The organism is Nocardiopsis sp. NPDC055879, assembly GCF_053615935.1.
On sequence record NZ_JBSHCT010000034.1, the window covers coordinates 1 to 49,397 of the forward strand.

Genomic DNA, 49,397 nt, shown 5'->3' on the forward strand with positions numbered 1-49,397 from the left:
GCACCCCTCACCGCCGAAGAGGAACGGGCCTGGCGACAACAAGGCGAGCGGTTCAAGCGCGAATGGGGCTTAACCGAACCCGGCAGCGGTTAGAGTCCCGCCCCCGGCGAGGGCGCGAGCCCGCCCCCTCCACCACAGCCGGCAGGCGGCCCAGGCCGGACACTGCTCGTCGCCGAAGCGTTCGGGGGCGCGACCCACAGGTGTCGATAAACCGACTGACTTACTCAGTCCCCAGACTGAGGTTGCTCCTGGAGAAGGACGTGAAGCTCGTCCACGGTCAGCCAAGGTCTGGATACGTGGATCATGCGGTGGCAGTTGGCGCACAACAGCGCGAGGTCCTCAAGACGGGTCTCGCTCTCCCCGATGTGGTGCAGGGGGACGATGTGATGCACCTCGATGTAGTTGTCACCGCGGGGCCCATAAGTGCTGGCGAAGTCGAAACTGCACGCTTCACAGGCGATGGGAGAGCCTTGAGCCAGGGTCTTTTTGATCTTCTGAGTCCGCAGCTTGCGGTTGCGCTCACGGTCGTAGTGCTTGCGGATGAGTAGGCGGCCTTCGGGTGCGCTGATGTCCTGCTCCACCTCTTCTTCCACAGGTGGGAGGTCGATCAGCTCTCCGGAACGCACACCCTGACGGATGCTCTCGGCCGCTGCACGCATGCGGTCCGGTTCTGCGAGAAAGGCTTCGAGCACCTTGCGGTCGAGCGCGCTGCCGTTGGTCTTCTTCGTGACTCGGTTCGGATGCCAGTTGAGGATGTTGTCGGTCTTGAGCCGGATGCTGTTCGGTGACCGGAATCCTGCCGGACGTCTCTCCACTGGGTGAAGCGGGAGGAGTTGAAGAAGCTCGGATAGCGCGATCACCTCTGGTCGAGTGGTGTCCAAGGTCTTCCAGTGATGCTCCACCAGGAGGTCGCACGCCAAGACCAACTCGTCCCAGAGCCAGGGAAGCTGTGGGAACGATCGGACCTCGAACCCCAGGCTCTCCAACTTCCTCGCGACAGTGGCCGCACCACCGGAGAACTCTGACGGGAGCAGAGGCCTGCCCTGCACGTGTTTGTGTGCGACACCGCAGATGGCCTTGGAGTCGTACCTCCTACCTTCGTACACCAGGAAGTAGGAGCGGGATCCTTCAAACCCATAAGTGCGGAGGAACAGCTCACCACCAAGCTCGTCATACTCCCGAATCGCTTCCAGAACCGCGTCCCGTGTGACATCTGTCAGACCCATGGCGCCAGCCTAGATACCGACCATTACGGGCAGATCGGTGGCTAACGGTCTCTAGATCTGGCTGCGGGGTGGAGGGGGACTAGAGATACCGAGGCCCTTTCGGACAGAGCACTCGGGGTTCGAACCCACGAAGCCCGTTGCTTCGGAGAAACCTAATGACCTGTCGATAAAGCGACGAATAGCTTTGTGACCTGCGCTGACGTTCCGGAGGCCTCCCAGTGCTTCCAGCCCCTTCTCAAAGTCCTGCGCGGTGAAGCCGGGATGCTTCGGGTGTCCCGGCTGAGTAGGGAATACCAGCCTTCCAGGAGACAGCAACCACGGTTCCAGCCACGCGCGGTCCTGACTCAGTTGGCCGGTCCCCCGCACGTCCGGTGCCGGGCCAGGTTCCGTGATGACGAGTGGTTACGGATCAGGGGTTTCATCTGACAAGGCAGCAGCTTGATGTCGTCGGTGATCAACCCACTCATGCACGTAGGCACTCGCGAACGCCACCAAAGCGATCAGAGAACAGATCAAAGCTGCCCGGATACTGCTTGTCCGCAACGAATCTTCAGCCCAGAGCAACATGTTCGTCGTCAGCGCGACGGTAGCGACAGCAAAGAGCAGAGGCCATGGCCGGGGGACGCCGACTGCGCATGTATCGGTCTCTCTCCTCGGTCACCGGCAGAGGTGGCGCTGACACCGACTTCTGCCGGTAAGTGCACCTGGACCGAATGACTCGCGCAACACCTCGCGCGGAAAATCGGCGAGGCTCGGCAGAAGGTGCTCGCCGCCTGACCTCGGGAACGACGAAGGCCGATGCGCCGGTCCATGTGCGATGGACCTGGCTCACCGGCCTTCTCTGCTTCCTCGCAGGCCTCTGGCCTGTGGGACTCTGCGGAGGGTGTGGGATTTGAACCCACGAAGCCCCGTCAAGGACTTGGTGCTTTTCAAGAGCACTGCACTCGGCCGCTATGCGAACCCTCCATGGGAGAGCCTCGGCTCTCTCCGCCAGACATGGTAGCTCACAGTGGAGACCACAGCGCAGGGGTGTCGGACAGGGTTACTCAGGAGTAACCTACCTGCCATGGAGAAAATGGACGCCGGTACGGCGGAGTTCGTGAAGTCCGGGTTCCTCGCGGCCGTGCCCTTCGCGCGGCACCTCGGGATCGGCTTCGTCGAGGTGGAGCACGGCCGCGTGGTCATGCGCCTGCCCGAGAACGCGAACCACCACAACCACATCGGTGGACCCCACACGGGAGCCATGTTCACCCTGGCCGAGTCCGCGTCCGGCGCCATCATCATCGGTGACTTCGGGGACCAACTGAACCGCGCGGTGCCCTTCCCCAGTCGGGTCGAGGTCGACTTCCTCCAGATCGCCCTGGGCGACGTCATCGCGGAGGCCACACTCACTCATCCGCGCGAGCAGGTCGTGGCCGAACTGGACGCCGGTAAGCGCCCCGAGTTCCCCATCGAGGTGGAGTTGCGCACCGAGGACGGCACCGTCACCGGCAGGATGGCCGTCACCTGGACGCTCAAGCCCAACAGGGGCTGACCTCCGCCGGCCCGGCCGGGGCCTTCCTCGCCTCCTCTAGGGGTCTGCCGATTGTCGGTACCGCTGGGTACGTTGACCTGGAAAGAGAACCTGGCTGAAAGAGGAGGCCGTGCGGTGAGACTACGAGTGGATCGCGACGCGTTCGCGGAGGCGGTCTCCTGGACCGCGCGGGCGCTGCCCACCAGGCCGGCGGTACCGGTCCTCGCCGGGATGCGCATGGAGGTCTCCGAGGAGGGCACCACCCTTCACCTCTCCGGGTTCGACTACGAGGTATCGACCAGGGCATCGGTGGAGGTCCTGTTGGAGGAACCCGGAGCGGTATTGGTACCGGGGCGTCTGCTGGCCGAGATCGTCAACAACCTGCCGTCCGGTTCCGTGCACATCGACACCGACGGCCCCAAGGTCAACGTGCGCGCAGGCGCCGCCCGCTTCACCCTCATCACCATGCCTCTGGAGGACTACCCCGGCTTGCCCGGTATGCCGGGCAAGATCGGCTCGGTACCGGCCGACGCCTTCACCGCCGCGGTGCGTCAGGTGACCCCGGCGGCCAGCAAGGACGACACCCTGCCGATGCTGACCGGCGCCTATCTGGACTTCGCGGGCGACTCGCTGAAGATCGTGGCCACGGACCGCTACCGGATCGCGGTCCGCGAACTGTGGTGGCAGCCGGAGGACCCCGGTGTGGACGTGTCCGCCCTGGTCCCCGCCCGCACCCTCGCCAACACCGTGCGCGGTCTGATCGGCCACTCCAACGTGGACGTCGCCCTGTCCACGACCACCGTGGCGGAGGGCGTCAACCTGTCACCGGGCGAGGGCATGATCGGCTTCGCCAACGGCGAGCGACACACCACCACCCGGCTGATCGACAGCGACTTCGTCAAGTACGCGTCCTGGTTCCCCACCGACTTCTCCGGGCGGGCCGAGGTCGCCGTGGCGCCGCTGCTGGAAGCGATCAAGAGGGTCGCTTTGGTGGCAGACCGAAACACGCCTCTGCGGTTGGCATTCACGGAGGGTGAGGTCGTCCTGGAAGCCGGTTCGGGTGAGGACGCCCAAGCGGTGGAGGCCATCCAGGTGGGGTACGAGGGCGATCCCCTGAAGGTGGCGTTCAAGCCCGACTACCTGGTCGACGGGCTCTCCGGGGTGGGCACCACCACCGCCTACCTCAACTTCACCGAGCCGACGAAACCCGCGGTGTTCACCGATGTCCCGGCGAAGGAGGGCGAGGAGCCCTCGTTCCACTACTTGGTTCAGCCATTGCGTAGTACTTGACCAGCGGATTCCCTGTTCTTGGGGAAACTGTCCACAGGGCCGTCCGCAAGTTATCCACAGGCTGTCTCCCCAGCCTGTGGATAACCCGGGGTGATCGGTCGCGCAGAAGGGTCGAAGAGCCCTTTGAAACGGCCTGTTCTCCGCTGTGACAAGGGAAAACGGCGTTCCTGTGGAAACTGTGCACAACCTGTGGACAACTCCGCGTGAGTGGCTATTCGCCCTCGGCCAGAGTGGACGTTCCGCCACTGGTCACCGGGGTGTCCAAGCCCAGCTCCGCCTGGCGTCCACGGCGGTATCCGGCCCGGTATCCGGCGGCGCTGTGGGTGCGCTCGGGACGATGTTTGCGCAACTGTGGGAACTGCTTTTGGAACTCTTCGTTCACCCGATGCACATCTTCGCGTAGGACCAGTGCCGCCCCGCGGATGGAACCACTTTCGTCACCGTCGGTAACGCCGTCGGAGTCGGTTTCGGACGCGGCCATTCTCTGCAATCGGGCGCGGAACTCCCGAATGCGTTCGGCCACCGCCTGCCCGTAGGCACGGACGAAGGAACGGTAGTAGCGCTTACGCTCCGTCTCCAAAGCCGACCGTGTGTAGTTGCGCAGTTCACGAATGTCGGTGATGTGCGACGAACTCATGAACCGGGCGGAGGCCTCCATCTGCATGGAGATCGAAGGCAACAACATCCGCAGCGCGTCCAACGCGCTGGCCGTACCCACCAGGATGATGACGCGTTCGGTGGTCTCCGAGTTGTTCCCCCGGACCGCGGACTGGCACCCATAGGCGGCGGCGATGTCGGCGAGAGCGCGCACCCGGGACTTGCCGTGACCACCCGCTCCGGAAACGGTGTAGTCCATGCGGCTGATCGCGTCCGGTTCCTCGCCCCGCTCGGCGCGGGCCTCGGCCTCGGCGATCGCGTGGCGGGTCATCAGCTCGGCGGCCTTGGCGGTGAACGCCTGGCTCTCGGCATCGGTGACCGCGGGGTCCTCCGCCATGCGAAGGAGCCCGCGGACCCGCTCGACCATCTTCTGACGGGCAGCTTCAGTCATCGGCGCCGGTTGTCTCCCCTAGGTGAGTGTCTTGTTCCGCCCCGGGCGGAAACAACGAGCCTAAGCCCTCTTGTTCCCCGCCACCGTCAGGGTGGCCTGGAAGACCGCTCACACACCTGCCCGAATCGTGCCCGTCCCGTGCGGGGTGGCCGAGGTGATCGACCACCCGTCGGAGACCGCTCAGTTCTTGTTGCCCGCGACCGCGGCGACGACGCCGATGATCAGCCAGAGGACCAGGCCCACGCCCAGACCGGCGAAGAGACCGCCGAACAGTCCGGTGAAGATGGCGAAGCTGCCGATGACGGACCCGATGTAGCTGATGATGGCGGTGGCGCCACCGGCGAACACGGCCGGCGCGGCCGCGTAGCGGAAGGGGTAGTTGGCGGCCCAACGGCGACCCCGACGGTCGCTCTTCTTGCTCATCACACCGCCGATTCCGCCGATCAGCGCGAAGAAGAAGATGCCGGTCGTGACCGCACCGGGGATCCCGGCCAGGCCGAAGTTCATCAGGAAGGAGAGGGCGCCGGCCACGGAGCCGCCCACGACCGAAGCCCCCCACGGCCAGATCATCGTCGCCGAGGCGACGGGAGTGAATGCGTTACCGCGCTCCAGCGTCATGTTCACAGCTCCAGTCGAGTTCGCGTGGCCTCCGCGCGTCGCGGGACCCTCCACTACCAGGATGGTGGGGCGGGGCGTCCCACGCATCAGGGCTCGTCCCTGACTTACCCCGGAGGCGGGGCCCCGGCACCTGGCGCGCCGGGAAAAGACGGCTCGAAGCCCCCGAAGCGGTGCACGGGGCGCCTCTCCTCGGGAAACGATCAAACGTCCACGGAAGTGCCCGAAGCGCCCGGGTTTCGCGGATGATCGTCGTAGGTGCCCTCCATACCGGCCCGCAGACGCGGCCAGGCCGTGCGGAACGCCGGAAGCAGGGGGAGCGACTCCGTGGAGGTCACCGGAACCCACCGGATCTCCTCGCTCTCCGAATTACCGGGTCGGAACGGGGCCAGGGCGGGAATCCGCAGCAGGAAGGTGTCGTAGCGCCACACCGACAGATCGTGTTCGTGCCGGCCCAACACCGTGTAGTCGGCGAGATCACCCGCGACCTCCTCACGGAACTCGCGTACGGCCGCCTCCAGCGGTGTCTCGTCCCGATTGCGCGCCCCTCCCGGGATGCCCCAGGTTCCCCCCATGTGGGTCCACCCCGCACGGTGCTGGAGCAGCACGTGGCCGGAACCGGCCGCGTCGGTGGCGTACAACAACAACCCGGCGGCGCCGTACAGCCCCCACCTTCGGGAGCCGTCGGGCAATTCCACCCAGCCGTTTCCGTCGCCCTCCTGCATCAGGCCCTCCGATCAGCCCGGTCTCCTCCGATGCGTGGATGACCCATCGCACCCTGTGGACAACGGGAGTCCGCGTCGGCGAATCCCGCTAACCTCTTGAACCTATGGCCCTCTCGACGTCTTCCGCAGCCCTCCTGCCGGTTTACGCTCTTGACCTGGTGCGCCGCCACTGGGCTCCCCTGCTGTGCGTCTACACCGGCGGGATGCTGCTGCACACCCTGCTCATGCGCGGATTGGTGGGTCTCACCGACGTGAACCCCACCCTCTCCCTCGCCGGCCTCGGGCTCACCCTGCTGGTCACCCTGGTGACCTTCGTGGTGATGTTCCAGCTCCTACGCCCGGGGCTCCCCCTGGTGGACCGGGAACTCCACTCCGAGGTCGTCCGGCGGGGGAAACGCACCGGTTTCGCCGAACGAGAACGTCGGGTCGTGGACGGGGTCGCCCTCGCGATCATGCCGTTCCTGGTCTTCTACGGGGCCTGGGGGTTGATCAAGGAGGAGTACGACACCTACAGCATCGGCCTGCTCAACACCGGCGGCATCGAGGCCTTCGCGACCCCGACCGAACTCGGCTGGTTCGGCCTGCCCTTGGCGGTGGCGGTCGTGGCCTGGCTGCTGCGGCGCGTGTGCGGACACTTCTACGAGTCGGGGCGCAACCCGGTCCTGGGCGTCCTCACGGCGCTGTTCGAGGGCGTTTGGATGTTCCTGGCCCTGTTCTCCGTCGGGGTCTTCATCGGCTTCTCCCATGAGTGGGTCGGTAACCGTGCCGCCTGGGTCGGGGTGGAGACCACGCTGAAGGGCGCCATCGACGGTTTCGGGATCAAGCTGAACGTGCCCGAACTCTCCGCCGGGATCGTCGCGGCGATCACCGCCGTGTGGACCTCGGTCAAGGAGGGCTTCCTCGGCCCCATACTGTGGCTGACCATCACCGCGGTGGTCTACCGGGCCCAGATCGGCGACCACGACTCCCTCTTCGAGGAGCGTCGCGGCGGTGGCCGGGTCGGAGCGGCCGTCAACCTCGCCGCGAGGCTGGGCAAGGTGTTCGGACGGCAGGCGGACTCGGACTTCCGGGACAAGTTCACGCCCTTGCTCAACGCCGGGCGATTCGTGCTCGGCGCGGGTCCGGTGTTCTACCTGACCTTCTGCCTGTACTTCGTCTTCCTGGACATGGTGTTCAGCCAACTGAACCGGGGACTCTTCGTCCTGCTCGGCCCGGGTGAGTTCCAGGGTGAGCTCTGGCCATGGTTGCGGCCCATCGACTTCACCGTGGACGCCCTGCACATGCTGTTCCGTCTGTGCCTGCTGGCCGCCGCCTTCGAGATCGCGTTGCGCAAGGCGGAGGAGAACAGTGTGGGCCGGCACCTGTGGCACACGGCCCGACACGCGTCCTAGGAAGCCCCCTCGCAGGTCGGGGTCACTCCAGGGGGTCGGCCTCGAAGAGCAGGGCCTCGGGCTTGGAACGGTCGAGGTCGCCCGTGGTCGTCACGGTGACCTCGTACCTGAGTTCCTCGGCCACGTCCTGGGGCACCAGGAAGGACAGCACCAACGTCTGCTCCTTGCCCGCCGGGATCGGAGCCGCGTCGGCGTCGGAGCAGCCGCCCATGGTCACGCCCTGGTCCTCGGAGAGGTCGCGCATGCCGTACTCCGTGGTGGGTTCCCAGGTACGTCCGTCCTCGTCCATGGCGCGGAAGCGGCAGTAGGCGTTCAGCAGCTCGCCCGCGTCATCGTCCTCGGGGGTGACCTTGAAGCCGACGTCGACCAGTTCCACGCCTTCCGGAGGTGGGGTCTGCCCCTCCACGTAACCGACGAGGTAACCGAGGACCTCCCACTCGCTGCCGGCCATGGTGGCGGTCGAATCCTCGACGACCCGCGGTTCGGGGCGGACGAGACCGCTCTCGCTCACCTCCCTGGCCTCCGTCAGATACGACCACCCGACCATGATCGGGAACAGTACGACCAAGGCGGCCACGTAGGGCAGGTGCAGGCGCTTCCACAGGGGGAGGGCGCGGCGTGGCCGACCGGAGCCGGGTGAGGGACGGGCGTGGCGTGCCGAGCGAGAGCCCGGGGCGGGTCGGGGTGAACGTGGGTCCCGCGCCTCCGGGTTCCACGGGTGGTTCTGGGGAGGCTGTCCCCAGTACGGTCCGGGACGTGCGGGAGGGACCTGGGCGCCGGTGGCCGGCCCACCCTGCCCGGGGTGCCCGCCAAGGCCTGGAGGCATCGGTGGGGGAGGACCCATGGGCGGCCATCCGGACGGCCGTCCCCCCGGCGGAGGCGGGCCCTGAGGCGGCCCCTGGGGTGGCCATGGGCGCCCCCCGGGTCCACCCGGGCCGTACGAGGGGTTCGGGCGCCCATACGGGGGCTGAGAGCCCGGCAGAGGACCTTGCCCGTGGGGATCATTCGGGTGCATCGATGTCCTCCCCGGCCTGGATCTGAGGCGGAAGCAGTTCCGCGGGTTCGTCGGAGGGCGATGTGTCCGTCAGCTCCAGGTCCACCGCGGCCTGGGCGCCGAGGCGACCTTCGAACCCGGGGGCGTTCGTGACGACCAGGGAGGGCTCGTCGATCTCCTTCTCGGGCACCTCGAACACGAACGCGCCGTACAGGGGCAGACCGGGCGACAGGGTGGCGCGGTCCATCGCGTCGGGGAACCAGCTCGGTTCGAAATAGGTGGTGCCGTCCTTCATCCGCAGCTCGGCGGGGAAACCGACCATCGTGGTGTGCTCGGCGGTCATGCGGGCCCAGACCAGCACCCAGACGCCGTTGGCCTCGACCGGCTCCGTGCTCTCGCCGAAGGCGTCGGTGGCGCTCAGGGACGTGCTCAGGTCGACCCGGTCGATCTCCAGGGTGAAGTCGTCGGTGACGACGGGCTCCCGGGCGGACCCGGACGTACCGATGGGTTCGACCATCTTGTCCTTGGCCACCACGAAGTGCTGGCAGAGGGTGATTCCGGCGGCCAAGAGCACGCAGACGACGACGGTGAGGGGTCGGTTCATGTTCGTTCAGCCCCCGTCCAGGGGGAGCGAGACCGCGCCCACCACGTCTTTGGTTCCGACCCACAGGGTCCCCGTGCCACCGGTGGTCTGGAGCTCCTCGATCTCGTGCAGCGCCAAACCCAGGCTCTCCACGTCGTCGACGTCGAAGTTCCGGGGGACCTCCCAGGACAGAATGGCCGACTCTTCCACCGAGTGCGGTTGCAGGTGAGACACGTAACCCGTCGGCTGACGCTCGTAGTTGATCTCCGGCCCCTTCACGGTCTGCCCGCCGGGTTCGGCGTGCACCACCAGGCTGCCGCCGACGTTGCCCATCGGGACGGGGCGCTCGGAGCCGCGCAGCTCGATGTCGGCCCTGACCTGAAGGTAGGTACCGAGGTCGTCGGAGTGGATCCGCGCCTCGTGTGGGGTCACGACGATGAGGTCGTTCTTCAACTCGGTGCCCGGCTCGGCCGGGTCGGCCAGCGGGTCGTGGGTGTCGAGCCCACCGAACGCGGCCACACCGAGGAGACCGACCGCGCAGGCCGCGCCGGCCAGGGAGAACAGGGCGAACTTCGCGAAGGGGTTCGCGGGTAGGGGAGAGCGCCGCGGTTCCTCCGCGGCGCCGAGATGGTGCACCACGAGGCGCAAGTCTAGAGGTAATGGGTCGTGGGCACCTCAAAACGTCCGGAACCGGTCGAACAAGGTCGCGAATTCTCGCAGGTCCTGGCGGTTTTCGGTGTCGTTCGAGGGTGCGGGTCCGGTCGTGCGGTTCGGGGATCGCGTGGGCCGAGAAACGGGACCGGTTATTGAGGGCGAACCTATAATTACCGGGAGTGAATAAATAACTACGCATGGTGCGGATTCGGGTTGGGGGTTGAACCCGTTAATGCCAGATGTCAACAATGGGTGTCCGCGGAACGACCTTGGGTTTTTCTTTCCGAGCTGAAAGCGGTTTGTAAGCGTCTCGGAAGAGGATCTCCCTAGTGTGAAGCTCGATCGGCGAGACCGGCGCCCGCGAGAGGACGGCTCGTGGGAGACACGCCGGCCCGGCGACGAATCGGACACGAGCCATCCGTGGTGAGCCCCCAGGCGGAGGGCGCCACGGATGGCGTTTCCGCCGGAGGGCGGTGAGTCCCATGATGCTTCGAAGACGGCGTAGGGCCACATTGCGGCTCTACACGAGTGCGGTGAGAAGAGGAGTTCGAGTGCCGAAGATGCTGACGGTGGACGAGCAGTTCGAGGCGATCGTGGCGGGTGCGACCCCCGAGGCCAAGATGCGTCCCATGGAGGAGCCCACCCCGAAGGAGGCGGCTCCCAAGGAAGCAGAAGAGGAGAAGGAGGAGAAGGAGGACAAGTAGTCCTTCCCTCCGGGGGCCGTCCGTTCCGAGTACCGACTGGAGGGGGGTACTCGGAGCGAACGGGCTCCCCGAATTCCTATTCCACGAGTGGCGGCTTGCTAGGGTTGCTGCTTGTGGATTTCGGCGTGCTTGGCCCCATTGCCGCGTGGTCGGACGGAAGATCCCTTCCGGTAGGTGGACCACGGCAACGTTGTGTCCTGGGCGTACTCCTGGTATACGCCGGTCGAGAGGTCACTTTCGACCAATTGATCAGCTTTCTGTGGAACGACGACCCACCTCGCACCGCGCGTTCGGTGATCCAGGTACAGGTCTCTCACCTGCGCCGTTCCTTTCCCGGGCTGATCAAAACCACCTCCGGCGGCTACCTGGCCGACATCGACCCGGACCGTGTCGACCTGCACAGGTTCCGGCGGCTTCGGGAGTCGGCGGAGGGCGTCGCCTCCCCGGAGACCATGACGCGGCTGTCCAAGGCCCTCGAATCCTGGCGTGGGGTCCCCTTCTCGGGGGTCGGGTCGGAACACCTCCTCTACTCGGTCGTGTCCCCGATGCTCGAAGAGCGCTGGGCGGCCGTGGCCGAGTGGGCCGACTGCGCGCTTGAACTGGGTCGGGCGAAGGAGGTGGTCGCCTACCTGACCCCCATCGCCCGGCAGGAGGAACTGCGGGAACGGATCCACCACCTCCTCATCACCGCCCTTTGGCGGAGTGGTGAACGGGCCGCCGCGTTGTCCGCATACGAGGCGATCCGTTCCCGGCTCGCGGAGGAGCTGGGGGTCGATCCGGACCCCGAACTGATGGCCCTGCACACGCAGATCCTGCGTGCGGACAGCGTTGAGAAGACACCGGCGAAGGGGTCCGGTTCGCTGGTGCTGAGCAGGGAGGACGGCTTCGTCGTCCGTAACGACCTGCCGCGGGACATCCCCGACTTCGCCGGTCGGGAGAGCTCCCTCACCCAGATCCTGGACCTGGCAGCTCACGACGAGAAGCGGGCCAAGATCTGTGTCATCACCGGGACCGGTGGTGTCGGCAAGACCACCGTGGCGGTTCGGGCGGGCCATGAACTGGCCGAGGAGTACACGGACGGTCAGCTGTTCATCGACCTCTACGGCTACACCCTGGACAAGGAGCCCCTGGACTCCCACACCGCCCTGGGAGCCTTGCTGCGCGCGGTGGGGGTGGACCCGGACGAGGTACCCGAGTCCCTGGACGAGCGTTCCGCGCTGTGGCGGGCCACCCTCATGGGGCGCCGGGTCCTGACGGTTCTCGACAACGCCGTCACCTACTCCCAGGTCGCCCCACTCCTGGCCGCGTCCCCCGGATCACTGACCCTGGTCACCTCGCGCAACGACCTGTCGGGTCTCAGCGGAGCCCGCTACATCTCCCTGAACGTCCTGGAGAAGAAGTCCTCCCTGGAGCTCTTCGCCCGTGTGCTGGGCGAGGACAAGGTCGCCCAGGAACCCGAACAGGCCCAAGAGGTCGCCCGGCTGTGCGGAGGTCTACCGCTGGCCCTGAGGGTGGTGGCCGGACGGATGATGAGCCGACCCCGGTGGACCTTCGCGCACGTGGTGCGGCGCCTGAGCGAGCAGAACCGCCAGTTCCGGGAACTCCAGGTGGACGGGCAGAGCGTCGAGTCGGCCATCGACCTCTCCTACCGCAGTCTCAACCCGGAACTGCACCGGGCCTTCCTCCTGCTCAGCGCCGCCTTCGGCCGCAACATCGACCTTCACGGGGCCGCCACCATCCTCGCCCTCTCACCGGTGGAGACCGACGAGGTGCTTCAGGACCTGGTGAGTGTCTGCCTGCTGGACGAACCTCACGCCGACGTCTATCGGTTCCACGACCTGATCCACGTCTTCGCCTCGCAGAGAGGGAGGACGGATCTCGGGGTCATGGAGTTCGAACGCGCCCGACAGGCCCACGCCGACTACTTCACCGCGACCACCGACCGGGCGGCGGAACTTCTCGGCGGGCCACGCCACAGCGGTGAGAACCCCGTCAAGCCGTCTCGGTACAGCCCGGAACTGAACGACCGGGCCGAGGCCGAGGAATGGTTCGAACTCCACCAGGACCACATCGCGGAGGTCGTCGAGTACTTCGCCGCGCAGGAACGCGCGGAGGACGCTTGGCGACTCGCCGATTCGACCTGGAAGTTCTACACGATACGTGGCAGGTCCGGGATGATCCTGTCCCTCCACGAACGGGTCCTCGCCGCCAACTACGGAAGCGGACACGAACGTGGACGCGCGGTCACCCTGATCGGGATGGGCATCGCCTACTACATCGCGGGTTCCTTCGATCGCTCCCTGGAGATGTTGACCGAGGCCAAGGACATCCTGGAAGTGGTCCAGGACGAGTGGGGCATGGTCCGGGCGCTCTCCAACCTCGCCATGGTCTACGAACGAGTGGGAAGGTTCCGGGACTCGGCCGAGGCGATCCAGGGGGTGTTGGCTCACGCGACGGCCACCGAGGATCCAAGGGTCGAATCCCTGCAGCGGGGGAACCTCGCGGTCCTGCGCCAAACCCTGGGCGAGTACGAGGAGGCGTTGCGTTGTGCCGAACGGGCGCTCAAGACCCCCATGGGTGACTCCGACGAGGAGGGCCGGGCCTACGTGAAGCGGGTCATGGGCGAGGCGTGTGTGGGACTCGAACAGTACGACCGCGCGTTCGCGGACCTGGAGGAGGCGCTGGAGCTGTCCACACGGCTTCAGCTGGTCGGGAACCTGATCTTCGTGCACAACTCGTTCGGAGTCGCGCACCGTGCCGTGGGAAAATTCGAATCGGCCGTCGCCGCCCATGTGAAGGCACTCGAACTGGCGGAGGAAAGCGGCGACCGTAGTGGCGACGCGGAGATCCTCACCGATTACGGGACGACCCTCAGCGTGACCGGCCGTTTCGACGAGGCCGCGGAGGTCTTGGAGAAGGCCCTCGCCACCGCCGTCGAGCGGGACGAGCGCTACATCGCCGCTCGGGCCTCGCTCGCTCTGGGCCGGATCCCCGAACCACTGGTGTCTCCGGACCGGGCCAGGGAACTGCTCACCGACGCCCTGGGGACCTTCGAGGAACTCGACCTGCCCGAGGCGGCGCAGGCGCGCGAAGCGCTCCGAGAACTGGGCGGTTAGACGAGTCGGCGGCCGTTCCGCCTCCGCTTCGTTCCCTTGACCCCTTTTGTCCCCGGGGCCTTCCAACCCCCATGACGGCGCATCGACCGCAGGTACAGCTTCGATGGCAGGGTCCGCACCGGGCGCGGGATCCTCGGGTACACCGTCCTGGTCACCCGGATCAACCGGTCGTACCGGCGCTGCCTCGCGGCCGACCACGGAATACCGAAGTCCCGACGTAGCCCCTCCGGCAGCAGCCCACCGGTGAGGAACCGTTGGGCGGAGGTGAGCGGCCACAGCAACCGGTTTCGTGGCCGGAAGACCCCGTTGGCCAACTCGCGGGCGACCGGGCCTACGTCGAGGTCCGCGAGGCTCCGCTCCCAGTACGCTTCGAACTCCTCCGGGGTCGAGGGCCACGCCTCCTCCGGCAGGCCCAGCGCGGTGGCGTACACCGCGGCCTCCCGTAGGAACGCCTCCCGCTCGCCCGGCGCGAACTCGCCGATGACGAGCTCGTGCAGCCGTTCCCCCGATCGGTAGAGGGTCGCGCCGACCCACAACAGCAGGTCGGGATCGAGCGCGTCGTAGCCGGGGCCGCGCACCTTGCGGTGCATGGCCCGCACGATCGCCTGGACCCGTGCGCGCTCCTCGTCCGTCCCGAGCGCCGTTCCGTACAGGTAGAACAGGGTGCCGCGCAGACGGTCGAGTGGACGGGACGTGAAGTCGCTGTGGTCGGACACGCCCTGGGCGACGGACGGGTGGGCGATCTGGAGCAGGATCGCGTAGCCGGCCCCGGCCAGGAGCCCGGACTCGGCCTGGACCCGGCGCAGCATCGATTGGTCGGACGATCGGTCCATGTCTGGATGGTAGGTCAAGACCCGGATCGACGGGCGAGGACGCGCGCGTTCCGATGAGCCCCGGAGTCGACGATTCCGAAGCGCGTCGTGACGGGGGTAAGGGAACTGTTACCTGAAGGTGAGGTCCAGCGGAAATCCCGCATGGCCCGACCCTTGCTCGGCCCTTCCTCGCGCCAGACCGGCATCGAATCTGGAAGGTATCTTTCCAGTTCCGGCGTTCGTGTCGTCCGGAACCCACCAGTACCAGCGGTCGGAACTCGTTCACCCACCCCGCGCCCGTCACGCGGATTCGGAGCCGCCTGGGGCCAACAGGGGTCTTGACGGGCCGTGACGCTCTCTTTACCGTCTTCGACAACCGGGTGGAGGACTTTCCCGACCACCACGGGGCCGTTCTCGGCCGAGCCCGGAACCCACGGACTAACCGGCCGTGGGACCTCCGCCCGATCCCCTGGACCGGTGCCGGTCCGGGTCATCCCGCTACGACCCTCCGGGGTCGTGACCCCCAGGAAGGGCACGATTCATGACCGTGCGCAGCAAGATCCGATCGACCGCCGCCGTCGCCGCCGGAACCGCCCTGGTCTTCGGCCTCATGCCCGCGGGCACCGCCAGCGCCCACGGCTACATCTCCAACCCGCCCAGCCGGCAGGCCCAGTGCAACGCCGGGGTCGTCGAGTGCGGTCCCATCCAGTGGGAGCCGCAGAGCGTCGAGGGCCCCAAGGGCCTGATGGACTGTGCCGGAGGCAACGAGATCTACTCCGAGCTCCGCGACGACAACTATGGCTGGGACGTCACCCCCGTCGGCACCACCGCCACCTTCGACTGGATCATCACGGCCAACCACTCCACCGCCACGTGGGAGTACTTCATCGACGGCGAGCTGATCGCGAGCTTCGACGACGGTGGCGCCCAGCCGCCGGACTACTTCTCCCACGACGTCGACCTGTCCGGGTACAGCGGTGAGCAGACCGTCCTGGCCCGCTGGAACGTCGCCGACACCTCCAACGCGTTCTACAACTGCATCGACGTCAACGTCGGCGCTCTGTAACCTCCCGGACCCGTATCCGCCCCGCATACCCGGGGCGAGGAATCCCGGAAACGACGAAGGCCGGTCCCGTAGGACCGGCCTTCGTGCTCGTCGGGGTGGCGGGATTTGAACCCACGACCTCTTCGTCCCGAACGAAGCGCGCTGCCAAGCTGCGCTACACCCCGAAGCAACATCCCCAAGTCTAGCGGATTCGGGGAGTGCTCGCGACGCGGTTCACGCCACACTGTCCCGGTGCGGGTCAGGCCCCCGGGACCAGGTCCAGCAGGGACGCCTCGGGGCGGCAGCAGAACCGCACCGGAGCGTACGGGGAAGTGCCCATACCACCGGAGACGTGCAGCCACGCCTTCCCGTACTCGTTCAGCCCCCAGGCCCGCTTGCGGTCGATCCCGCAGTTGGTCACCAGGGTCCCGTAGAACGGCAGGCACAACTGGCCGCCGTGGGTGTGCCCGGCCAGCAGGAGCTGGTACCCGTCGGCCTCGAACCGGTCCAGGTTGGCGGGTTCGGGCGAGTGCAGCACCCCCAGACGCAGGTCGGCGCTCGGGTCGGCCCGGCCGGCGATGGCGTCGTACCGGTCCAGCTTGATGTGCGAGTCGTGTACGCCGCCCAGGGCCACGTCCAGCTCACCGACCTTCAACGAACCCTTGTGGTTGTTCAGGTCCAGCCAACCCGACGCCGACATCGAGGCGCCGAGCTCACGCCAGGGCAGGTCCGGCACTCGACGCTTTCTGTAGTCGTTCTTGCTGGTCCGCCACAGGTACCGCGCCGGGTTCTTCAGCTGTGGCGAGAACAGGTCGTTCGACCCGTACACGAACGCGCCGGGGCGGTCCAGGAGCGGCCCGAGCGCGTCGATGAACGGCCCGACGGCCTCCGGGTGCGCCAGGGAGTCGCCCGTGTTGATCACCAGGTCCGGCTCGTACCGTTCGAGCCCGCGGATCCAGTCGATCAGCATCTTCCGTCCGGGCGTCAGGTGCGCGTCGGACAGGTGCAGGATCCGCATCCGGGGGCTGCCGGCCGGCAACAGGGGAAGTTCGTACCTGCGCAGCCGGAACCAGTTGCGTTCGATGACCGAGGCGTACCCCAGTCCAGCCACACCGACCGCGCCCGTGATCGCGGCCGTACGCCCGATCCCGCGCAGAATTCGTCTACCGTCCACGCTCATCCGGCCCTCCTCTTTCGTTGATCGATCGTCTCAGATCCGGAACCGTCCCGTGCGCAAAGCGTTGGTCCGCGTGGGAGTCACGGCAATAGGATCAGGTCATGTCCGAACTCAAAGATCGCCTCAGGTCCGACCTCACCGCCTCGATGAAGGCGCGTGAGAAGGTGCGCACCGCGACCCTTCGCATGGTGCTAGCCGCCATCGCCACCGAGGAGGCGGCAGGTTCCACCCAACGTTCCCTGAGCGACGACGAGGTCACCAAGCTCCTGGTCCGCGAGGCCAAGAAGCGCCGCGAGGCCGCCGAGGCCTTCGACAAGGGCGGCCGCGTCGACGACGCCGCCAACGAGCGCGCCGAGAGCGAGATCCTTTCGGACTACCTGCCCAAGCCTCTCACCGACGAGGAGCTCTCCCAGCTGGTCGCCGCTGCGATCGCCGAGACCGGAGCCTCCGGGATGCAGGAGATGGGCAAGGTCATGAAGGTGGTCAACCCGCAGGTCGCGGGCCGTGCGGACGGAGCCCGCGTGGCCGCGGAGGTCAAGAGCCGGCTGGCCTGACCAACGGGTTCGAAGAACGAAAGGGGGTGGGGTGATCAGATCACCCCACCCCCTTTTCCCGTGTGTTCGGACCCGGGTCAGTCCTGTTCGCTCCGGCCGTTGTTCACCGGGCCGGCCGGTAGGACCGGGTGCCAGTCGGTGTCCCCGGAAGGACCTCCGGCGCTCTCCCGGCCGGTGCCGTCACTGAGGAAGACGTTGACCGTGGCCCCCTCCGGCAGGCGGCTGCCGGGGTCCGGGTTCACCGCGGCCACCGAACCCTCCGACTCGGAGGAACGCAGCACGGTCCCCGACACGTTCACGGAGTAGCCGGCCTCCTCCAGCGCGGACACCGCCGCGGACTCCGGCATGCCGACCACGTCGGGCACGCCGCCGTCGTCGCTGGCCGGACTGGCCTCTTCGTCGGCGTCATCGTCATCGTCGTTGGACGAACGCGGCTCGGAGGTGGAGCCGAATCGGCCGGGCGCCGACGCCAGCTGTTCGACCTCCAGACCCTCGTGGGCGCCGCGCATGGTCTCCTGCCAGATGGGCCCGGGGATCGTGGCCCCGTACACCGTCCCGAAGTGCCGGTCGCCGATGGTGACGTTGCGCAGCGGGTACTGCTGCGGGCCGCGCGGGTCGCCGACGAACACGGTGCTCGCCATCTGCGGGGTGAACCCGGCGAACCAGGCCGCCGCCGAACCGTCGGTGGTGCCGGTCTTGCCCGCGGCGGGTCGACCGATGCCGAGGCTGGCCGCGGTACCGCCGTTGAAGGGCTGCGTCAGCAGGTAGCTGGTGCCGTCCGCGACGTCCTCTTCGATGGCCTGCTCGCACTCGGGCTCGATGTCGATCGTGGTGCCGGACTGGTTGTCCTCGATCTTGGTGATGGCCTGCGGCTCGCAGTACTGGCCACCGGCGGCGAAGGTGGCGTAGGCGTTGGCCACCCGCAGCGGGGAGACCTCTTCGCTGCCCAGGGTGAAGCTGCTGTTGGCGAGCGAGTTGGCGTTCTCCGTGAACAGGGTGCCGTCGGCGCGTTGCAGCCCCAGTTTCTCGGCCATCTCCATGGTGTTGCACAGCCCGGCCCGCGCCTGCAGCTGCGCGAAGAAGGTGTTGGACGAGGCCTTGGTGCCGGAGATCATGTTGTGGTTGCCGGCGTTGCTGTCACCCGCGTTGCTCAACGACCAGCTCTCCAGGCGTCCGCCGTTGCAGGCGGTCTGCCCGCTCACCGTGGTGGAACTCGGTGAGTTGAACGAGGTGCTGAACGGCAGGCCCTGTTCGAGGGCCGCGGCCAGGGTGAACGCCTTGAAGGTCGAACCGGCCTGGAAGCCGCTGCTGCCGCCTCGGTCGGAGTCGGTGGCGAAGTTGATGGACGTCTCGCCGAGTTGGCTCTCGTCCGGTCCGTAGTTGCGGCTCTGCATCATGCCGAGGATGTGGCCGGTCCCGGGCTCGACCACGGCCTGCGCCGCCACCTTGCGGGACTCGTTCTCACGAGGCACCCACTTGTCCACGGCGGCCTGGCCGGCCTCTTGGGTCTGCGGGTCCAGGGTCGTGTGGATCTCCAGGCCCGCGGTGCGCAGCCAGCGGGCGCGCTCGGTCTCGTTGGGGCCGAACCGCTCGTCCTGCTCGATCTCCTGCACCACGTAGTCGCAGAAGAAGGGCTGGTCACTGGGCACGCACCCGTTGGGCGGGGTGTCCAGTTCCAGTTCGAGCTTCTCCTCCTTGGCCTCGTCGGCCTCCGCCTCGGTGATGGAACCCGTGGCGACCATGCGGTCGAGGACGACGTTGCGTCTCTCCTCGGTCTGTTCGGGGAAGAAGCGGGGGTTGTACAGGTAGGGGTAGCGGACCAGACCGGCGATGGTCGCGGCCTGGTGCAGTTCGAGATCGGCCGCGGACACCTGGAAGAAGTGCTGGGCGGCGGACTCGACACCGTAGGCGCCGTCGCTGAAGTAGGCGATGTTGAGGTAGCCCTCAAGGATCTCGTCCTTGGTCATCCGCTGTTCCAGGGCGACCGCGTAGCGCAGCTCCCGGATCTTGCGGGCGATCGTCTCCTCGCGGGCGTGGTCCAGTTCCTCCTGGGAGGTGGCCGCCTCGATCTGCACGTTCTTGACGTACTGTTGTGTGATCGAGGAAGCACCCTCGGTGTTGCCGCCCATCGTGCGGATGGCCGCGCGCAAGGTGCCGGACACGTCCAGGCCACCGTGCTCGTAGAAGCGGGAGTCCTCGATCGCCATGATCGCGTCGGTCATGTTCGGGGAGATGTCCTCGATGTCGACCAGTTCACGATTCTGGTCGAAGATCTCCGCTATGACGCCGCCATCGGCGTCATAGATCGTCGAGCGTTGTGGAGGCGGAGGGGTCTCCAGTTGGCTGGGCATGTCGAGAAAGCCGCTGGCGACGTTCCTGGCAGTGATCCCCATGCCCCCGACCGCCGGCAGAGCCAAGGCGGCGACGAGTAGACCGGCGATCACGCCGACGACCATCAGTTGGCTGATTCTTTGAAGCAATGTCCCCTGACCCACCCCATCAGACTAAGTGACCGCGAACGCGATAAAGCGGTGCAACCGGTGTCGAACGCCGCTTGTTCATGCGGAATCGACCTTGCCGTCGCACGAGCCGTGCCCCACGACCATCTTTTCACGGTTATCGCTGAACGATCCCGGTTCGGTTCGGCCGACGAGCCCCTCCGCCGTGGTTCCGGGAGAGTGGTCGACCGGTCACGCAATGGCCCGCTCGGGCCATATCCATGAGATGGAATGTGGGTCGACCGGGTTCTGTTGGCGCGGCGGTCCGAACCGTACTTTCGAGATGTGGGGGTGTGGTGCCATCGAGGATGCCACCCACCCCGTCCGGTGACGGGAGGCCACCGTGCTCCCCTCCACTCAACCAGAGCACATCGACCACCCGTGACCACGAGACCCATCACACGTCTGGGAAGTGGGCCACATGTGGACCGATCAATGGACGACGCGGGCTCTGTGCCGACGAATCGATCCTGACACGTTGTTCGTGCCGGGAGCGGCGCAGAACCAGGTGAAGGCCATCTGCCAGGGCTGTCCCGTGCGCACCGAGTGCTTGGCGGATGCCCTCGACAACCGGATCGAGTTCGGGGTCTGGGGCGGAATGACCGAACGAGAACGCCGTTCCCTACTTCGAAAACATCCCGGTGTCGGTGACTGGGGGCCGTTGCTGGAGGGCGCCCGCCGTGAGGGCGCCGGCGACCTGGCCCACTACGCGAGGACACGACAGAGCGCCTGAGGCCCCTAACGTTCGTCCCCCGCCAGAGCCGATCCGATCTCCCTCAGCCCCGCCAGGTCGTGCACGTCCTCCGGGCGGGCGGCCACCTCCGTCACCCGGATGCCGGGATGCGTGGACGTCATCCGTTCGCACAGCCATAGTTCCCGCTCGCGCTTGCGTACACGTTCGGCGTGCAACCGCAACGCCGCCACGGCCAACGGATTCGTGTCCGCCAGGATGTCGGCCGCCGTCGAGGCCCGTTCCGCGCTCAGGTCGGCTCCAGGGCCCGTGGGAAGTGGGTGGGTGCGATTCACGACCAACCCCGCCAAGGGCATCGCGTCCTCGGCGAGTCGCTTCACGAAGAAGGAGGCCTCGCGCATGGAGTCGGAGTCGGGCACGGCGACCACCACGAAAGCGGTCCCCGGGGTGCGCAGCAGCCGGTAGGTGCGTTCGGCGCGCTCCTGGAACCCGCCGAACACCGTGTCGAAGGCGGCGACGAAGGATCTCAGGTCGTTCAGGAACTGGGCGCCCACGATCTTGCCCACCACCGAGCCCACCATGTTCATCCCCGCGCCCAACAACCGGAAGGCGCCCGAACCGGCCGGACTGAGGAAGCGGATGAGCCTGCCGTCCAGGAATCGACCGAGACGCTTGGGCGCGTCCAGAAAGTCCAGGGCCGAGCGGCTCGGCGGGGTGTCCACGACGATCAGGTCCCACTCGCCGGACTGGCGCAGTTGGCCCAGCTTCTCCATCGCCATGTACTCCTGCGTGCCGGAGAAGCTCGTGGAGAGGGTCTGGTAGAAGGGGTTGGCCAGGATCTGGCGGGCCCGTTCCGGGTCGGCGTGCTCTCGCACGACCTCGTCGAAGGTCCGCTTCATGTCGAGCATCATCGCGTGCAGGCTGCCCTGCCCTACCTGCTCGCCCTGCCCGTTCCCGGAGACCTGCGCGGCCCGGCCGTCCCGGGAACCGCGGCCGGCCGTGACGGGCCTCGGCAACGGAACCGGACGTGGGGTGTTGTCCAGCTCCTCCAACCCCATGGACTGGGCCAGGCGCCGGGCCGGGTCCACGGTGATCACCACCGTGCGCCGACCCCGTTCGGCCGCGCGCAGAGCCAGCGCCGCGGCCGTGGTGGTCTTGCCGACGCCACCGGCACCGCAACACACCACGATCTTCGTTCCGGGATCGTCGAGCAGCGCGTCCACGTCCATCCGCTTCGGGTCGGGACTCCGCGTTCCACCGGTCACCTGCGCACCCCCTGCTCACTCAGCCGCCGGGCCAGCCCGACCAGCGCCGCCCGGTCCATGCCGCCCTCCAACCGGGGCAGTTCCACCAAGGGGCGCCCGACGTCCTCCAGCTCGCCCCGTACCCGCAGTTCCAGCAGGTGCCGAAGCGCGTAGGACCGAACCTCCCCGGCGAGGTCGGCGGCCAGACCCGTCGGGTCGGCCAACCCCGCGACCTCCATCCCGTCGGTGAGCGTCGCCTCGTCCGGCCCTTCGACGGCTGCGGCGGCCAGTTCGACCTCTCCCAGCAACCTCGGGCCGACCATGTTCACCAGGACGGCGCCCGGCCGCAGCCCCAGCGCCTCGATCTCGGCGATCCCGTCCCGGGTCTCCTGGGCGGGCATCTCCTCCAACAGGGTCACGAAGTGCACCCTGGTCCGCTCCGAACGGATCACCGACATGGCGCGTTCGGCGTGTTTGTGGATCGGTCCCACCCTGGCGAGCCCCGCCACCTCGGAGTTCACGTTCAGGAACCGGCCGATGCGCCCCGTGGGCGGTGCGTCCATGACCACCGCGTCGTACCGGTGCGGGCCGCCGGAGGAACGACGTCCGCCCTCACGGCGCCGGACCGCCTCGGTGGCCTTCCCGGTCAGCAACACGTCCCGCAGCCCGGGGGCGATCGTGGTCGCGAAGTCCACCGCGCCCAGTTTCGTGAGGGCCTGACCCGCCCGGCGCATCCCGTAGAACATCTCCAGGTACTCCAGCAGCGCCGCCTCCGCGTCCGCCGCCAACACCGAGACCGAACCACCGCCGGGCGCGGACAGCATCACGTGTTCCTCGTAGGGGAGGGGCGCGCTCCCGAGCAGGGAGGCCACCCCCTGCCGGCCCTCCACCTCCACCAGCAGCACCCGACCACCGCCGGTCGCCAGGGCCAACGCCAACGCGGTCGCCGCCGTCGTCTTACCGGTGCCGCCCTTACCCGTCACGATGTGCAACCGGGCGCCGGCGAACGCTTCCCCTGGGCCACCGCCACGCGGTCCGTGTTCACGTTCGTTCACCCCACGGAGTCTATGCGGGCCCCCTCTTCGGGGATGGGCGGCGGGTGGGCGGTTCACCTGGTCCGCCCGACGGGCCGGGGTGAGTAAGGTGGCGGCGTTGAGGTGCGGCCCTTCGGGCCGCCGGTCACCGAGAGGGGTAGAGACCAGATGACCAAGTGGGAGTACCAGAGCGTCGCGCTGCTGTCGCACGCCACCAAGCAGATCCTCGACGGTTGGGGCGATGACGGATGGGAGCTCGTCAGCGTCGTTCCCGCGCCGCTGCCCGAGGGCGCCGACCCGCGCAATCAGCAGTACGTCGCTTACATGAAGCGGGCGAAGTAGCGATGGCCACCCCCGAAGAGCGGATCGCCGAGCTGGGGCTCACCTTGCCCGAGGTGGTGCCTCCGGTCGCCTCGTACACGCCCACCGTCCGCAGCGGTGACCACGTGTACGTCTCCGGTCAGCTCCCCTTCGTGGACGGGAAGTTGCCCGCCACCGGCAAGGTCGGCGCCGAGGTCGACGCTCGGACCGCGCAGGACCTGGCCGCCGTGTGCGTGCTCAACGGCATCGCCGCGGTGCGCGCGGAGATCGGCGACCTGTCCAAGGTCGTGCGGGTCGTGAAGGTCGGCGGTTTCGTCGCCAGCGCACCCGACTTCACCGGTCACCCCGGTGTGATCAACGGGGCCAGCGATCTGCTCGGCCAGGTCTTCGGCGAAGCCGGTGTGCACGCTCGCGCGGCCGTCGGAGTGGCGGCCCTGCCGTTGGACTCCCCGGTCGAGGTTGACATGATCGTCGAGGTCCGCTGACCGACCCGAGGACGTCTCGACGGCTCCCGGTGGGTGCGCGGGCACGGTGTGGCTTTTGCGAACGACAGGAGTGCTCCGATGACCGAGAACGAGGATGTGGTCAGGCCTCGTCCCGCCGCCACCGTGATGCTGCTGCGTCCGGTGACGGATGCCGCGGGCGCCTCGGGAGAGCGGCCCATGGAGGTCCTGCTGATGCGCAGGGTTCCCTCCATGGGCTTCGCCCCGGGCGCCTATGTGTTCCCGGGAGGAAGGGTCGACGAGCGCGACGCCGACGGTGACCTGCCGTGGACGGGCCCGGCCCCCGAGGAATGGTCGAAGATCCTCGGCGTCGACGTGCCCATGGCCCGGGCCCTCGTCTGCGCCGCGGTCCGCGAGACCTTCGAGGAGACCGGCGTGCTGTTGGCCAGTGAACCGGAGCGCGCGAGCGACACGGCCATCACCCTGGACACCGACACCGAGGACTGGGAACGGGACCGGCTCGGCCTCATCGACCGCTCACGTTCGTTCACCGAGGTGCTGTCCCGGCGCGGCCTGGTGCTGCGCTCGGAGTGGCTGCGCGCCTGGTCGAGGTGGATCACGCCCGCGCGGGAACCGCGCCGTTACGACACCTGGTTCTTCACCGCCGAACTGCCCCCGGGCCAGCGGCCCCGTGACGTGGGCGGAGAGGCAGACCACACCCAGTGGGTCGACCCCGCGGTGGTGGCCCCGGAATGGGACGCGGGTCGTATGCCGATGCTGCCGCCCACCGTCATCGCTTGCGCGGAGCTGGCGGACCGTCGGACCCTTGAGGGTGTACGAGACGCCCAACGGGATATCGTTCCCCTCGAACCGGAGGTGCGGGAGATGGACGGACATCTCCGTGTGGTCGCTCCGGACGGCACGGACTTCCCGTTGCCGAAACCGAACACGAGGACCTGAGAGCACGGCGCCCCGAGACCGACACCGTGGGGACCTCCGGCGGTGTGACGGACACGGTGGAGCCGTTCGACGGTAGGGGGCGCCCGGTCGCGGATAGGTATCCCACCATGGTCCCTTGGTCGTCCTTCAGACCGGTCCGGTTCCTGCGAGCGAAGCGAGGTGCGATGAGGATCGATGGTTCCGGGACGCTGCGCGCCGGTTGCGTGCTGTGCCCCAACCCTGGCCCGATGACCCTGGAGGGGACCAACACCTGGATCCTGCGTGAACCGGGAGCACGGGGGGTCGTGGTCGTCGACCCCGGCCCGCACGACGAGCGGCACCTGGAACGGGTGGCGCGGACGGTGCAGGAACAGGGCGCCCAGGTGCAGATGACCCTGCTGACCCACCGGCACTTCGACCACACCGAGGGATCGCGGTACTTCGCCGAGCTGACCGGTGCTCCCGTGCACGCGGTCGACCCGAAGACGCGCTTGGGCGGGTCCGGGTTGGAGGACGGTCAGGTGATCAGCGCCGACGGTCTGGAACTCCGGGTCATCGCCACCCCCGGGCACACCGACGACTCGGTCTGCTTCCTGCTGGAGTCGGACAGCGCGATCCTCACCGGCGACACGATCCTGGGGCACGGGACCACCGTGATCGACGGGGACGATGGCCTGGCCCCCTACATGGAATCGATGTACCGCCTGCGCGACCTGGTCAGGGAATACCAGGTTCGGACGCTGTTGCCGGGGCACGGGCCGATCCTGACCTCCCCACTGTCGGTCATCGACTCCTACATCGATCACCGCGAGTCGCGCCTGGAACAGATCCGTGGCGCGGTGCGGGCCGGGTCCACCAAGGTGGAGGAGATCATCGACAGGGTCTACCCGGACGTCGTGGAGAGCATCCGTCCGGCCGCGGCCTCCTCGGTGCGGGCGCAACTGCGCTACCTGGCGGTCAAGGGCGAACTCCCCGAGGAAGTCGAGAACTGACCCGGGCCCGTGTCCCGGACACCCGCACGCCATGGTGTGCCGCGATCACCGTCCCCCCGAACACCGATACCCCCGAAAAGCGCTGCGGCCGTCACCCCGAAGGGCGACGGCCGCACAGCGTCATCGGGAACACGCCCTAACGGGCACGGCGGCGCATCCGCTCGACGTCGAGCAGCACCACGGCCTTGGCCTCGATCCGCAGCCAGCCGCGCAGGGCGAACTCGGCGAGTGCCTTGTTGACCGTCTCACGGGAGGCGCCGACCAGCTGGGCGAGCTCCTCCTGGGTGAGGTCGTGGTGGACGTGCAGGCCGTCGTCGCCCTCCTTGCCGAACTTGTCGGCGAGTTCGAGCAGGGCCTTGGCCACGCGGCCGGGCACGTCGGTGAAGACCAGGTCGGCCATCACGTCGTTGGTGCGGCGCAGCCGGGCGGCCAGCGACTTCAGCAGCTGCAGACCCACCTGCGGGCGGCTGGACAGGAACGGCCGCAGGTCGTCGTGGCCGAGCCCGGCGAGCACGGAGTCGGTGACGGCCACGGCGCTCGCGGTGCGCGGGCGCGGGTCGAACAGTGAGAGCTCACCGAACATCTCGCTGGGACCGAGCACGCCCAGCAGGTTCTCGCGGCCGTCGACGGCCGTGCGGGTCAGCTTCACCTTCCCGCTGAGGATGACGTACAGGCGGTCGCCCTCGTCACCCTCGTTGAACAGGGTCTGGCCGCGGCCGAGACGCACCTCGTTCACCGAGGAGCGGAGCGCGGCCGTGTCCTCCTCGTCCAACGCCTCGAACAGAGGAGCCTTCCGGAGCACCTCGTTGATCTCGTCCACACGTCCTCCTAAAACCTGACCGTCAACAGTGTGACGTATATCGCAACCCGGTGGGAAACCAGGTCGTTACCTCGGCTTGTCCGCCGGGAGACAACGCGCCCACAACAGCCGACGTCAGCCCGTACGATCCTAGTCGCCATCCGCCTGTCTCAAGGCGATCCGCGCCGCATGACCGGGACATTGGTCACAAATTCCCGATCACCGGCCGAAACGCCGACGCGTCGTCTGTGCCGGCGCTCGGGGCCTACCCTCGCGGAAGGACGCCTACCCTGTGACGATGCCTCGTGACACCCCTGACGCACTCGCGGAGGAGCCCACACCCACCGGTGAGAGCCGGTTGGCGCTGGTCCGACGCGCACGGAAGATGTACCGGGAGCTCTCCGAGCTCTATCCGGACGCCCACGCCGAACTGAACTTCACCACTCCTCTGGAGCTTCTGGTCGCGACGATCCTGTCGGCGCAGTGCACCGACAAGAGGGTCAACCAGGTCACTCCGGCGCTCTTCGCGCGCTATCCCGACGCCGAGGCCTACGCTTCGGCCGGGCGTGAGGAGCTGGAGGAGATGATCCGTTCCACGGGGTTCTTCCGGGCCAAGGCCAACAGCCTGATCGGTTTGGGTCAGGCCTTGTGCGAACGGCACGGCGGTGAGGTTCCGGGAAACCTCACAGACCTGGTCAAACTACCCGGTGTGGGACGAAAAACCGCAAACGTACTGCTCGGTAACGCCTTCGATGTGCCGGGTATCACGGTCGACACCCATTTCGGACGACTCGTCCGACGATTCGGGTGGACCGAGGAGGAGGACCCGGTCAAGGTCGAGCACGCGATCGGTGAGCTCTTCCCGCGCAAGGACTGGACGATGCTGTCCCACCGAGTGGTCTGGCACGGCCGACGGGTCTGCCACGCGCGCCGCCCGGCCTGCGGAGCCTGCGTGGTGGCGCACTGGTGCCCGTCCTTCGGTGAGGGGCCCACGGATCCGCCGACCGCCGAGAAGCTGTTGCGCATGCGTTCGTTCGCCTGAGCCGGTTCCGAGAACGGTTCCGACAACGGTCCCGGGACCGACCGGAGACCGATCCATCGCGCGGGTGAGGGTCGGTACCCGGGAAGCACTCGACGGCAGTTTGTACCCTGATCACGTGAGTGCGCACACATCGGCCCCCGAGACGGGCCTCGGCCGGGTCCGACCACGTGCTCCGGCGGACCCCGACACCGTGGTGGAACACGAAAGCTCCCACCATCAGATGACCGGTTGGGAACCACCCGGATGAACCGCCCGGACGCTCTCGCTCGACACGTGTCCCGCGAGACGTCCGCACCCTGGACCAAAGACGACGGTGCGATGACCCCGGAACAGGTTCCTCCATGAACTCGACCCCGCTCTGGCTGTCCGACCTCGCGGACGCCGCCCGGACCATGACGGTGCCCGAACCCATGCGCCCACCGGCGCGAGGCGGCCGGGAATCGGCGGTCCTCATCCTGTTCGGTGAGACCGACCGCGGACCCGACCTGCTGCTCATCCAACGCAAGGCCGGACTCCGCCGGCACGCCGGCCAACCGGCCTTCCCCGGTGGCCGGATCGAACTCACCGATCCCTCACCCGAGGCCGCCGCCCTGCGCGAGGCCGAGGAGGAGACCGGGGCGATCCCGGCCGGGATCGACGTGGTGGGCCGACTACCCGAGCTCTACCTGAGCTTCAGCGACTTCCGTGTCGCCCCCGTGCTCGGCTGGTGGCGCGAGCCCTCCGAGGTACGAGCGGCGGACATCGACGAGGTCGCCGCGGTCTCCCGCGTCCCCATCGCCGACCTGGCCGATCCGGCCAACCGGGTCAAGGTGCGCTACGGCGACGGGTCTATGTGGGGCCCGGGTTTCCGGGTCGACGGCATGCTCGTGTGGGGTTTCACCGGAAAGATCATCGACGAGCTTCTCGTGCTCGGTGGATGGGAACTTCCGTGGCGCGTCCGGGGTCTCACAGACGAGTTCGAAGCCACCCCGCAGGGTCTGCGTCCGGTCGGTTAACCGCTCACCTTTTTGGAGGACAACCGTGCTCGACGCGGTTCTGGTCGTCCTGTTGCTGCTGTTCGCGGTGACCGGCTACCGACAGGGATTCATCGTCGGGGTGTTCAGCTTCGTCGGTTTCATCGGCGGAGGCGTGATCGCCGCCCTGACCGCACCCGGGCCGATCCAGAACTGGATCGAGGATCCGGGGCGGCAGGCGTTGCTGGCGATCGCGGTGGTGTTCCTGGCCGCCGCGCTCGGACAGTTCCTCGCCTCCTACCTGGGCACCCTGGTGCGCAACAAGGTCACCTGGGATTCGGCGCGCGTCGTGGACGCCCTGGGCGGGGCGCTCATCAGTGGTCTGTCCGTACTGCTCGTCGCCTGGTTCATCGGCAGCACGGTCGCCAACTCGGCGCTTCCACACGTCTCACAGCAGGTCAGGGACTCGCGGATCCTCCACTCGGTGGACACGCTCATGCCCGACGCCGCCCACCAGGGCTTCTCCACCTTCCGTCGGGTGGTGGACCAGAGCGCGTTCCCGCAGGTCTTCAGTGGTCTGGGCACGGGGGAACTCGCGGAGGTGGAGCCGCCGGACCCGGATGTCCTCACCACACCCGAGCTCATCGAGTCGAGCCGCAGCGTGGTCAAGGTCCTGGGCACCGCCCCCTCGTGCCAGCGACGCGTGGAGGGGACCGGGTTCGCCTACGGGGAGGACCGCATCATGACCAACGCGCACGTGGTCGCCGGTGTCACCGACGACATGCGCGTGGTCACCAGGGACGGCCACCAGTTGCCCGCGACCCTGGTGCTGTTCGACGCCCAGCAGGACCTGGCGGTGCTGCACGTTCCCGGCCTGGACCTGAACCCGCTGGACTTCGACCACGAGGCGGACCAGGGCGACGACGCGGTCGTCGCGGGCTTCCCGCGCAACAGTGGCTTCACCGCGGTGCCCGCGCGTATCCGGGCCGAGCAGACCGCGCAGGGATCGGACTTCTACCACTCCCAGCAGGTGAGCCGGGAGATCTACCAGGTTCGCGCGGTGGTGCGTCCCGGTAACTCCGGTGGCCCGTTGCTCGCCCCGGACGGGTCGGTCTACGGGGTCGTGTTCGCGGCCGCCACCAACGAGGAGGAGACCGGATACGTGCTGACCGCCGACGAGGTCGCGGAGAACGCCCAGGAAGGGTTGTCCGCCACTTCCGAGGTCTCGTCCCAGACCTGCGACTGAGCAGGCCTCAGCGCGCGGTACAAAGCCGCCCCGGGCCGGTCCCGGGGCGACGGTGGGCGGGAGACCACGAGGGCGGCCGGGAGGCGGCCGGACGAGTGCGAACACGAAGGGGGCGCCTTCCCGACCGGGAAGGCGCCCCCTTCGTCGTCATCGTCTCGACGGTCCGGTCGATCCGGCCTTGGAGACCGGATCGCCGAACAGCGTCAGTTCGAGCTCGGATCCTGGGCTTGGTCGGTGCCCAGAGGCCAGCTCATGCGCACCACCGTTCCCAGTTCCTGTGGCTCGATGCTCACCTCGTCCGCGAGACCGGTGATCACCGCAAGGCCGAGGCCGGGGGAGAACCCGGAGATGCCCCCCGGAGGGGTGTCATCGCCATCGAGGAAAAGGCCATCGAGTAGGGGTTCGACATGATTGAAGGTCTCGTCCGAGTCCTTGGAGGGGGCTCGATCGGAGACCACGACCTCGAATCGTCGTGTGGCGCTCCCGTTGGCGCGTGCTGCTCGGCTCGTGGTGTCGGTGCGGGGCTCCGACACCGGATCAGCTCCGCTCCCGTCGATCAGCTGGAGCAGGATCGGTTGCGTCGGGCAGTGCAGCTTGTGAGCCGCCACCGCCCGGGAGCAGGCCTCACCGACCGCCAGCCTGATCTCATCGATCGCGGAGGCGGCGATTCCCGCTCGCCGTGCGACGGTCGCGGCCATGAGCCGAGCCGTACGCACGTGAGCGGGGAGCGCGCTGATCGTGAGCGTGATGGTTGCCATCGCTCGCTCTGGGCTACTTCGCGGAGCGCTTGTCGATGGCTTCCTGCACCGTGTCGTGGATGCCGAACACCTTGGTCAGGCCGGTGATCCGGAAGATCTTCAGGATCCGCTCCTGGGTGCACACCAAGTCCAGCGTCCCGTCGTGAGCACGGACGCGCTTCAGCCCGCCCACGAGCACACCGAGGCCCGTCGAGTCCAGGAACTCCACCTTCTCCATGTTGACCACGAGGTAGAAGTTGCCCTTGTTCACCAGGTCGATGAGCAGCTCGCGAAGTCGGGGCGCGGTATAGACATCGATCTCACCCTCAACGACGACGATCTCGGTGTCGCCCTCGGTGTAATGATCAAGCTTCAAGTCCACAAGTCCTCCAGCGCCGAACCGCGAATTCTCGCGAATGGTCTCTGCCGGGCGTTACCCCACCAGCACGCATTCAACCACGGGTGTCCCGAGTGTCTGCCCGCCCTGGGGGCGGGAAAACGGTGACCCCGCGCAACTCTTCCCTCGGATGTCACACTGAAACCGATGTGCATCGGTACCCGAGCCGTGCCCGGAGGGGCGTGTGCTCTGTGAACGTGTCCACTGAGAGGGGTCTCGATGAGGCGGTCGGAGCCCGTGCTCCCCGGAGTGTGGCGTGACGACACCCGGTACCCGCAGGTCACCCACATCGAGCATGTGACCCGGAACGCGGGAGTGAGCGGGGACTGGCCGGAGTGGACAGCTCCCCACCTGGTCGAACGGCTGGCCGAACGGGGGATCACGAACCCGTGGTCCCACCAGACGGCAGCCGCGGACCTCGCACGTTCGGGCCGCGATGTGATCATAGCCACGGGCACCGCCTCGGGAAAGTCGCTCGCCTTCCTTATGCCCGCCGTGGACGCGATCGACGCGGGTGGAACGGTGCTTTACCTCTCACCCACCAAGGCGCTCGCCCAGGACCAACTCCGATGGATTACGGACCTGGGGCTTTCAGGCATGCGTGCGGCCGTATATGACGGCGACACCTCCCCCGAAGAGCGCACCTGGGTACGCGAACACGCCGGGTACGTGCTCACCAACCCGGACATGCTGCATCACGGGATGCTCCCCAGACACGGCGCGTGGGCCCGCTTCCTGCGGCGGCTCCGCTACGTGGTGATCGACGAGGCGCACAGGTACCGCGGGGTGTTCGGGTCGCACGTCGCCCAGATCCTGCGGCGTCTGCGCAGGGTGTGCGCCCGCTACCGTTCGGAACCGGTGTTCGTGCTGGCCTCGGCCACCTCCGGGTCCCCGGCGGAGAGCGCCACCCGGCTGACCGGTGTGCCGGTGACCGCGATCAGCGAGGACGGCTCACCGCGACCGGGTCTGTCCGTGGCCCTGGTGGAACCGGAGATGACCGACCTCACCGGTGAGCAGGGCGCGCCGATCCGCCGTACCGCGCCCTCCCAGGCCGCCGAGATGCTGGTCGACCTGGTGCGGGACCGGGTGCGGACCCTGGTGTTCGTGCGTTCCCGACAGGGCGCGGAGGTGGTGGCGTTGTCCGCCCGGCGGATGCTCACCGAGCAGGGCGAACACGACCTGGCCGAACGGGTGGCGGCGTACCGAGGCGGGTACCTGGCCGATGACCGGCGGAGCCTGGAGGAAGCACTCCGTTCGGGAGAGCTGTTGGGTCTGGCCAGCACGAACGCCCTCGAACTGGGGGTGGACATCAGCGGGTTGGACGCGGTGCTCATCGCCGGATGGCCGGGCACGCTGGCCTCCCTGTGGCAGCAGGCCGGGCGCGCGGGCCGGCGCGGCGACGACGCGCTGGCCGTGTTCATCGCCCGGGACGATCCCCTCGACACCTACCTGGCCCACCATCCCGAGGCCATTTTCGGACGATCGGTCGAGGCCACCGTCCTCGACCCGGAAAACCCGCACATCCTTGGTCCACACCTGTGCGCGGCCGCCCAGGAGCTTCCGGTCACGCGTGACGACTTCGATCTCTTCGGAGAGAGCACGCGGGAGAGGCTCGATGAACTCGTGGAACGAGGGCTGCTGAGGAAACGTCCACGGGGGTGGTTCTGGACCAGCAACGAGAGGGCCAGTGACCTCGCCGATATTCGCGGTTCGGGGGGTCCACCCGTGCAGATCGTCGACACGGGCAGCGGCCAACTGCTCGGGGAGATCGACGAGGCCGCCGCGCACGGCACCGTTCACCCCGGCGCCGTCTATCTCCACCAGGGGATCACCCACCTGGTCGACGACCTCGATCTGGACGAGGGCGTGGCCTTGGTGCACACCGCCGAGCCGCCCTACAGCACGTGGGCGCGCGACACCACGGACATCTCCATCCGTTCCGTGCTGCGCCAGGAGACCTGGCCGAGTGGTGCGAGCGTGCACTTCGGCGAGGTCGAGGTGGCCCGCCAGGTGGTGGGGTTCCTCAAACGCGACGTGCGCACCGGTTCGGTCCTCGGCGAACAGCCCCTCGACATGCCCGAACGCACGCTCCAGACCCGTGCGGTCTGGTGGACGCTGACCGAGGAGGGTGAGAACCGGCTGCGCAAGGAGGACGTGGGTTTGCTCGGCGCCGCCCACGCGGCCGAACACGCCGCCATCGGCATGCTGCCCCTGTTGGCCACCTGCGACCGCTGGGACATCGGAGGCGTCTCCACCTCACTGCACCCCGACACCGGTCGTCTGACGGTGTTCGTCTACGACGGTTACGAGGGTGGTGCCGGCTTCGCCGAACGCGGCCACGCCGCCGCCCGAGAGTGGCTCACGGCGACCCGGGCGGTGATCGCGGACTGCGAGTGCGAACAGGGGTGCCCCTCCTGCGTCCAGTCGCCCAAGTGCGGCACGGGCAATGAGCCGTTGAGCAAGTCCGGCGCGCTGCGGCTGCTGGACGAGGTCCTCGGCGGGGTCACCGAAGAAGGCGACTGACCGGGCACCGGAGGCATCTCCGACCAGGGCCGGACGCGGGACTCCCGCGATGGCGCCGGGACGGACCTCGGGTGGCGCGCGGAGTTATCCACAGGCTGTGGATCGGTGCTTCCATCGCGAACCGGGACCGCGCAACCTGGAAGTGGGGCGGAACCTCATCCGTCCCGTCACCAGGGAGGTCCCGTGTTCCCCTACCCGTGCCCGACCATGCCCGTCCGCCTCGACGACCGAGGGTTGACCACGGCCGAATACGCCATCTGCACCCTCGCGGTGGTGGCGTTCGCCGGGCTCCTCTACGTCATCCTCACCGGAGACACCGTCCAGACCGCCCTCACCACGACCATCGTCGATGCGCTCGGCTCCGACCGCTGATCGCGGCTCCACCACGATGGAGACGGCCATGGTGCTTCCGGCGCTGCTACTGGTGCTCGGTATCGCGCTCGGCGCGGTCGCGGCGGCCGCCGCCCAGCTCTCCTGCGCCGACGCGGCACGGATCGGGGCCAGGGCGCTCGCCCGTGGCGAGTCACCGGAACGGGCCCGGGCCCTCGCGATGGAAGCCGCTCCGAACGGCGCCCACATCGACCTGACCACCGACGACGACATGGCCCGCGTCACCGTGCGGGCCCGGGTCCGGCTCGGACCCGCCCTCACCCCACCCGTGGGGATCGACGGCGTCGCCGCGGTCCCCCTGGAACCAGGTCCATGAGGGGCGGCGACGTAGGTGCCGGCACCGCGGGGAGTGTCTCCGTGTGCCTGGTGCTGATGTTCCTCACCTACGCGGTACTGACCGGCGCCGGGCTGGTCCTGGACCGCGAACGGGTGGGGGCCGCCGCCGACCTGGCGGCGCTCGCGGCGGCGGCCCGTGCCCATCAGGGGGAGGAGTCGGCCTGCGCGGTGGCCGTCGAGACCGCCTCCGCCAACGGCGCGGACCTCGACGACTGTGCGCTCGACGTCCACACGGTCACGGTGACGGCCGCCCTGTCCTCGTCCTCGTTCCCCATGACCCTGCGGGCCGTCGCCCGAGCCGGCCCCGTCCACGACTCCACCGAGGAGGTGGAATGACCGCTCATTCCGTTGTTCTGTGCGCTCTCCTGCTCTGTGTTCCCCCGCCGCCCACCGATGGAGTCGCCCCCTGCCCCACGTCCGTGCCCTCGGCCACCCCCGCCACGGATCTCCCCGAGTCGCCGAGCAGTCGGGCCATATCCCCGGACGTGGACGCGGAGGCACCCGACACGGATGCCGACGCCGATGCCGGGACAGGGTTTCTCGGGCCCCTCGCCGACTGCGTCGCCGTACTGGAGGACGAGGCCTCCGGCGGGGGCGACGCAGAGGGGCGTGTGGACGAATCCGAGGATCCGGGCGAGGACATCGATCCGTCCGCCCCGGCCCCGGCCCCGACGGAACCGACGTCCGAACCATCGGCCGTTCCCGAGTCGAGTCCGGCGGTCCCCGAGGCCGAGCCCGAAGCGGAACCGACGCACGAGTCGGAGCAGACGGAGGGGGACGGCGCCGCCTCGGTGGTCGCCGAGTCCCCGCCCCCGTCCCTGCCCCCGTCCCCATCCCCGTCCCCGACACCCGAACCTCGGCCGACGGAGGGCGGAACGGTGAGCCGGGCCTCCGACACCGCGCGCCCGACCCCCTCCGGCGACCACGACCAGGACCTCGGTGAACGACCACCGAGCAAGAAGGTGGAGGAACCACAGGAGATGGATTCCGTGGACGGTCTCGCGTTCGAGGAGACCTCGGCCACGAGTGTGTTCGGACGCGCGGTCGGGGTCACCTCGACCACCCTGCTGTTCCTGCTCGCCGCCGGCACCCTCGGGTTGCGCCTGGCCGTGGGGTGGCCGCGGTTTCCGCCGCTCTACCTGGGCCGTCGTCGCCTGAGCGGTGACCTCGACGTCCACTGAACCGAGCCCGGGCCGGGGGAGACGTCCCCCGGCGCCCGGTGCCGGTCATCGACGCGGGGCGCTCGGACCTGGCGGGACCCACCGGCCATGGTCCTCGACGCCCCGTTCTTCGTTCCCGGCGCGGGATCCTCAGGGCGTCAGAGCCGAACCCAGCAGTTCCGCGGCCATGGGTACCAGACCGATCAGGACGAACGCCGGCAGGAAGCACAAGCCCAGCGGCGCGACCACCAGCACCCCCAAGCGCTCGACGCGGGCCGTGGCGCGGGCCCGTAGCGACCGGCGCAGGTCGGACACGTGGCGGTCGAGCAGGTCGGCGACCGGGGCTCCCGTGTCGGCCGCCCGGGCCAGGTCTCGTCCCACCGCCACCAGGGGATCGGGCAGGGCCGAGCGTCGCCAGGCCGAGGCCGGTTCCGCGCCCAACCGCAACCGCTCGGAGACGGCGGCCAACTCCTCGCCCACCGGACCTCGGGCAGCCTCCGACACCGCGGCAAGACACACGGGGAGGGTCGCGCCGGCCCGGATGCCCGAACCGATCAGACCGATCAAAACCGGCAGATCGGCGGTGATCGGGAGCCTGCCGGGATCGACCCGCGCTCGCGTCCCTCGCCACCAAAGCCAGAGCGTTCCGCCGAGTACGACGGCCCCGGCGAACAGCCCCAACAGCCCGGTCACGGCCGCCACCGCGATCACCGAGGCCACGAACCGGACCACGGGCCCTGCCGGCCGTCCCCACCGGCGTGGTGGATCCTCCCGTTCCTCGTCCGGCCGTGGACGGAACAGCACCCATACAGCGGCCACCACGCACGCCACCGTCAGCCCCTCGAAGAACATCCCCACCCCTTGCGTCCCTTCTCCGATCGCCGTGGGCACCGTCGACCCCGGTCGTTCCACGTCCCCGCACGGCTCAGGGGCGGTCCACGGCGCCCCGCACCAACCGCAGGGTCCACCAAGCACCGATGAGGTCCAGTGACAGGCCACCACCAAGGCACATCAGGCCCAGTGGTGTGGTGAACAGGAATTCCCACGGGGTCCCGCCCAGGCCCGCCGACATCGCCAGCCCCACCAGCGGAAGACCGCTCAGCATCATCGCGGTGGTCCTCGGCCCGGCCGTCCGGGCGGACGCCTCGGCCCGCGTCTCCTCCTGCTCGGTCAGGTTGGCCGCGAGGTCGTCCACCACGACGGCCAGCCCGGCCCCGGTCTCCGAGGCGACCTCCCAGCACGCCGCCAGATACGCCAGCTCCCACAACCCCTCCTCACCGCCGGCCGTACGACGCAGTGACTCGGCGTCGACCGGTTCTCCCACGAGTGGCCCGGCCTCGATCGCGGCCACCCGAAGCGCGAGCTCGGGTGGCTGTCCGGCGCGGAGTTCGGCGGCCATGACCCGGCAGAGCGTGATGACGGCCCGCCGACGTTCGGTCACCATCCGGTGGGCGGCCAGAGGCGACCGGAACGCGGGTGGCGACCAACGTCGAGAGCGGGACCGGGGCAGGACCGTGGCCAGCCGGAACCGACCGGTCCGGGGCGGTGACCACAGCAGCGCCGCGGCCAGGGAGCACACCACCAGCAGGGTCAACGTCGCCACCCCCGCCCCAACCGCTCGACCAGCTCCGCCGTCCCCGCGTGTTCGATCCGGCGACCCTCGGGGGTGAACTCCACCGCCGGTTCGGCCCGGACCAGACCGGACCCCTCACGACGCAGGGTCCGCACCTCGGCCAGCCGTCGTCCTCGTCGGTCCCGGACCAGATGCAGGACGAGAACCCCGGTGGCCGCGAGCTGACTGTGCACCGCGCCTCGGTCCATCCCCGCGGCGCAGCCCATGGCCTCCACCCGTGCGGGCACCTCACCGGCCCCGTTGGCGTGGAGGGTGCCGGCGCCGCCCTCGTGGCCCGTGTTCAGGGCACTCAGCAGGGACACGATCTCCGGCCCTCGGGCCTCGCCGACCACGAGTCGGTCCGGACGCATTCGCAGTCCCTGACGGACCAGGGTCTCCAAGGACACCTCACCGCTGCCCTCGATGTTGGCCGGCCTCGTCTGCAACCGCACCACGTGCGGGTGGTCGGGGCGCAGTTCGGGGGAGTCCTCGGCCAACACGATCCGTTCGTCCGGTGGCACCAGGGACAACAGGCACGACAACAAGGTGGTCTTGCCCGTTCCGGTGCCGCCGCTGATCAGGAACGGAATCCGTCGGGTGATCAGTGCCCGGAGCAGTTCGGCTCCGGACGGGGTCAGCGTGCCGCACTCGATCAGCGCGGGCAGGCCGAAGACCCGGGTCGGTGGCATCCGCAGCGAGACACAGGCGCTCTCCGCCGCTATCGGTGGCAACACGGCGTGGAGCCGCGCCCCACCTGGCAGCCGGGCGTCCACGTAGGGGGAGGCCGCGTCCAACCGGCGGCCGGCGCGGAACGCCAACCGTTGGGCGAGCCGACGCACCTCGTCGGCCGAGTCGAACCGCACGTGCTCGACCCGTCGTAGCCCCTCACCGGTGTCGACCCACACCTGGTCGGGGCCGTTGACGAGGATGTCGGTGACGCCGGTGGTCATCAGCTCCTCCAACGGACCCGCCCCGTACAGGTCGGCGCTCAGCGCCCGGGTGAGTTCGAGCATGTCGGTACCGCCCAGCAGGGTCCCCTCGGCGCGCAGGGCGGTCGCCACGTTGGCGGGGGTGATCGAGGACCCACTGGCCACGAAGCGGTTGCGGACCCGCTCCAGGAGGGCCTTGCGCTGCTCCGGGGAGATCGGCCCCGGCGCCACGGTGTTCCCCACGGGCTCCGGACCCGATCCGATCCCGCGTGGTGGAACCGATGTCGGTTCCGGCGGCCCACCGCCCTCGGAGGTGGCGGGGGAACCGTGCCACAGCCGTTCGATCCGCCTCATCCCGCCTCCCGCAGGCCGGAGAACGTTCCGACCACGCGGTCCGCGTACCGGGCCAGCGGCGACCGGGGGTGCCGCGCGGGCACCTCGCCCACCGTCAGGGCCCGGGACAGTCCGGGTTCCGGTGGCAGGTCCGCGTCCAGGTCCACCCCCAGACTTCCGGTGACCACCGAAGTGGACAGGCCGCCGTGTGACCCGCGCACCACCAACCGGAGACGGTCGGTCTCCTGTCGAAGTGTCTCGATCATGCGCGCGGCCGACACCACCGCGTACACGTCGGCGGGTACGACCAGCAGCACGAGGTCGGAGTGGTTGAGGAACACCCGGGTGGTGGCGTCGAAGGATCGCGGCAGGTCGATCACCACCAGATCGGAACCTCGCCGGGCGGAGGCCAGCACGGATCGGGCCGCGCCCACGGGCAGCGACGTCCCCTGCCCACCGGTGCCCCGCGCCCAGGTGAGGACGTCCACCAGACCCGCGTGGGGAAGCCCATCGCGTAGAGCCCGCCAGGGGGTACGGGAACGCTGGTTCACCAGGTCGTTCCAACCGGTGCGTGGACTCTGTGGGGTGTGGTCGCAGCCCAGGTAGATGTCGGGTCCACAACCCAGGGGGTCGGCGTCCAGGAGAGCGGTGGAGTGTCCGGCGCGTTCTCCGGCCAGGGCGAGGGCCACGGTGAGCAGGCTGGCCCCGGCTCCTCCACGTCCCCCGATGACCGACACGGTGGGCGCGGGTCGACGCTCACCGACCGCGGCGAACAGTTCGACCAGAAGCGACTCGTCCCGGGGGAGCAGGTAGACGGGTGAACCGTCGTCGAGTCCGGATCCTCGTCGACCGGGCCCCGTGAGGCCGGGCCCCTTCGGGCCGGACCCCTTCGGGCCGGACCCCTGTGGGTCGGTCACCGTAGGTCCAGGACCGGCGGTGACCCCGGCGGATGGTCCGGGAGAGGTGCGCTCCCCGTCGGACGGGTCCGGTGCCATGATCCGAGGATCCGGGGCGTCGGGTGAGCGGGAGGCGACCACCAACCGAGGGTGTGGCGGTGGCTCGGCCGCGCCCAGGGTCCCTCGCAGGTCCGCGCCGACCACGACCAGTGGCGCCCGGCGCCAGGAACGCAACGCGTGTTCGGGGTCGGGGGCGACGGCCACCTCGGTCGCGGCCGCGGTGGCCAACCGAAGCAGGTCGTCGAGGAGGGCGGGATCTGCGGTGACGATGAGGGGGCGCTGCGGAACGTCCATCGGACCTCCGGTGAGGGCGGGAACCTGCCCTTTCGACCTTGGTCGACACCGGAGCGCGAGAGAAGTGGGGTGCGCGGATCTGTGGATAACTCCGTGGGACCCGACCTGAGAGCCGATCGGCCTCACCCACGGGCGGGACATACGTACGGGGGCTGTCGTGTGTCCCGCCCGGCAGGCGAGGCGGAGCGGAAACCGTGGGTCTCGTCCCAGAGGGGGATCTGGGGCGGCCCTGGTCCGGCCCTGGGGGGACGGGTCGGCTGTTCCGCTCTCCTAGGAAGGGCCTGCGGGAGTGGTCATCGAACTCCCGAGACCTTGGAGATGGTCCGCTGGTGCGTGTTGGCGCGAAGAACGGTCGGTGGGACCGTCCGATCGACATGTCCGTATTGCCGTCAGGCACTCGAAAGGGACGTTCCGCCTCGGTTTTCACCGAGGATCTCGGTCCTTCGCTCAACTTCCGAGCCAGACGCTATCACGAGTGTCACGTATGGGTTCGGGAATCCAGGGGAAAACCTTCCGTCAACCGTCTATTCGACGCGTGGGTGTACGGCGTAGAAAGAAAGTGGACGGTGGCATGAGTCCCACCCCGACCTCGGTCACGGGAGCCCACGCCTCGCTGGGCCCCATAGGGCCTGTCCAGGTCTGATGGAATCGAGTTCCACCAGGTCGGACTACAGATCGCCGACGCTTGACAACCCGTCGCTCCAAGGTCGGAAACGGCGCCCCGGGTCAAGCCCCGAGGCGCCGTTCGACGTGCACGTGCAGATGCCCGTAGCATTCTTGAAAGATTGTCCAACGTTCAAGCGTGACCGAACCGATATCGAATGGCCGTTCCACTTGTCGGTTAATGGACGATTGCGAAACTTAGCGGCTTTCCCGCGCAAGGTCCGACACGGAGTGGACCGAAGCGCGTTCGGTGCGACTTCAGCCGCGCTTGAGCGCCTCGCACGTGGCCATGGAGTCCTGGGCGCCGGCGAACACGGCGCGGCAGCAGTACACGATCCAACCGCCGACACCCTCCGGGGTGCCCTCCATGTATCCGCGCAGGGCGGGGGCGTATTCGTCCCTCAACGTCTGGTGGCCCAGCTCGGAGGCGACCAACGACTTCGGGTCCAGGCCGCGCTCGATCAGGGTCAACCGCTCCGCGGCGCGCGCCACCAGTCCGTCACCCCATCCGAACGGACGGACCGCCATCAGCTCTCCGTGCACCAGCGACGAGGTGATCAGGGCGGGCACCTTCGTGCGGGACTCCAGCAGTCGGTACAGGCCCTCCAGCCGCGCGGAGGCCACCGAGGAACTTGGCACGGGACCCAGGTCCAGGGGATCCTCGGCCCGTTCACCATCCAGGCGTGGGCGGCCCAGCGCCTCCTCGGAGACCGCGTCGGCGGCGGCCAACGTGTGCAGTCGCGCCAGGGTCTGCCGGGGCGCCTTCGGCCAGGTGTCCACCATCGCGCCCAGCTCACCGCCGATGCGCAGCGCACCCTTGATCCTGGTGTCGTAGACGTGCCCCTCGCGGATCTCGTCCATCGAGACCTCGGCGCCCTCCAAGGCCGCCGACGCGCACGCGCCGCGCAAGGAGGACTCCAGGGACACGTCGTTGCTGCGCCGACGCAGGATCCGGTGGTCCCTCAGCCGGTCGACCAGGGTTCGCGTCTCGTCGACCGCGTCGCTCACCCCCGGCAGCTCGGCGATCCGGGACAGTGGGTCGGACAGGGAGGCAGAACTCGATTCGCTCACGTCAACCAACACTACGCGGCGGTAACACCGACCGCCCACATGCCCGGACGGGTTCTGGGAAGACCGTTCATCGCGGAGCGACGACCGTTCGTCGACCGTTCGGCGCTCGCCCGGCGCTCACCGCCGCTGGACCGAGACCCGGCTGTTCACGCGCCCTACGCCACATGATTAATTGGGTGCCCACCGCCAACGTAAGGAGAATCACAGTGGCCGACAGCACTCCCTCGAGCCAGGAGACACTGTCCAACCTTCTCCACGAAACACGTAGTTTCCCGCCGCCGGCGGAGCTCGCCGCGAACGCCAACGTCAAGGCGGACGCCTACGACGCCGCGGCCGCCGACCGACTCGGCTTCTGGGAGGAGCAGGCCCGCAGGCTCCAGTGGGATCGGGAGTGGGACACCGTTCTGGACTGGGACCCGCCCTACGCGAAGTGGTTCGTCGGCGGCAAGCTCAACGCCTCCGTCAACTGCGTGGATCGCCACGTCGACGCCGGTCTCGGTGATCGCGCCGCCATCCAGTGGGAGGGCGAGCCCGGTGACAGCCGCACCATCACCTACGCCGACCTCAAGGACCAGGTGTCCCAGGCGGCCAACGCGATCACCGCGCTCGGCGTGAAGAAGGGCGACCGGGTCGCCATCTACATGCCGATGATCCCGGAGACGGTCGTCGCCATGCTCGCCTGCGCCCGTATCGGCGCCGTGCACATGGTCGTCTTCGGCGGGTTCTCCGTCGACGCCCTCGGCCAGCGCATCGACGACAGCCAGGCCAAGCTCGTCATCACCGCCGACGGCGGCTACCGGCGCGGCAAGCCCAGCGCCCTCAAGCCCGCCGTGGACGGGGCCGTCGCGAACCGTCCCGTCGTCGAGAACGTCCTCGTCGTCCGCCGCACCGGCCAGGACGTCGAATGGACCGACCGGGACGTGTGGTGGCACGACGCCGTCGGCTCCGCGAGCACCGAGCACACCCCCCAGGCGCACGACGCCGAGGACCCGCTGTACATCATGTACACCAGCGGGACCACGGCCAAGCCCAAGGGCATCCTGCACACCACCGGCGGGTACCTCACCCAGTCCTCGTACACGCACTGGGCGGTCTTCGACCTCAAGCCGGAGACCGACGTCTACTGGTGCGCCGCCGACATCGGCTGGGTCACCGGTCACTCCTACATCGTCTACGGTCCGCTCTCCAACGCCGCGACCGTGGTCATGTACGAGGGCACCCCGGACACCCCGCACAAGGGCCGTTTCTGGGAGATCATCGAGAAGTACAAGGTCACGATCGCCTACATGGCGCCCACCGCGATCCGTACCTTCATGAAGTGGGGAGACGAGATCCCCGCGAAGTACGACCTGTCGAGCCTGCGCGTCATCGGTTCGGTCGGTGAGCCGATCAACCCCGAGGCCTACATCTGGTACCGGGAGAACATCGGCGGCGGCAGGGCCCCGGTGGTGGACACCTGGTGGCAGACCGAGACCGGCGCCATCATGGTCAGCCCGCTGCCCGGTGTCACCTCGGGCAAGCCCGGCGCCGCGATGGGTCCGATCCCGGGCATCGAGGCCGACGTCGTCGACGAACAAGGGCGATCGGTGCCCGACGGCGAAGGCGGCTTCATCGTCATCCGCGAACCCTGGCCGGCCATGCTCCGCGGCATCTGGGGCGACGACCAGCGCTACAAGGACACCTACTGGTCGCGCTTCGAGGGTCTCTACTTCCCCGGTGACGGTGCCAAGAAGGACGAGGACGGTGACATGTGGCTGCTCGGCCGCGTGGACGACGTCATGCTCGTCTCCGGCCACAACATCTCCACCACCGAGGTTGAGTCGGCCCTGGTCTCGCACCCCAAGGTCGCCGAAGCGGCGGTCGTCGGAGCCGCCGACAAGGTGAGCGGTCAGGCGATCGTCGGCTTCGTCATCCTGCGGGGTGGACAGGAAGAGGTCCCGGAGGACCTGGTCCAGGAGTTGCGCGACCACGTCGGCAGCTCGCTCGGCCCGATCGCCAAGCCCGCCCGCCTCCTCGCGGTTCCGGAACTGCCCAAGACCCGATCCGGCAAGATCATGCGGCGTCTGCTGCGCGACATCGCGGAGAACCGGGACATCGGTGACACCTCCACCCTGACCGACTCGTCGATCATGGACGTGATCGCCAAGCAGTTGCCCTCGGCCAAGACGGACGGCTGAGGGGTCGCGACACCGACGGTTCAACGGCGCCCCATCCCCTCCCGCGGGGGTGGGGCGCCTTCGACCGCTCACTCACCACCGAAACCGAAGCCCGCCGTTTTGCGTGCCGTGAGAGACATCGGTGGCATGGCATGTGCGAGGATGCGGAGGATAATCCGCGTGTTCGGACCGAGAGAAGGGAACCCCCACGATGGTGGACAAGCCGGGTACCGGCCGACCTGGCGCTGCCGGCGACCCCGAACGTTCCATCGGTGAACTGGTCACCGACGCCACCGACAACCTCTCGCATCTGGTCAAGCTCGAAATCAGGCTCGCCAAGCTCGAGGCCAAGGCGGACGCCGTCAAGATCGGCAAGAGCATCGGTGAGTTCGGTGCCGCCGGTGTCATCCTGCACCTCGTGGCGATCCTCTTCTCCATCACCGCCGGATTCTTCCTGGCGGAGGTCTTCGGTTGGCAGTACTGGACCTCCTTCCTCGCCGTCACCGGCTTCTACCTGCTGATCGCCCTGATCTTCGCCCTGGTCGCGGTCATCAACCTGCGTCGTCGCCAGGGCCTGGCCCGCACGGCGATCACCACCTCCCGCCTCGTGGGCATCCTTCGTGGAGAGATCCGTCCGCCCAGGCACGGCGGGGCCACGGCCGTCACCAAGGCCACCGCCACCAGTAGGACCACCGCCGGCGGGGCCACCGCCGTCACGAACGACTAGCGACCCGCGGGTGCTGGACGATTCGGTCGCCTATGTGGACGGCCCCTGGGCCCACCGGACGGTCGGCGCGGCCGGAGCCCGGTTCCACGTGGCCGAACTCGGCGAAGGTCCACCCGTCCTCCTCCTGCACGGCTTCCCCCAGTTCTGGTGGACGTGGCGCGACCAGATGACCGCCCTGGCCGGGGCCGGATATCGGGCCGTCGCCGTCGACCTCCGGGGCTATGGCGCCAGCGACAAGACCCCGCGGGGATACGACCTGGTGGGTCTGGCGCAGGACATGGCGGGGTTGGTCCGCGCGCTCGGGTCCGCCGAGGCCGTCGTGGTCGGACACGGGGTCGGCGGACTGATCGGCTGGACCATGACCGCCTATCATCCGGGTACGGTTCGCGCCCTGGCCGCGGTGTCGGCCCCCCACCCTCGACGCGCCGCCCGTGCCTTCCTTTCTCCGGGGCCCGGCGCCGGTCACATGCTCCGCTTCCAGGTGCCGATCCTTCCCGAACACCGGCTGCTCGCCGACGGTTGCGTCCGTGTGGGCGAACTCCTCGACGCCTGGTCGGCCCCGGGGTGGCCCGACCGCGAGGCCGAGGAACGCTACCGTCTCGCCTTCTCGATCCCGAAGGTCTCGCACTGCTCGCTGGAGTACCACCGCTGGATCTTCCGGTCGCGGTGGCGCGCGGACGGCCTCCGGTACGCCCATCGAATGCGCGCCGCGGTACGGATCCCCGTCCTCCAACTGCACGGTTCCCTGGACCCGGTCTGTCCGCCCGAGGTCGCCCGATCCTCGGCGCGACTCGTCGCCGGCCCCTACCGCTGGGTGTCGGTGCCCGACGCCGGACACTTCCCCCAGGAGGAGCGGCCGGGTCACGTCGCGGAGGCTCTCGTAGGGTGGATGCGGGAGATCGATGGCGAGCGGCGGGGAGGCACCCATGACGACACGGGCCGAGGGCGAACGCGACCGTAACGAGGTCGGGCGGGCACAGAACCAGCGGCCTCGTGACCGGTACGGGCGCCCTATGCCTCATGGCGGTCGGGGCGAGGTCGAGCGTGTGCCCGACGACGCGGAGTTCACCGTGGAGGAGGGGCTGGGCGAGGCCCAACGGCTCTTGGACCAGGGTTACGCGTTCACCGCGCACGAAGTGCTCGAAGCGGTCTGGAAGTCGTCCCCGGAGCCGGAGCGGGAGCTGTGGCGAGGACTGGCGCAGACCGCGGTCGGGGTCACCCACGCCCAGCGCGGTAACCGGTTGGGCGCGGCCCGCCTGTTGCGACGAGGCGCCGACCGGGTGGAGGAGTTCGGTCCGGACGCTCCACACGGGGTGGACGTGGCGGGGATCGCCGTGTTCGCGCGGGGTCTGGCCGACGATCTCGACAGTGGGCGTGCCACCTCTGGCGACGGCATCGATCCCTCTGGAATGCGGCTGCGGACGGCCTAATTCCGTCCGGACCGAAACCCACCACCAGAGCGGTATGACAGGGGTTATCGAGACCTCTGGCCCTCCTGTGCCTCCAGTGACTACAGAGGGTAATTTCTGATTCATGCCCGTATACGTGCTTTGTCATTTGCATGGCACTAACGCATTATGCGATGTCATCTGAGGCAAAAAAGACCAACAAAGCCATTAATCCGAATCCCGAGATCACCATGGGGTCACATCTTCAATCCCAATTGGGGAAATGGTGAACCGACCCTCTTAATTATTCTTCCGCGTGCGTACAATCCCCGGATCACCGCTCGCCGGTACGTGACGCGGGCGGCGTGCACCACACAGAAAGGTGGCACCGCTTCGACCCCGACCCGCGTGATGTCGCCCCAGTTCAATACCCCTGTGGACGACGGAACGCATACGGCGGTGCGCGGCACCGAAGCCCAAGAGGCGGCTGTTCCGCACACCTTCGATGACGGGGCCGAAAAGGATGTGCCCGTCTCAAGGAGGACGGATTGTCTGGGCTCAACATCGCCGCGGATAGTGGCATGGCCCTGGCCCTGGAAGGCAGGGACCTCACCCTCGTCATCGTCGTCATGGTGGTCGCGCTCCTCGCGCTCGCCGTAGCGGGGATGCTCGTACGTGAGGTACTCGCCGCCGGGCAGGGCACCGAACGAATGCGCAATATCGCGGTCGCCGTTCAGGAAGGCGCCGCGGCCTACTTGAAACGACAGTTCCGCACACTCGCGGTCTTCATCGTCGTCATCCCGCTACTACTACTTCTCCTGCACGCCGACACATGGGCCATCGCCATCGGCCGATCGTTGTTCTTCGCCCTCGGCGCCCTGCTCTCGGCGGCCACCGGCTTCATCGGAATGTGGCTCGCGGTCCGCGGCAACGTCCGTGTGGCCGCCGCCGCCCGTGGCGGCGGCGAGAGCGACGGCCACGCCGCCATGCGCATCGCCTTCCGCACCGGCGGTGTCGCCGGCATGATCACCGTCGGCCTCGGCCTGCTCGGCGCCGCGATCGTAGTCCTCATCTACCGGGAGAACGCCCCCATCGTCCTGGAGGGCTTCGGCTTCGGCGCGGCCCTCCTCGCGATGTTCATGCGAGTGGGCGGTGGCATCTTCACCAAGGCCGCCGACGTCGGTGCCGACCTCGTGGGCAAGGTGGAACAGGGCATCCCCGAGGACGACCCCCGAAACGCCGCCACCATCGCCGACAACGTCGGTGACAACGTGGGCGACTGCGCCGGCATGGCCGCCGACCTGTTCGAGTCCTACGCGGTGGTCCTCGTCGCCTCGCTCATCCTGGGCCGTGTCGCCTTCGGCACCGAGGGGCTCGTCTTCCCCTTGCTGGTCCCCATGATCGGTGTCATCACCGCCATCATCGGAATCTTCATCGTCGCGCCCAGGGCCAAGGACAAGACGGCGATGAGCGCGATCAACCGCGGCTTCTTCGTCTCGGCGGGCATCTCCGCCGTCCTCGTCATCGGCACCGCGCTCTGGTACCTGCCCAGCAGCTTCGACCAGCTGAAGGGCGTCAGCGACGGAGTCCTAGAGGAGATCGCCGCCGCGGGGACCGACCCCGACCCGAGGTTCATCGCCATCGTCGCGGTCCTCATCGGACTGGTACTCGCCGCGGCCATCCAGCTCCTCACCGGCTACTTCACCGAAACCGACAAACGCCCCGTCAAGGACATCGGGCAGAGCTCCGAGACCGGCGCGGCCACCGTCATCCTGTCCGGCATCTCCGTGGGCCTGGAGTCCGCGGTCTACTCGGCCCTGCTCATCGCCGGCGCCGTCTACGCCGCGTTCCTCCTCGGTGGCGGCTCCATCACCCTCAGCCTGTTCGCCGTCGCGCTCGCCGGTACCGGGCTCCTCACCACGGTCGGCATCATCGTCGCCATGGACACCTTCGGTCCCGTCGCCGACAACGCCCAGGGCATCGCCGAGATGTCCGGGGACGTCGAGGGCAAGGGCGCCGACGTCCTCACCGGCCTGGACGCCGTCGGCAACACCACCAAGGCGATCACCAAGGGCATCGCGATCGCCACCGCCGTCCTCGCCGCCACCGCGCTCTTCGGAGCGTTCCGCACCTCGGTCCAAGAACGCCTCGGCGAGGGCGAGATCTTCTCCCTGTCGCTGGACAACCCGGACGTCCTCGTCGGTGTCATCATCGGCGCGGCCGTCGTGTTCTTCTTTTCGGGCCTCGCCATCATGGCGGTCGGCCGGGCCGCCCAGCGGGTGGTCCTGGAGGTGCGCAACCAGTTCCGCACCCGTCCCGGGATCATGGACGGCAGCGAGACGCCCGAGTACGCGCGGGTCGTCGACATCTGCACCAAGGACTCCCTGCGGGAACTGGTCACCCCCGGTCTCCTCGCGGTCCTCGCACCGATCGCCGTCGGCTTCGCCTTCGGGTACGCGCCGCTCGGTGCCTTCCTCGGTGGCGCCATCGCCGTGGGCGTGCTCATGGCGGTGTTCCTGTCCAACGCCGGTGGCGCCTGGGACAACGCCAAGAAGCTGGTGGAGGACGGACACCACGGAGGCAAGGGCTCGGCCGCCCACGAGGCCACCATCATCGGTGACACCGTCGGCGACCCCTTCAAGGACACCGCGGGCCCGGCCATCAACCCGCTGCTCAAGGTGATGAACCTGGTCGCGCTGATCGTGGCACCCACCGTGGTGATGTACGCGGACAACGTGGTCCTCCGGGTCGGAGTGACCGTCGTGGCGGTCGGCATCCTCGTCGGTGCGGTGCTCTGGTCGAAGAACAGGGGGTCGGGGACGGAGAACGACCTCGCCGAGGTCGATGGTCGGACCACCCCGAAGGGGGCCCCGGAAGCCGGTGGAGACGGCGAGGTCACCGGAGACGAGAAGACCGTGGTGGGCGACGCCGTCGCGGACGAGGGTGGGGACACCGAAGGGAACCGGAAGGAGGAGGCCCGCGCCGCCGACACCGGCAAGGGCTGACCCCACCGACCCCGGGTGGGGAGACCTCTTGCCTCCCCACCTTTTGTCTCCCCACCTTCGCCGAGCGGCCGTCCGGGACCTCCGGGCGGCCGCTCCGTTCACGCACCTACCCTGGTGGAACGGATGTCGGTGCTCTGAACGAAGGAGTTGTGTCGAGGTGTCAGGGGCAAAGGGACTGTTCATCATTCTTGGGGCCATGTTCGGCTTCATGGCGTTCATCGCCGTGGTCGCCACGGTGGTGTCCCCATGAGTCGCACACTCCTCCTGATGCGCCACGCGAAGGCCGAGGACGGGTTCGGGGCGATCGACTTCGACCGTGCCCTCACCGACAAGGGCCGAGACCAGGCCGAGAGGGTCGGGCGTCTCCTCAAGGAGAAGGGGTACGCACCGGAACACGTCATCTGCTCCGCGGCCGCCCGGACACGACAGACCCTGGACGGGGTACTGGGTGCGATGGATTCGGCCCCGGAGGTCGACCACACCGAGGCCGCCTACCTGGCCGGCCCGGAGAGCCTCCTGGAACTCATCACCTATGTGGACCCGGTGGTGAACACCCTCTTGGTGGTCGGACACAACCCGACCATCGCTCAGGTGGCCGCGTCGTTCATCGGAGAGCAGGCCATGGCGGCGTTCTCACCGGCCACCGTCGCGGCGATCGACCTGGAGGGGGAGTGGCTCTACGCGGCTCCGGGAACGGGCACCGGCCGGATCCTCAACTGATGTGACCCACGGCACAGGGTTTCCGGGTTGCACGGGTGGGAGGGCAGGGGTAATGTTCTCCGAGTCGCCTCCGAACGGCCCAAGGCCGAGAGGGGGACGAGATCTTCTCGATCGAAACGAACACGGGTTCTCCGTGGGCGTGATCGGATCTTCGAGTCAGACACTTCCTCTTCTTCACCGAAATGGTTCGGGCACTCCCCGAGACATGTAAGATGATGAGAGTCGCTTCAAAAGCCCAGCGTTCAAACCGACAGGTGAAAACGCAAAGCCGAAAGAAGCACAAACGGGCCTTTACCCCGATCAGGAACACCGAAACCGCCGATTCGACGGAAAACGGAACACCTGATAAAG

Annotated in this window: 46 protein-coding genes and 2 tRNA genes; 26 read left to right on the forward strand and 22 right to left on the reverse strand. The window is 68.4% G+C overall.

Annotation, left to right across the window (positions count from 1 at the left end):
- Positions 1 to 224 precede the first annotated feature (224 nt).
- Both ACWGKS_RS27320 and ACWGKS_RS27325 read right to left on the reverse strand, forming a co-directional pair.
- Positions 225 to 1,226: an HNH endonuclease gene (locus ACWGKS_RS27320; protein ID WP_358511128.1), complete on the reverse strand. Its 1,002-nt coding sequence runs from the start codon at positions 1,224 to 1,226 to the stop codon at positions 225 to 227.
- 877 nt (positions 1,227 to 2,103) lie between these two features.
- Positions 2,104 to 2,192, reverse strand: a tRNA-Ser gene (locus ACWGKS_RS27325).
- A gap of 109 nt (positions 2,193 to 2,301) precedes the next feature.
- On the opposite strand from ACWGKS_RS27325, the gene ACWGKS_RS27330 reads away from it, so the two are divergent.
- Positions 2,302 to 2,760: a DUF4442 domain-containing protein gene (locus ACWGKS_RS27330; RefSeq protein WP_358511199.1), complete on the forward strand. Its 459-nt coding sequence runs from the start codon at positions 2,302 to 2,304 to the stop codon at positions 2,758 to 2,760.
- A gap of 126 nt (positions 2,761 to 2,886) precedes the next feature.
- The gene (gene dnaN, locus ACWGKS_RS27335; RefSeq protein ID WP_358511196.1) at positions 2,887 to 4,029 is read left to right on the forward strand and encodes a DNA polymerase III subunit beta; all 1,143 of its coding nucleotides are present in this window, start codon (positions 2,887 to 2,889) and stop codon (positions 4,027 to 4,029) included.
- 211 nt (positions 4,030 to 4,240) lie between these two features.
- Here the strand turns inward: dnaN and ACWGKS_RS27340 are convergent, their stop codons facing one another.
- The 3 genes from ACWGKS_RS27340 to ACWGKS_RS27350 all read right to left on the reverse strand — a co-directional run bounded on the left by ACWGKS_RS27340 (position 4,241) and on the right by ACWGKS_RS27350 (position 6,417).
- On the reverse strand, positions 4,241 to 5,053 hold the full coding sequence (locus ACWGKS_RS27340; protein ID WP_358511193.1) for a DUF2786 domain-containing protein: 813 nt from the start codon (positions 5,051 to 5,053) through the stop codon (positions 4,241 to 4,243).
- Between the two features lie 204 nt (positions 5,054 to 5,257).
- Positions 5,258 to 5,695 (reverse strand): hypothetical protein, encoded by a 438-nt coding sequence (locus ACWGKS_RS27345; RefSeq protein WP_358511125.1) that lies wholly within the window; start codon positions 5,693 to 5,695, stop codon positions 5,258 to 5,260.
- Positions 5,696 to 5,895: 200 nt separating this feature from the next.
- The gene (locus ACWGKS_RS27350) at positions 5,896 to 6,417 is read right to left on the reverse strand and encodes an NUDIX hydrolase (protein ID WP_358511122.1); all 522 of its coding nucleotides are present in this window, start codon (positions 6,415 to 6,417) and stop codon (positions 5,896 to 5,898) included.
- A gap of 158 nt (positions 6,418 to 6,575) precedes the next feature.
- Here ACWGKS_RS27350 and ACWGKS_RS27355 point away from each other — a divergent pair, with 158 nt between their 5' ends.
- On the forward strand, positions 6,576 to 7,808 hold the full coding sequence (locus ACWGKS_RS27355) for a hypothetical protein (RefSeq protein ID WP_358511119.1): 1,233 nt from the start codon (positions 6,576 to 6,578) through the stop codon (positions 7,806 to 7,808).
- Between the two features lie 22 nt (positions 7,809 to 7,830).
- Here the strand turns inward: ACWGKS_RS27355 and ACWGKS_RS27360 are convergent, their stop codons facing one another.
- The 3 genes from ACWGKS_RS27360 to ACWGKS_RS27370 all read right to left on the reverse strand — a co-directional run bounded on the left by ACWGKS_RS27360 (position 7,831) and on the right by ACWGKS_RS27370 (position 10,024).
- Positions 7,831 to 8,319 (reverse strand): hypothetical protein, encoded by a 489-nt coding sequence (locus ACWGKS_RS27360; RefSeq protein ID WP_452524601.1) that lies wholly within the window; start codon positions 8,317 to 8,319, stop codon positions 7,831 to 7,833.
- Between the two features lie 490 nt (positions 8,320 to 8,809).
- Positions 8,810 to 9,406 (reverse strand): hypothetical protein, encoded by a 597-nt coding sequence (locus ACWGKS_RS27365; RefSeq protein ID WP_358511113.1) that lies wholly within the window; start codon positions 9,404 to 9,406, stop codon positions 8,810 to 8,812.
- Between the two features lie 6 nt (positions 9,407 to 9,412).
- A complete protein-coding gene (locus tag ACWGKS_RS27370) occupies positions 9,413 to 10,024 on the reverse strand; it encodes a hypothetical protein (protein ID WP_358511110.1) in 612 nt (203 codons plus the stop codon).
- A gap of 566 nt (positions 10,025 to 10,590) precedes the next feature.
- Here ACWGKS_RS27370 and ACWGKS_RS27375 point away from each other — a divergent pair.
- Both ACWGKS_RS27375 and ACWGKS_RS27380 read left to right on the forward strand, forming a co-directional pair.
- Positions 10,591 to 10,743, forward strand: coding sequence for a hypothetical protein (locus ACWGKS_RS27375; RefSeq protein WP_358511107.1), 153 nt, complete (start codon positions 10,591 to 10,593; stop codon positions 10,741 to 10,743).
- Between the two features lie 245 nt (positions 10,744 to 10,988).
- Positions 10,989 to 13,859 carry an AfsR/SARP family transcriptional regulator gene (locus tag ACWGKS_RS27380; protein ID WP_358511104.1) on the forward strand — a complete coding sequence of 957 codons (2,871 nt, stop codon included), beginning with the start codon at positions 10,989 to 10,991 and terminating at the stop codon, positions 13,857 to 13,859.
- Here the strand turns inward: ACWGKS_RS27380 and ACWGKS_RS27385 are convergent.
- On the reverse strand, positions 13,856 to 14,692 hold the full coding sequence (locus ACWGKS_RS27385; RefSeq protein WP_358511102.1) for an oxygenase MpaB family protein: 837 nt from the start codon (positions 14,690 to 14,692) through the stop codon (positions 13,856 to 13,858). The genes ACWGKS_RS27380 and ACWGKS_RS27385 overlap by 4 nt on opposite strands.
- 520 nt (positions 14,693 to 15,212) lie before the next feature.
- On the opposite strand from ACWGKS_RS27385, the gene ACWGKS_RS27390 reads away from it, so the two are divergent.
- Complete coding sequence (locus ACWGKS_RS27390) at positions 15,213 to 15,737, forward strand: lytic polysaccharide monooxygenase auxiliary activity family 9 protein (RefSeq protein WP_358511099.1); 525 nt, start codon at positions 15,213 to 15,215, stop codon at positions 15,735 to 15,737.
- 90 nt (positions 15,738 to 15,827) lie between these two features.
- Here ACWGKS_RS27390 and ACWGKS_RS27395 read toward each other — a convergent pair.
- Positions 15,828 to 15,901, reverse strand: a tRNA-Pro gene (locus ACWGKS_RS27395).
- A 74-nt stretch (positions 15,902 to 15,975) separates the two neighbouring features.
- On the reverse strand, positions 15,976 to 16,896 hold the full coding sequence (locus ACWGKS_RS27400) for a metallophosphoesterase (protein ID WP_358511096.1): 921 nt from the start codon (positions 16,894 to 16,896) through the stop codon (positions 15,976 to 15,978).
- A 98-nt stretch (positions 16,897 to 16,994) separates the two neighbouring features.
- Between ACWGKS_RS27400 and ACWGKS_RS27405 the strand changes: the two genes are divergently transcribed.
- The gene (locus ACWGKS_RS27405) at positions 16,995 to 17,447 is read left to right on the forward strand and encodes a GatB/YqeY domain-containing protein (RefSeq protein WP_358511093.1); all 453 of its coding nucleotides are present in this window, start codon (positions 16,995 to 16,997) and stop codon (positions 17,445 to 17,447) included.
- A gap of 77 nt (positions 17,448 to 17,524) precedes the next feature.
- Here ACWGKS_RS27405 and ACWGKS_RS27410 read toward each other — a convergent pair whose 3' ends face one another.
- The gene (locus ACWGKS_RS27410; protein WP_358511190.1) at positions 17,525 to 19,927 is read right to left on the reverse strand and encodes a penicillin-binding protein; all 2,403 of its coding nucleotides are present in this window, start codon (positions 19,925 to 19,927) and stop codon (positions 17,525 to 17,527) included.
- Between the two features lie 439 nt (positions 19,928 to 20,366).
- Here ACWGKS_RS27410 and ACWGKS_RS27415 point away from each other — a divergent pair, with 439 nt between their 5' ends.
- A complete protein-coding gene (locus ACWGKS_RS27415) occupies positions 20,367 to 20,678 on the forward strand; it encodes a WhiB family transcriptional regulator (RefSeq protein WP_358511090.1) in 312 nt (103 codons plus the stop codon).
- Positions 20,679 to 20,683: 5 nt separating this feature from the next.
- Here ACWGKS_RS27415 and ACWGKS_RS27420 read toward each other — a convergent pair whose 3' ends face one another.
- On the reverse strand, positions 20,684 to 21,865 hold the full coding sequence (locus ACWGKS_RS27420; RefSeq protein WP_358511187.1) for an ArsA family ATPase: 1,182 nt from the start codon (positions 21,863 to 21,865) through the stop codon (positions 20,684 to 20,686).
- A gap of 32 nt (positions 21,866 to 21,897) precedes the next feature.
- Complete coding sequence (locus tag ACWGKS_RS27425; RefSeq protein ID WP_358511087.1) at positions 21,898 to 22,935, reverse strand: ArsA-related P-loop ATPase; 1,038 nt, start codon at positions 22,933 to 22,935, stop codon at positions 21,898 to 21,900.
- Between the two features lie 147 nt (positions 22,936 to 23,082).
- Here ACWGKS_RS27425 and ACWGKS_RS27430 point away from each other — a divergent pair, with 147 nt between their 5' ends.
- From ACWGKS_RS27430 to ACWGKS_RS27445, 4 genes are all read left to right on the forward strand, one after another.
- A complete protein-coding gene (locus ACWGKS_RS27430) occupies positions 23,083 to 23,256 on the forward strand; it encodes a DUF4177 domain-containing protein (protein ID WP_157091022.1) in 174 nt (57 codons plus the stop codon).
- Positions 23,257 to 23,258: 2 nt separating this feature from the next.
- Positions 23,259 to 23,720: a RidA family protein gene (locus ACWGKS_RS27435; protein WP_358511084.1), complete on the forward strand. Its 462-nt coding sequence runs from the start codon at positions 23,259 to 23,261 to the stop codon at positions 23,718 to 23,720.
- A 78-nt stretch (positions 23,721 to 23,798) separates the two neighbouring features.
- Positions 23,799 to 24,638 (forward strand): NUDIX hydrolase, encoded by an 840-nt coding sequence (locus ACWGKS_RS27440; RefSeq protein ID WP_358511081.1) that lies wholly within the window; start codon positions 23,799 to 23,801, stop codon positions 24,636 to 24,638.
- Positions 24,639 to 24,802: 164 nt separating this feature from the next.
- Positions 24,803 to 25,609, forward strand: coding sequence for an MBL fold metallo-hydrolase (locus ACWGKS_RS27445; protein WP_358511078.1), 807 nt, complete (start codon positions 24,803 to 24,805; stop codon positions 25,607 to 25,609).
- A gap of 136 nt (positions 25,610 to 25,745) precedes the next feature.
- Here ACWGKS_RS27445 and ACWGKS_RS27450 read toward each other — a convergent pair whose 3' ends face one another.
- Positions 25,746 to 26,429 carry a Crp/Fnr family transcriptional regulator gene (locus tag ACWGKS_RS27450; RefSeq protein WP_014908639.1) on the reverse strand — a complete coding sequence of 228 codons (684 nt, stop codon included), beginning with the start codon at positions 26,427 to 26,429 and terminating at the stop codon, positions 25,746 to 25,748.
- A gap of 277 nt (positions 26,430 to 26,706) precedes the next feature.
- On the opposite strand from ACWGKS_RS27450, the gene nth reads away from it, so the two are divergent.
- From nth to ACWGKS_RS27465, 3 genes are all read left to right on the forward strand, one after another.
- A complete protein-coding gene (gene nth / locus ACWGKS_RS27455) occupies positions 26,707 to 27,450 on the forward strand; it encodes an endonuclease III (protein WP_190318453.1) in 744 nt (247 codons plus the stop codon).
- 341 nt (positions 27,451 to 27,791) lie between these two features.
- Positions 27,792 to 28,445: an NUDIX hydrolase gene (locus ACWGKS_RS27460; protein ID WP_358511075.1), complete on the forward strand. Its 654-nt coding sequence runs from the start codon at positions 27,792 to 27,794 to the stop codon at positions 28,443 to 28,445.
- A 25-nt stretch (positions 28,446 to 28,470) separates the two neighbouring features.
- Positions 28,471 to 29,649 carry a MarP family serine protease gene (locus tag ACWGKS_RS27465; protein ID WP_358511072.1) on the forward strand — a complete coding sequence of 393 codons (1,179 nt, stop codon included), beginning with the start codon at positions 28,471 to 28,473 and terminating at the stop codon, positions 29,647 to 29,649.
- Positions 29,650 to 29,852: 203 nt separating this feature from the next.
- Here the strand turns inward: ACWGKS_RS27465 and ACWGKS_RS27470 are convergent, their stop codons facing one another.
- A complete protein-coding gene (locus tag ACWGKS_RS27470; RefSeq protein WP_358511069.1) occupies positions 29,853 to 30,407 on the reverse strand; it encodes an ATP-binding protein in 555 nt (184 codons plus the stop codon).
- Between the two features lie 13 nt (positions 30,408 to 30,420).
- Positions 30,421 to 30,768 (reverse strand): STAS domain-containing protein, encoded by a 348-nt coding sequence (locus tag ACWGKS_RS27475; protein ID WP_067603943.1) that lies wholly within the window; start codon positions 30,766 to 30,768, stop codon positions 30,421 to 30,423.
- Positions 30,769 to 31,002: 234 nt separating this feature from the next.
- Between ACWGKS_RS27475 and ACWGKS_RS27480 the strand changes: the two genes are divergently transcribed.
- From ACWGKS_RS27480 to ACWGKS_RS27500, 5 genes are all read left to right on the forward strand, one after another.
- Positions 31,003 to 33,306, forward strand: coding sequence for a DEAD/DEAH box helicase (locus ACWGKS_RS27480; RefSeq protein ID WP_358511066.1), 2,304 nt, complete (start codon positions 31,003 to 31,005; stop codon positions 33,304 to 33,306).
- A 183-nt stretch (positions 33,307 to 33,489) separates the two neighbouring features.
- The gene (locus ACWGKS_RS27485) at positions 33,490 to 33,678 is read left to right on the forward strand and encodes a DUF4244 domain-containing protein (RefSeq protein ID WP_358511063.1); all 189 of its coding nucleotides are present in this window, start codon (positions 33,490 to 33,492) and stop codon (positions 33,676 to 33,678) included.
- Positions 33,656 to 34,012, forward strand: a complete 357-nt coding sequence (locus ACWGKS_RS27490) for a TadE family type IV pilus minor pilin (protein WP_452524608.1) — start codon at positions 33,656 to 33,658, stop codon at positions 34,010 to 34,012. Before ACWGKS_RS27485 ends, ACWGKS_RS27490 begins: the two co-directional genes overlap by 23 nt.
- Positions 34,009 to 34,368: an Rv3654c family TadE-like protein gene (locus tag ACWGKS_RS27495; RefSeq protein WP_452524610.1), complete on the forward strand. Its 360-nt coding sequence runs from the start codon at positions 34,009 to 34,011 to the stop codon at positions 34,366 to 34,368. The genes ACWGKS_RS27490 and ACWGKS_RS27495 overlap by 4 nt, the downstream gene beginning before the upstream one ends.
- Positions 34,365 to 35,213 (forward strand): hypothetical protein, encoded by an 849-nt coding sequence (locus tag ACWGKS_RS27500; RefSeq protein ID WP_452524612.1) that lies wholly within the window; start codon positions 34,365 to 34,367, stop codon positions 35,211 to 35,213. The genes ACWGKS_RS27495 and ACWGKS_RS27500 overlap by 4 nt, the downstream gene beginning before the upstream one ends.
- A gap of 129 nt (positions 35,214 to 35,342) precedes the next feature.
- On the opposite strand, the gene ACWGKS_RS27505 is transcribed toward ACWGKS_RS27500, so the two are convergent.
- The 5 genes from ACWGKS_RS27505 to ACWGKS_RS27525 all read right to left on the reverse strand — a co-directional run bounded on the left by ACWGKS_RS27505 (position 35,343) and on the right by ACWGKS_RS27525 (position 41,050).
- Positions 35,343 to 36,044 (reverse strand): type II secretion system F family protein, encoded by a 702-nt coding sequence (locus ACWGKS_RS27505; RefSeq protein WP_452524614.1) that lies wholly within the window; start codon positions 36,042 to 36,044, stop codon positions 35,343 to 35,345.
- A gap of 73 nt (positions 36,045 to 36,117) precedes the next feature.
- Positions 36,118 to 36,795 (reverse strand): type II secretion system F family protein, encoded by a 678-nt coding sequence (locus ACWGKS_RS27510; RefSeq protein WP_358511050.1) that lies wholly within the window; start codon positions 36,793 to 36,795, stop codon positions 36,118 to 36,120.
- Positions 36,783 to 38,087 (reverse strand): TadA family conjugal transfer-associated ATPase, encoded by a 1,305-nt coding sequence (locus tag ACWGKS_RS27515; protein WP_358511047.1) that lies wholly within the window; start codon positions 38,085 to 38,087, stop codon positions 36,783 to 36,785. Before ACWGKS_RS27515 ends, ACWGKS_RS27510 begins: the two co-directional genes overlap by 13 nt.
- Positions 38,084 to 39,316 carry a septum site-determining protein Ssd gene (gene ssd / locus ACWGKS_RS27520; protein ID WP_358511044.1) on the reverse strand — a complete coding sequence of 411 codons (1,233 nt, stop codon included), beginning with the start codon at positions 39,314 to 39,316 and terminating at the stop codon, positions 38,084 to 38,086. Before ssd ends, ACWGKS_RS27515 begins: the two co-directional genes overlap by 4 nt.
- A gap of 921 nt (positions 39,317 to 40,237) precedes the next feature.
- Positions 40,238 to 41,050 carry a Fic family protein gene (locus tag ACWGKS_RS27525; RefSeq protein ID WP_358511041.1) on the reverse strand — a complete coding sequence of 271 codons (813 nt, stop codon included), beginning with the start codon at positions 41,048 to 41,050 and terminating at the stop codon, positions 40,238 to 40,240.
- Between the two features lie 206 nt (positions 41,051 to 41,256).
- Between ACWGKS_RS27525 and acs the strand changes: the two genes are divergently transcribed.
- The 6 genes from acs (at position 41,257) to ACWGKS_RS27555 (ending at position 49,046) form a co-directional block, all read left to right on the forward strand.
- The gene (acs, locus tag ACWGKS_RS27530) at positions 41,257 to 43,227 is read left to right on the forward strand and encodes an acetate--CoA ligase (RefSeq protein ID WP_358511038.1); all 1,971 of its coding nucleotides are present in this window, start codon (positions 41,257 to 41,259) and stop codon (positions 43,225 to 43,227) included.
- Positions 43,228 to 43,417: 190 nt separating this feature from the next.
- Positions 43,418 to 43,933 carry a phage holin family protein gene (locus ACWGKS_RS27535; RefSeq protein WP_358511035.1) on the forward strand — a complete coding sequence of 172 codons (516 nt, stop codon included), beginning with the start codon at positions 43,418 to 43,420 and terminating at the stop codon, positions 43,931 to 43,933.
- A gap of 10 nt (positions 43,934 to 43,943) precedes the next feature.
- Positions 43,944 to 44,894, forward strand: a complete 951-nt coding sequence (locus ACWGKS_RS27540; RefSeq protein WP_358511032.1) for an alpha/beta fold hydrolase — start codon at positions 43,944 to 43,946, stop codon at positions 44,892 to 44,894.
- Entirely contained in the window at positions 44,860 to 45,363 is a 504-nt protein-coding gene (locus ACWGKS_RS27545) for a DUF309 domain-containing protein (protein WP_358511029.1), read from the forward strand. Before ACWGKS_RS27540 ends, ACWGKS_RS27545 begins: the two co-directional genes overlap by 35 nt.
- A gap of 539 nt (positions 45,364 to 45,902) precedes the next feature.
- The gene (locus ACWGKS_RS27550) at positions 45,903 to 48,326 is read left to right on the forward strand and encodes a sodium-translocating pyrophosphatase (protein ID WP_358511184.1); all 2,424 of its coding nucleotides are present in this window, start codon (positions 45,903 to 45,905) and stop codon (positions 48,324 to 48,326) included.
- A gap of 246 nt (positions 48,327 to 48,572) precedes the next feature.
- Positions 48,573 to 49,046: a SixA phosphatase family protein gene (locus ACWGKS_RS27555; RefSeq protein ID WP_358511027.1), complete on the forward strand. Its 474-nt coding sequence runs from the start codon at positions 48,573 to 48,575 to the stop codon at positions 49,044 to 49,046.
- Positions 49,047 to 49,397: the final 351 nt, after the last annotated feature.

Bases quoted from the DNA above. Each gene is read 5' to 3' on its own strand.
- ACWGKS_RS27515 (WP_358511047.1), bottom strand. From the start codon at position 38,087: ATGAGGCGGATCGAACGGCTGTGGCACGGTTCCCCCGCCACCTCCGAG.
- ACWGKS_RS27495 (WP_452524610.1), top strand. From the start codon at position 34,009: ATGAGGGGCGGCGACGTAGGTGCCGGCACCGCGGGGAGTGTCTCCGTG.
- ACWGKS_RS27320 (WP_358511128.1), bottom strand. From the start codon at position 1,226: ATGGGTCTGACAGATGTCACACGGGACGCGGTTCTGGAAGCGATTCGG.
- ACWGKS_RS27420 (WP_358511187.1), bottom strand. From the start codon at position 21,865: ATGGACGTGGACGCGCTGCTCGACGATCCCGGAACGAAGATCGTGGTG.
- ssd (WP_358511044.1), bottom strand. From the start codon at position 39,316: ATGGACGTTCCGCAGCGCCCCCTCATCGTCACCGCAGATCCCGCCCTC.
- ACWGKS_RS27365 (WP_358511113.1), bottom strand. From the start codon at position 9,406: ATGAACCGACCCCTCACCGTCGTCGTCTGCGTGCTCTTGGCCGCCGGA.
- ACWGKS_RS27415 (WP_358511090.1), top strand. From the start codon at position 20,367: ATGTGGACCGATCAATGGACGACGCGGGCTCTGTGCCGACGAATCGAT.
- ACWGKS_RS27405 (WP_358511093.1), top strand. From the start codon at position 16,995: ATGTCCGAACTCAAAGATCGCCTCAGGTCCGACCTCACCGCCTCGATG.
- ACWGKS_RS27490 (WP_452524608.1), top strand. From the start codon at position 33,656: ATGCGCTCGGCTCCGACCGCTGATCGCGGCTCCACCACGATGGAGACG.
- ACWGKS_RS27385 (WP_358511102.1), bottom strand. From the start codon at position 14,692: ATGGACCGATCGTCCGACCAATCGATGCTGCGCCGGGTCCAGGCCGAG.
- ACWGKS_RS27435 (WP_358511084.1), top strand. From the start codon at position 23,259: ATGGCCACCCCCGAAGAGCGGATCGCCGAGCTGGGGCTCACCTTGCCC.
- ACWGKS_RS27500 (WP_452524612.1), top strand. From the start codon at position 34,365: ATGACCGCTCATTCCGTTGTTCTGTGCGCTCTCCTGCTCTGTGTTCCC.
- ACWGKS_RS27535 (WP_358511035.1), top strand. From the start codon at position 43,418: ATGGTGGACAAGCCGGGTACCGGCCGACCTGGCGCTGCCGGCGACCCC.
- ACWGKS_RS27555 (WP_358511027.1), top strand. From the start codon at position 48,573: ATGAGTCGCACACTCCTCCTGATGCGCCACGCGAAGGCCGAGGACGGG.
- ACWGKS_RS27430 (WP_157091022.1), top strand. From the start codon at position 23,083: ATGACCAAGTGGGAGTACCAGAGCGTCGCGCTGCTGTCGCACGCCACC.
- nth (WP_190318453.1), top strand. From the start codon at position 26,707: ATGCCTCGTGACACCCCTGACGCACTCGCGGAGGAGCCCACACCCACC.
- ACWGKS_RS27550 (WP_358511184.1), top strand. From the start codon at position 45,903: ATGGCCCTGGCCCTGGAAGGCAGGGACCTCACCCTCGTCATCGTCGTC.
- ACWGKS_RS27440 (WP_358511081.1), top strand. From the start codon at position 23,799: ATGACCGAGAACGAGGATGTGGTCAGGCCTCGTCCCGCCGCCACCGTG.
- ACWGKS_RS27350 (WP_358511122.1), bottom strand. From the start codon at position 6,417: ATGCAGGAGGGCGACGGAAACGGCTGGGTGGAATTGCCCGACGGCTCC.
- ACWGKS_RS27330 (WP_358511199.1), top strand. From the start codon at position 2,302: ATGGACGCCGGTACGGCGGAGTTCGTGAAGTCCGGGTTCCTCGCGGCC.
- ACWGKS_RS27545 (WP_358511029.1), top strand. From the start codon at position 44,860: ATGACGACACGGGCCGAGGGCGAACGCGACCGTAACGAGGTCGGGCGG.
- ACWGKS_RS27345 (WP_358511125.1), bottom strand. From the start codon at position 5,695: ATGACGCTGGAGCGCGGTAACGCATTCACTCCCGTCGCCTCGGCGACG.
- ACWGKS_RS27505 (WP_452524614.1), bottom strand. From the start codon at position 36,044: ATGTTCTTCGAGGGGCTGACGGTGGCGTGCGTGGTGGCCGCTGTATGG.
- ACWGKS_RS27460 (WP_358511075.1), top strand. From the start codon at position 27,792: ATGAACTCGACCCCGCTCTGGCTGTCCGACCTCGCGGACGCCGCCCGG.
- ACWGKS_RS27390 (WP_358511099.1), top strand. From the start codon at position 15,213: ATGACCGTGCGCAGCAAGATCCGATCGACCGCCGCCGTCGCCGCCGGA.
- ACWGKS_RS27340 (WP_358511193.1), bottom strand. From the start codon at position 5,053: ATGGTCGAGCGGGTCCGCGGGCTCCTTCGCATGGCGGAGGACCCCGCG.
- ACWGKS_RS27470 (WP_358511069.1), bottom strand. From the start codon at position 30,407: ATGGCAACCATCACGCTCACGATCAGCGCGCTCCCCGCTCACGTGCGT.
- ACWGKS_RS27400 (WP_358511096.1), bottom strand. From the start codon at position 16,896: ATGAGCGTGGACGGTAGACGAATTCTGCGCGGGATCGGGCGTACGGCC.
- ACWGKS_RS27445 (WP_358511078.1), top strand. From the start codon at position 24,803: ATGAGGATCGATGGTTCCGGGACGCTGCGCGCCGGTTGCGTGCTGTGC.
- ACWGKS_RS27480 (WP_358511066.1), top strand. From the start codon at position 31,003: ATGAGGCGGTCGGAGCCCGTGCTCCCCGGAGTGTGGCGTGACGACACC.